Source organism: Vibrio sp. 10N.222.47.A9 (assembly GCF_963872585.1).
In the GTDB taxonomy this organism is placed as follows: Bacteria; Pseudomonadota; Gammaproteobacteria; order Enterobacterales; family Vibrionaceae; genus Vibrio; species Vibrio splendidus.
Map to the genome: position 1 here is coordinate 1 of NZ_CAWNBB010000027.1, position 57,671 is coordinate 57,671.

The 57,671-nt window shown below is 42.8% G+C and carries 57 protein-coding genes, 1 tRNA gene and 1 pseudogene (1 of these 59 running past the window's edge); 40 read left to right on the forward strand and 19 right to left on the reverse strand.

The features are described 5' to 3' along the window. Positions 1 to 498: 498 nt before the first annotated feature. On the reverse strand, positions 499 to 1,383 hold the full coding sequence (locus tag AACT19_RS06770; RefSeq protein WP_076645815.1) for a LysR family transcriptional regulator: 885 nt from the start codon (positions 1,381 to 1,383) through the stop codon (positions 499 to 501). A gap of 132 nt (positions 1,384 to 1,515) precedes the next feature. Here AACT19_RS06770 and AACT19_RS06775 point away from each other — a divergent pair, with 132 nt between their 5' ends. Continuing rightward, positions 1,516 to 2,526, forward strand: coding sequence for an aldo/keto reductase (locus AACT19_RS06775; protein WP_076645817.1), 1,011 nt, complete (start codon positions 1,516 to 1,518; stop codon positions 2,524 to 2,526). A 9-nt stretch (positions 2,527 to 2,535) separates the two neighbouring features. Next, entirely contained in the window at positions 2,536 to 2,928 is a 393-nt protein-coding gene (locus tag AACT19_RS06780) for a GlcG/HbpS family heme-binding protein (RefSeq protein ID WP_076645819.1), read from the forward strand. Positions 2,929 to 3,041: 113 nt separating this feature from the next. On the opposite strand, the gene AACT19_RS06785 is transcribed toward AACT19_RS06780, so the two are convergent. From AACT19_RS06785 to AACT19_RS06795, 3 genes are all read right to left on the reverse strand, one after another. Next, positions 3,042 to 4,415 (reverse strand): L-cystine transporter, encoded by a 1,374-nt coding sequence (locus AACT19_RS06785; RefSeq protein ID WP_017077997.1) that lies wholly within the window; start codon positions 4,413 to 4,415, stop codon positions 3,042 to 3,044. A gap of 184 nt (positions 4,416 to 4,599) precedes the next feature. Next, positions 4,600 to 5,295, reverse strand: a complete 696-nt coding sequence (locus AACT19_RS06790) for an NAD-dependent epimerase/dehydratase family protein (protein WP_076645822.1) — start codon at positions 5,293 to 5,295, stop codon at positions 4,600 to 4,602. 218 nt (positions 5,296 to 5,513) lie between these two features. Continuing rightward, positions 5,514 to 5,999 (reverse strand): pilus assembly FimT family protein, encoded by a 486-nt coding sequence (locus AACT19_RS06795; RefSeq protein WP_076645824.1) that lies wholly within the window; start codon positions 5,997 to 5,999, stop codon positions 5,514 to 5,516. A 718-nt stretch (positions 6,000 to 6,717) separates the two neighbouring features. Here AACT19_RS06795 and AACT19_RS06800 point away from each other — a divergent pair. The 9 genes from AACT19_RS06800 to btuD all read left to right on the forward strand — a co-directional run bounded on the left by AACT19_RS06800 (position 6,718) and on the right by btuD (position 15,666). After that, positions 6,718 to 7,329 carry a flavin reductase family protein gene (locus AACT19_RS06800; RefSeq protein ID WP_076645826.1) on the forward strand — a complete coding sequence of 204 codons (612 nt, stop codon included), beginning with the start codon at positions 6,718 to 6,720 and terminating at the stop codon, positions 7,327 to 7,329. A 58-nt stretch (positions 7,330 to 7,387) separates the two neighbouring features. Next, positions 7,388 to 8,470, forward strand: a complete 1,083-nt coding sequence (gene cobT / locus AACT19_RS06805) for a nicotinate-nucleotide--dimethylbenzimidazole phosphoribosyltransferase (protein WP_076645828.1) — start codon at positions 7,388 to 7,390, stop codon at positions 8,468 to 8,470. Beyond that, positions 8,470 to 9,276: an adenosylcobinamide-GDP ribazoletransferase gene (locus tag AACT19_RS06810; protein ID WP_076645830.1), complete on the forward strand. Its 807-nt coding sequence runs from the start codon at positions 8,470 to 8,472 to the stop codon at positions 9,274 to 9,276. Before cobT ends, AACT19_RS06810 begins: the two co-directional genes overlap by 1 nt. Before the next feature lie 9 nt (positions 9,277 to 9,285). After that, a complete protein-coding gene (gene cobU / locus AACT19_RS06815) occupies positions 9,286 to 9,897 on the forward strand; it encodes a bifunctional adenosylcobinamide kinase/adenosylcobinamide-phosphate guanylyltransferase (protein ID WP_076645832.1) in 612 nt (203 codons plus the stop codon). A gap of 9 nt (positions 9,898 to 9,906) precedes the next feature. Next, complete coding sequence (gene cobC, locus AACT19_RS06820; protein ID WP_076645834.1) at positions 9,907 to 10,524, forward strand: alpha-ribazole phosphatase family protein; 618 nt, start codon at positions 9,907 to 9,909, stop codon at positions 10,522 to 10,524. A 164-nt stretch (positions 10,525 to 10,688) separates the two neighbouring features. Next, positions 10,689 to 12,485: a M3 family oligoendopeptidase gene (locus AACT19_RS06825; RefSeq protein WP_076645836.1), complete on the forward strand. Its 1,797-nt coding sequence runs from the start codon at positions 10,689 to 10,691 to the stop codon at positions 12,483 to 12,485. A gap of 278 nt (positions 12,486 to 12,763) precedes the next feature. Continuing rightward, positions 12,764 to 13,792, forward strand: a complete 1,029-nt coding sequence (locus tag AACT19_RS06830; RefSeq protein ID WP_076645838.1) for a succinylglutamate desuccinylase — start codon at positions 12,764 to 12,766, stop codon at positions 13,790 to 13,792. 133 nt (positions 13,793 to 13,925) lie between these two features. Next, complete coding sequence (gene btuC / locus AACT19_RS06835) at positions 13,926 to 14,921, forward strand: vitamin B12 ABC transporter permease BtuC (RefSeq protein ID WP_004734896.1); 996 nt, start codon at positions 13,926 to 13,928, stop codon at positions 14,919 to 14,921. Next, complete coding sequence (btuD, locus tag AACT19_RS06840; protein ID WP_076645840.1) at positions 14,908 to 15,666, forward strand: vitamin B12 ABC transporter ATP-binding protein BtuD; 759 nt, start codon at positions 14,908 to 14,910, stop codon at positions 15,664 to 15,666. Before btuC ends, btuD begins: the two co-directional genes overlap by 14 nt. A gap of 53 nt (positions 15,667 to 15,719) precedes the next feature. Here btuD and AACT19_RS06845 read toward each other — a convergent pair whose 3' ends face one another. Then, complete coding sequence (locus tag AACT19_RS06845) at positions 15,720 to 16,133, reverse strand: RidA family protein (RefSeq protein ID WP_017057425.1); 414 nt, start codon at positions 16,131 to 16,133, stop codon at positions 15,720 to 15,722. Positions 16,134 to 16,159: 26 nt separating this feature from the next. After that, on the reverse strand, positions 16,160 to 17,095 hold the full coding sequence (locus AACT19_RS06850; RefSeq protein WP_076645842.1) for an NADP-dependent oxidoreductase: 936 nt from the start codon (positions 17,093 to 17,095) through the stop codon (positions 16,160 to 16,162). A gap of 184 nt (positions 17,096 to 17,279) precedes the next feature. Here AACT19_RS06850 and AACT19_RS06855 point away from each other — a divergent pair, with 184 nt between their 5' ends. The 7 genes from AACT19_RS06855 to cydX all read left to right on the forward strand — a co-directional run bounded on the left by AACT19_RS06855 (position 17,280) and on the right by cydX (position 25,214). Next, positions 17,280 to 18,206, forward strand: a complete 927-nt coding sequence (locus AACT19_RS06855) for a LysR family transcriptional regulator (protein ID WP_076645843.1) — start codon at positions 17,280 to 17,282, stop codon at positions 18,204 to 18,206. Between the two features lie 165 nt (positions 18,207 to 18,371). Continuing rightward, positions 18,372 to 18,731: a DUF6559 family protein gene (locus tag AACT19_RS06860; RefSeq protein ID WP_017092613.1), complete on the forward strand. Its 360-nt coding sequence runs from the start codon at positions 18,372 to 18,374 to the stop codon at positions 18,729 to 18,731. Between the two features lie 375 nt (positions 18,732 to 19,106). After that, a complete protein-coding gene (locus tag AACT19_RS06865; protein ID WP_076645877.1) occupies positions 19,107 to 20,561 on the forward strand; it encodes a lytic polysaccharide monooxygenase in 1,455 nt (484 codons plus the stop codon). Positions 20,562 to 20,793: 232 nt separating this feature from the next. After that, the gene (locus tag AACT19_RS06870; RefSeq protein ID WP_076645844.1) at positions 20,794 to 22,224 is read left to right on the forward strand and encodes an aminotransferase-like domain-containing protein; all 1,431 of its coding nucleotides are present in this window, start codon (positions 20,794 to 20,796) and stop codon (positions 22,222 to 22,224) included. A gap of 142 nt (positions 22,225 to 22,366) precedes the next feature. Beyond that, positions 22,367 to 23,953 carry a cytochrome ubiquinol oxidase subunit I gene (locus AACT19_RS06875; protein ID WP_076645845.1) on the forward strand — a complete coding sequence of 529 codons (1,587 nt, stop codon included), beginning with the start codon at positions 22,367 to 22,369 and terminating at the stop codon, positions 23,951 to 23,953. Positions 23,954 to 23,965: 12 nt separating this feature from the next. Further along, entirely contained in the window at positions 23,966 to 25,102 is a 1,137-nt protein-coding gene (cydB, locus tag AACT19_RS06880) for a cytochrome d ubiquinol oxidase subunit II (protein WP_076645846.1), read from the forward strand. Between the two features lie 10 nt (positions 25,103 to 25,112). Beyond that, entirely contained in the window at positions 25,113 to 25,214 is a 102-nt protein-coding gene (gene cydX / locus AACT19_RS06885; protein WP_017083482.1) for a cytochrome bd-I oxidase subunit CydX, read from the forward strand. 106 nt (positions 25,215 to 25,320) lie between these two features. On the opposite strand, the gene AACT19_RS06890 is transcribed toward cydX, so the two are convergent. The 3 genes from AACT19_RS06890 to AACT19_RS06900 form a co-directional block, all read right to left on the reverse strand. Further along, positions 25,321 to 25,554, reverse strand: coding sequence for a hypothetical protein (locus AACT19_RS06890; RefSeq protein WP_076645847.1), 234 nt, complete (start codon positions 25,552 to 25,554; stop codon positions 25,321 to 25,323). A 59-nt stretch (positions 25,555 to 25,613) separates the two neighbouring features. Beyond that, positions 25,614 to 26,312 carry a hypothetical protein gene (locus tag AACT19_RS06895; protein WP_076645848.1) on the reverse strand — a complete coding sequence of 233 codons (699 nt, stop codon included), beginning with the start codon at positions 26,310 to 26,312 and terminating at the stop codon, positions 25,614 to 25,616. A gap of 98 nt (positions 26,313 to 26,410) precedes the next feature. Then, the gene (locus AACT19_RS06900) at positions 26,411 to 27,250 is read right to left on the reverse strand and encodes a LysR family transcriptional regulator (protein WP_017070907.1); all 840 of its coding nucleotides are present in this window, start codon (positions 27,248 to 27,250) and stop codon (positions 26,411 to 26,413) included. A 193-nt stretch (positions 27,251 to 27,443) separates the two neighbouring features. Here AACT19_RS06900 and gntH point away from each other — a divergent pair, with 193 nt between their 5' ends. The 5 genes from gntH (at position 27,444) to AACT19_RS06925 (ending at position 31,557) form a co-directional block, all read left to right on the forward strand. Next, complete coding sequence (gene gntH / locus AACT19_RS06905; RefSeq protein WP_076645849.1) at positions 27,444 to 29,069, forward strand: guanitoxin biosynthesis MBL fold metallo-hydrolase GntH; 1,626 nt, start codon at positions 27,444 to 27,446, stop codon at positions 29,067 to 29,069. Between the two features lie 125 nt (positions 29,070 to 29,194). Then, positions 29,195 to 29,710, forward strand: coding sequence for a hypothetical protein (locus AACT19_RS06910; protein WP_017068282.1), 516 nt, complete (start codon positions 29,195 to 29,197; stop codon positions 29,708 to 29,710). A 185-nt stretch (positions 29,711 to 29,895) separates the two neighbouring features. Next, entirely contained in the window at positions 29,896 to 30,411 is a 516-nt protein-coding gene (locus AACT19_RS06915) for a hypothetical protein (protein ID WP_076645850.1), read from the forward strand. A gap of 170 nt (positions 30,412 to 30,581) precedes the next feature. Beyond that, entirely contained in the window at positions 30,582 to 30,761 is a 180-nt protein-coding gene (locus AACT19_RS06920) for a hypothetical protein (RefSeq protein WP_076645851.1), read from the forward strand. Between the two features lie 307 nt (positions 30,762 to 31,068). Next, entirely contained in the window at positions 31,069 to 31,557 is a 489-nt protein-coding gene (locus AACT19_RS06925; RefSeq protein WP_076645852.1) for a GNAT family N-acetyltransferase, read from the forward strand. A 103-nt stretch (positions 31,558 to 31,660) separates the two neighbouring features. Here AACT19_RS06925 and AACT19_RS06930 read toward each other — a convergent pair whose 3' ends face one another. Continuing rightward, on the reverse strand, positions 31,661 to 32,236 hold the full coding sequence (locus AACT19_RS06930) for a nucleoside triphosphate pyrophosphohydrolase family protein (RefSeq protein ID WP_017059167.1): 576 nt from the start codon (positions 32,234 to 32,236) through the stop codon (positions 31,661 to 31,663). 213 nt (positions 32,237 to 32,449) lie between these two features. Between AACT19_RS06930 and AACT19_RS06935 the strand changes: the two genes are divergently transcribed. Beyond that, the gene (locus tag AACT19_RS06935; RefSeq protein ID WP_076645853.1) at positions 32,450 to 33,520 is read left to right on the forward strand and encodes a sensor domain-containing diguanylate cyclase; all 1,071 of its coding nucleotides are present in this window, start codon (positions 32,450 to 32,452) and stop codon (positions 33,518 to 33,520) included. Between the two features lie 28 nt (positions 33,521 to 33,548). On the opposite strand, the gene AACT19_RS06940 is transcribed toward AACT19_RS06935, so the two are convergent. Then, the gene (locus AACT19_RS06940; protein WP_076645854.1) at positions 33,549 to 34,115 is read right to left on the reverse strand and encodes a DUF1415 domain-containing protein; all 567 of its coding nucleotides are present in this window, start codon (positions 34,113 to 34,115) and stop codon (positions 33,549 to 33,551) included. Positions 34,116 to 34,200: 85 nt separating this feature from the next. After that, positions 34,201 to 35,400 (reverse strand): MFS transporter, encoded by a 1,200-nt coding sequence (locus tag AACT19_RS06945; protein ID WP_054546430.1) that lies wholly within the window; start codon positions 35,398 to 35,400, stop codon positions 34,201 to 34,203. A 110-nt stretch (positions 35,401 to 35,510) separates the two neighbouring features. Here AACT19_RS06945 and AACT19_RS06950 point away from each other — a divergent pair, with 110 nt between their 5' ends. Continuing rightward, complete coding sequence (locus AACT19_RS06950; protein ID WP_076645855.1) at positions 35,511 to 36,383, forward strand: LysR family transcriptional regulator; 873 nt, start codon at positions 35,511 to 35,513, stop codon at positions 36,381 to 36,383. A gap of 89 nt (positions 36,384 to 36,472) precedes the next feature. On the opposite strand, the gene AACT19_RS06955 is transcribed toward AACT19_RS06950, so the two are convergent. Then, entirely contained in the window at positions 36,473 to 36,709 is a 237-nt protein-coding gene (locus AACT19_RS06955; protein WP_004734934.1) for a glutaredoxin family protein, read from the reverse strand. Positions 36,710 to 36,862: 153 nt separating this feature from the next. Here AACT19_RS06955 and AACT19_RS06960 point away from each other — a divergent pair, with 153 nt between their 5' ends. Further along, the gene (locus tag AACT19_RS06960; RefSeq protein WP_004734935.1) at positions 36,863 to 37,360 is read left to right on the forward strand and encodes a YgjP-like metallopeptidase domain-containing protein; all 498 of its coding nucleotides are present in this window, start codon (positions 36,863 to 36,865) and stop codon (positions 37,358 to 37,360) included. A 4-nt stretch (positions 37,361 to 37,364) separates the two neighbouring features. Continuing rightward, positions 37,365 to 38,723 (forward strand): 23S rRNA (adenine(1618)-N(6))-methyltransferase RlmF, encoded by a 1,359-nt coding sequence (rlmF, locus tag AACT19_RS06965; protein WP_076645856.1) that lies wholly within the window; start codon positions 37,365 to 37,367, stop codon positions 38,721 to 38,723. Positions 38,724 to 38,830: 107 nt separating this feature from the next. On the opposite strand, the gene pilW is transcribed toward rlmF, so the two are convergent. Further along, positions 38,831 to 39,598: a type IV pilus biogenesis/stability protein PilW gene (gene pilW, locus AACT19_RS06970; protein ID WP_076645857.1), complete on the reverse strand. Its 768-nt coding sequence runs from the start codon at positions 39,596 to 39,598 to the stop codon at positions 38,831 to 38,833. Positions 39,599 to 39,767: 169 nt separating this feature from the next. Beyond that, entirely contained in the window at positions 39,768 to 40,709 is a 942-nt protein-coding gene (metA, locus tag AACT19_RS06975) for a homoserine O-acetyltransferase MetA (RefSeq protein ID WP_004734938.1), read from the reverse strand. A gap of 273 nt (positions 40,710 to 40,982) precedes the next feature. On the opposite strand from metA, the gene AACT19_RS06980 reads away from it, so the two are divergent. Together AACT19_RS06980 and AACT19_RS06985 are read left to right on the forward strand one after the other, a co-directional pair. Next, positions 40,983 to 41,351 carry an ATP-binding protein gene (locus AACT19_RS06980; RefSeq protein WP_004734939.1) on the forward strand — a complete coding sequence of 123 codons (369 nt, stop codon included), beginning with the start codon at positions 40,983 to 40,985 and terminating at the stop codon, positions 41,349 to 41,351. Between the two features lie 74 nt (positions 41,352 to 41,425). Then, complete coding sequence (locus tag AACT19_RS06985; protein ID WP_009846913.1) at positions 41,426 to 41,848, forward strand: DUF3859 domain-containing protein; 423 nt, start codon at positions 41,426 to 41,428, stop codon at positions 41,846 to 41,848. Positions 41,849 to 42,003: 155 nt separating this feature from the next. Here the strand turns inward: AACT19_RS06985 and AACT19_RS06990 are convergent, their stop codons facing one another. Next, positions 42,004 to 43,110, reverse strand: a complete 1,107-nt coding sequence (locus AACT19_RS06990) for a M20/M25/M40 family metallo-hydrolase (RefSeq protein WP_054546424.1) — start codon at positions 43,108 to 43,110, stop codon at positions 42,004 to 42,006. Between the two features lie 259 nt (positions 43,111 to 43,369). Between AACT19_RS06990 and AACT19_RS06995 the strand changes: the two genes are divergently transcribed. Then, a complete protein-coding gene (locus tag AACT19_RS06995; protein ID WP_076645858.1) occupies positions 43,370 to 45,334 on the forward strand; it encodes a tetratricopeptide repeat-containing diguanylate cyclase in 1,965 nt (654 codons plus the stop codon). Positions 45,335 to 45,487: 153 nt separating this feature from the next. Here the strand turns inward: AACT19_RS06995 and AACT19_RS07000 are convergent, their stop codons facing one another. Continuing rightward, positions 45,488 to 45,673 (reverse strand): hypothetical protein, encoded by a 186-nt coding sequence (locus tag AACT19_RS07000; protein ID WP_004734943.1) that lies wholly within the window; start codon positions 45,671 to 45,673, stop codon positions 45,488 to 45,490. A 272-nt stretch (positions 45,674 to 45,945) separates the two neighbouring features. Here AACT19_RS07000 and AACT19_RS07005 point away from each other — a divergent pair, with 272 nt between their 5' ends. Both AACT19_RS07005 and AACT19_RS07010 read left to right on the forward strand, forming a co-directional pair. Then, positions 45,946 to 46,614 (forward strand): DUF2726 domain-containing protein, encoded by a 669-nt coding sequence (locus AACT19_RS07005; RefSeq protein ID WP_004734944.1) that lies wholly within the window; start codon positions 45,946 to 45,948, stop codon positions 46,612 to 46,614. A gap of 263 nt (positions 46,615 to 46,877) precedes the next feature. After that, positions 46,878 to 46,954, forward strand: a tRNA-Val gene (locus AACT19_RS07010). A gap of 576 nt (positions 46,955 to 47,530) precedes the next feature. Here AACT19_RS07010 and AACT19_RS07015 read toward each other — a convergent pair. Next, positions 47,531 to 49,690: a M9 family metallopeptidase gene (locus tag AACT19_RS07015; RefSeq protein ID WP_076645859.1), complete on the reverse strand. Its 2,160-nt coding sequence runs from the start codon at positions 49,688 to 49,690 to the stop codon at positions 47,531 to 47,533. Positions 49,691 to 50,080: 390 nt separating this feature from the next. Between AACT19_RS07015 and AACT19_RS07020 the strand changes: the two are divergent. The 3 genes and pseudogenes from AACT19_RS07020 to AACT19_RS07030 all read left to right on the forward strand — a co-directional run. After that, positions 50,081 to 50,366 (forward strand): annotated as a pseudogene (locus tag AACT19_RS07020) (transposase); the annotation flags it as partial. Between the two features lie 241 nt (positions 50,367 to 50,607). Next, positions 50,608 to 51,636 carry a GlxA family transcriptional regulator gene (locus AACT19_RS07025; RefSeq protein ID WP_076645860.1) on the forward strand — a complete coding sequence of 343 codons (1,029 nt, stop codon included), beginning with the start codon at positions 50,608 to 50,610 and terminating at the stop codon, positions 51,634 to 51,636. A 514-nt stretch (positions 51,637 to 52,150) separates the two neighbouring features. Next, positions 52,151 to 53,020, forward strand: coding sequence for a LysR family transcriptional regulator (locus AACT19_RS07030; RefSeq protein WP_017092965.1), 870 nt, complete (start codon positions 52,151 to 52,153; stop codon positions 53,018 to 53,020). A 16-nt stretch (positions 53,021 to 53,036) separates the two neighbouring features. Here the strand turns inward: AACT19_RS07030 and AACT19_RS07035 are convergent, their stop codons facing one another. Further along, positions 53,037 to 53,480: an A24 family peptidase gene (locus AACT19_RS07035; protein ID WP_065605298.1), complete on the reverse strand. Its 444-nt coding sequence runs from the start codon at positions 53,478 to 53,480 to the stop codon at positions 53,037 to 53,039. Positions 53,481 to 53,674: 194 nt separating this feature from the next. Between AACT19_RS07035 and AACT19_RS07040 the strand changes: the two genes are divergently transcribed. From AACT19_RS07040 to AACT19_RS07060, 5 genes are all read left to right on the forward strand, one after another. Beyond that, positions 53,675 to 53,920: a Flp family type IVb pilin gene (locus tag AACT19_RS07040; protein ID WP_076645861.1), complete on the forward strand. Its 246-nt coding sequence runs from the start codon at positions 53,675 to 53,677 to the stop codon at positions 53,918 to 53,920. An 82-nt stretch (positions 53,921 to 54,002) separates the two neighbouring features. Continuing rightward, positions 54,003 to 54,764 (forward strand): pilus assembly protein CpaB, encoded by a 762-nt coding sequence (locus AACT19_RS07045; protein WP_076645862.1) that lies wholly within the window; start codon positions 54,003 to 54,005, stop codon positions 54,762 to 54,764. A gap of 17 nt (positions 54,765 to 54,781) precedes the next feature. Further along, a complete protein-coding gene (locus tag AACT19_RS07050; RefSeq protein ID WP_371690572.1) occupies positions 54,782 to 56,110 on the forward strand; it encodes a type II and III secretion system protein family protein in 1,329 nt (442 codons plus the stop codon). Beyond that, positions 56,110 to 56,580 (forward strand): hypothetical protein, encoded by a 471-nt coding sequence (locus AACT19_RS07055; RefSeq protein ID WP_004733972.1) that lies wholly within the window; start codon positions 56,110 to 56,112, stop codon positions 56,578 to 56,580. Before AACT19_RS07050 ends, AACT19_RS07055 begins: the two co-directional genes overlap by 1 nt. Position 56,581: 1 nt before the next feature. Further along, positions 56,582 to 57,671 carry the 5' portion of an AAA family ATPase gene (locus AACT19_RS07060; RefSeq protein WP_065605296.1) on the forward strand. Its footprint extends 113 nt past the window's final position, so 1,090 of the gene's 1,203 nt are visible here — the first part of the coding sequence; the start codon lies at positions 56,582 to 56,584; its stop codon lies beyond the right edge, outside the window.

Below are 57,671 nucleotides of genomic sequence, written 5' to 3' on the forward strand. Positions count from 1 at the left end.
TTAATGAGTGATTGATTGTATTGCTTCCAGTTGGTTGTTTTATAACGAGGTTTAGGCATAGGGCTACGAGAGGGAGTGAATGTAGCTGATCAGATCGTAGGTTCTGGATTTAGTTCCACTGAATTACGCAACAAAGCCGAACTGGTGCCAAGATGATGTGACATACTGAAGCGGTGCATCATATATCAGTTATGTTAATCATTCATAGATAACTCATTGTATTATTGAACAAATGCACGATTTCTTTCTATCAAGAACAATCATCGATGAGAGCATTCGAAAAATTCGCTTTATTATTGTTCGATAATACCATTCTAAATATAGGTATATAAATCAAGAGGGTTATTTAAACCTTATTTCGTGTTATTTGATTTATCTGTTCATCGGTTTCCGTTTCTTCAACTCGTTAACTCAGCTTTCATATTCTTAAACTACCAAATATTCAAGCTCTTAAATGATCGAGCTCTTAAGTTATCAAGCTCTCAAGCTCTCAAGCTTTCAAGTTATCAAGCTCTCAAAGTAATGCTGAACAAATTTAACGAACACTTGGTGTTTCTTTGCCGGATAAATAACTTGCGGATAGAAAAGGTAAATACTGTTGCCTTGTTGTAGACATTCATCAGGCAGTACTCGCTCTAATTCTCCAAGCTCGACCTCTTTCGCGACGTAATAACTTGCGATACGGATGATGCCACCGCCTGCCATAGCTTGTTGCTTAAGTAAGTGGTTGTCATTGCTTGAAAGCCAGCCGGACACATCAATATTTGCCGATTTTAAAGGCCACTCGGTTTGGTGCAGCGTTGCTAAGCATTGATGATCTCTTAAATCACTCACATTGGTTGGGCGACCAAATTGATCAAGATAACTGGGAGTTGCGACTAAATCATGCTGATAGCTAATCAAGTGTTTCGCCACCATGTTGTCAGGTGGCGTATTGGTGGCGCGAAACGCGATGTCGATATCATCTTGGTTGAGATTAAAGTTGGTGTAGCTGCTGTTTATCTCAAAGCGGATTTCTGGATATTGCTGCCTAAACTGTTGGCAGATATCGAATAGATATACCTCAGTAAACATCTTTGGCGCGGTGAGGCGCAATAGACCTTTTACGATGTCGTGTTGCTCTGAAACGCTGCGTTCAAGCTGTAAGACTTGTGAACGAATCGTTAAGCCTTGTTGTAACGCGCGTTCGCCTTCTTGAGTTAAACGAACACTGCGCGTGGTTCTGACCAAAAGCGGGCACTGTAAATCATTCTCTAAACGTTTGATCTGCTCAGAAAGGTAGCTCTTAGAGATACCGAGCTTTTCGGCTGCCTTGGTAAAGTTGAGTTGCTGAGCAAGTTCTACAAACAGGATCAGTCGTTCTATTCTTTTGTGTTCGTTCATTCGCGCGTTCCTACCAATCTATTGTTCGTCATATCAAACAATCATTTCGTAACTAGCATATTCTGTTTTTTAAAAAGAACAATATGATAGAGGCATATTTCTGGTCAGCAAATCTTCTAAGCGAGAATCAATATGACGAACAGCATTGAATCTACAAGCAAATCGAATGACAAAAAGAGTATCCCATTATCAAACCATCTGCCGAATGTTGGGCAAGTTGCCTATGGTTGCATGGGGCTAGGTGGTGGCTGGAATGATAATCCAGTGACAAGTGCGGATGTTGCTCAAACACGAAGTGTAATCGACACGACATTAGAATCGGGCATTAACTTATTCGATCATGCGGATATCTATACCTTCAGCAAAGCTGAGCAAGCCTTTGGTCAAGCATTACAACAAGCGCCTGAGCTGCGTGAACAGATGTTCATTCAATCTAAGTGTGGGATTCGTTTTGAAGGCGAGGGCAATGTTGGTCGTTATGATTTCTCGGTAGATTGGGTAAGCCAATCGGTAGACGGTATTCTCAACCGATTGAATACTGAAAAGCTCGATGTGCTGTTATTACATCGTCCTGATCCTTTGATGGAACTCGATGACCTGGCAAGAGTGTTAGAGCACTTAAAAGCGCAGGGTAAGGTCGACTTCTTTGGTGTGTCGAACATGAACAGCCATCAAATTCAGTACCTGCAATCTGCACTTGGGCAGCCCATTGTCGCGAATCAAGTTGAGATGAGCTTAGCCAAACTGGATTGGTTGAACGATGGGGTGATGATTAACTCGCAAGGGCACCATCAATCAGATTTCGCAGCTGGCACACTAGAACATTGCCAAATGAATAACATCCAACTGCAAGCTTGGGGCTGTTTGGCACAAGGCCGATTTGCTGAGCAAGGTTTGTATTCAGAACATGAACACGTGAAAAAGACGGCGCACTACGTGGCTCAGTTAGCAAATCAATATGGCGTAGAAAGTGAAGCGATTGTGTTGGCATTTTTGCTTCGTCACCCTGCTCGTATCCAACCTGTTATTGGCACCACAAATCTAGACCGAATCAAAGCTTCAGCGGTGGCGACTCAGATAAACCTGTCGCGTGAAGAGTGGTACAACTTATACGTGTACTCACGTGGTCAAGCGCTGCCATAAGGAATAAACATGTTGAATCAAAAGATCGCACAACAATTGGTGTCTAACGCTCTAGATATTGCCGAGCATAATCAACAAGCAATTGCGGTGAGCGTATGTGATACGCACGGAGAGTTATTGGCGTTTATTCGCATGGATAATGTGAGCGTACAAGCCGGGTTGTTAGCACAGAACAAAGCTTATACGTCTGCAAGAGACAGACAGCCAAGCGGTAACTTAGGCGCTTGGGCGAGAGAAACCGGTAAAGACTTAAGTTACTGGACCGACTCAAAGATCACTGGCTTTAAAGGCGGTGTTCCCATTGAGATAAAGGGGCTGGTGATTGGCGCTATTGGTATCAGCGGATTAAGTGAAGATGACGATGAAGCACTTGCTGAGAAAGTGATTCAACTTGTGCTCTAAGTGCTGTTGCTTGTGAAGCAATGGAAGTTAGAAGTAACAGATAATAAAAAACCGATGCATGTGCATCGGCTTTTTGTTTAACGAGACTCAAGTTATTGAATCAATCGAACTCATTAAGCGTTCGCTTGTTCCAGATCTTGTTGCTTGTCTTTCTTACCCAATAGGCGGCTTGTGATCGTACCGGCTGTCATTGCACCAGATACGTTAAGCGCTGTACGTGCCATATCGATAAGGGGTTCGATAGAGATAAGCAGTGCTGCAATCGTTACTGGAAGCCCCATAGCAGGTAGCACGATAAGTGCCGCGAACGTTGCACCGCCACCTACGCCGGCAATACCGAATGAGCTCACTGTAATGATAGCAATTAGAGACAGAATGAAGTTGATGTCCATTGGGTCGATGCCAACCGTAGGTGCAACCATGACTGCTAGCATTGCAGGGTAGATACCCGCACAACCGTTTTGGCCAATCGTCGCACCGAAAGTTGCAGACAGGTTAGCAATCGCTGGTGGCACATTTAGCTTAGTGATTTGAGCTTCAACGTTTAGTGGAATCGTTGCAGCAGAACTACGCGAAGTGAAAGCGAACGTTAGAACAGGCCAGATTTTTTGGAAGTACTCTTTCGGGTTTACACCAACAAAAGAGACCAACACACCGTGAACAACAAACATCAGGATGATTGCTACGTAAGAAGCAACGATGAAACCGAGTAGGCTTAGGATGTCTGAAGCACTCGATGTTGCGACTACTTTCGCCATTAACGCAGCGATGCCGTATGGCGTGAGTGCCATGATCATCTTAACTAAGCGCATAACGATAGATTGCGCAGCGTCAACGAAAGTACGGATCGGTGATTCTAGCTCTTCTTTCTCAGCCATTACTTTACGAGCAGCAATACCTGTTAGCACGCCGAAGATAACCACAGCGATGATAGACGTAGAGCGAGCACCGGTTAGATCAGCAAACGGGTTAGTCGGAATGAAACTAACCAGCATTTGTGGAATGGTTAGGTCTGAAACACTTCCCATGCGGCTTTCTAGTGTTGCAATACGAGCTGTTTCACGCGCGCCCTCTGTTAAGCCTTCAGCCGAAAGACCGAATGCTTGAGCCACTGCAATACCTACGATTGCAGAGATCGCTGTTGTTGCGAGTAATACTGAAATAGTGATACCAGAAATCTTGCCCAGTGAACCGCCTTTTTCAAGCTTCACTACAGCCGCAATCATTGAAACCAAGACTAATGGCATGATTACCATTTTAAGCAATCCAACGTAACCACGACCAACGATGTTTACCCAGTCTAGTGTCTCTTTGATGATGGGATTGCCTTCACCAAATAGCAGCTGTAGACCAAGGCCAAATGCACTACCAAAAACTAAACCGAGTAAAACGAGGCGAGAAAGTGTGTTTTCTTTTTTCTGCTGTCCGTAGAGAAAAAAGAGGATACCAGTGAATACCGCTAAGGCAGCGATAGCTGAAAATGACATTTGTTTTCCTTATGAATAACTCTAAATCAATTAGGCACCTAGATGTGTAGGTGTCAGTACTGCTGCTAAAATAACGTTCTGTTACAAAACGTAAAATAAGGAAAAGTAATTTATTAGAACGATTAGTAATATCCACTCAATGGTATGGGTGGATATTCAACATTGTGATGAATAGGTGAGCTTTTTAGCGATATTTTGCCAATAAATTGATCATGTCACTTGACGAGTAAATTTCGGTATTTTTGAAATTATTTTCGAATAATCGGAACAACATTGCCTTCGCGACGTCTTCCGCTTGAATAGGGCGTAGGTTTTTGAACTGACCAAACATAAAGGGAGAGACCAAAGGAAAGATGCTTTGCAGGAGTTTTTCATCGGCTCTGGGTTCATCACGTTCACCAACCAGCGGCCCCGGACGTGCGATGAAAAGCTGCTTGAAGCCAATACGTTTTAAGTTTTGCTCCATTTGCCCTTTGCAACGAAGGTAGTGTGAATAAGAATCTGGCGAAGCGCCATAGCTCGAAACGACGGCAACGCGTTGTACCCCAAGAAACTTCATCGACTGTGCAACCTGGCTAACCAATTCAACATCGACTTTGCGAAGTGCTTCTTTTGATCCTGCCTTTTTCTTAGTCGTACCTAAGCAGATAACGCCAAGTTTAGGCGTCGCATTCGTATCATCCCAACTCGTGACTTGCAGGTCATTATGAATGAGTGTGTGGAGTTTATTGGAGTCAAACTGTGCATTGAGTGATCTTCGGGATAACGCATAGATATTGTCGACAGCGGGCTCATCAATGAGCTGCCTCATCACATGATGACCAATTAGCCCTGTTGCACCAGCCACAACAACCGATGTTTTGTCTCCAGCAATGCTCATGGTTCTCCCTAACACTCAAGTAAGTCACTGTTGTAATTTAAACCTTCTTATTCAATGACGAAAACTTGTTCGCTTTTAATGTGAAGGCACATGCAAATTAATTGTCAGTTATCAATATTAGCTATGGAAAAATAATGTTATGGAAACAAAAAGCCCGTATTTGCGGGCTTAAAGAGTTCAGACACATAATGATCATGCGAAATTTTTAAACGAGGAGGTTAACACCCGTCATAGAATTTATTGATTGTCAGATCGCCAATGTTGATGACTTGGCTTTGATTCGATGTGTAAGATCGTGTGAATTGAACAAAACAGTTATAGCTTCCCAACTCTCCAAACTTCCTTTCTCTGCCTGTGTAGACAATAAGGGTAGGGTTAAATTGAGGTCCGTAGCTCAATAGATGGTAGTTTTCCGTTTCCATAGCGTTTTCAACATTGTCAGAGTCGAGAGCGATCGTTCCCCATCGTATCCAAATATTTTGATCTGAAAGCTTTGCTAGTTTTTCCTTCTCTAAACCTTCAATAGTGGCTTTACCCATCACGATTTCGTTTGTTGCGTTGAAAGCACCAATGAATCCATCGAGTGTGGCTATCCTGGCATCAGAGTTCAGGTTCAAAAATCGTGGTGCTGCAGTCACTGAGAGAATGCCTAAAATGATGATAGTCAACACCATTTCAATTAACGTGAAGCCTTTGTTTTCCATAAGTACCCTTAATAACTGACAGGGAAATATTAGCAACAAGATTTAATATGTAAACGGATCTGAGATTTATGTAAGTGCATAAAATGTAGGGGATAATTTACATTGAGTGATAAGTGTACCAAAGCAATTTGATTTACTTATTTAGTGGTTTTGTTATGTACTAAATGTCTAATTAGTTGGACTTGGTAGCTGTTCGATTGATTTTTGAACAAAGAGATAGGAAGTGATGTCAGTAGAGATAACAAAGCCCGCTGGGCGACGGGCTTTGTTACTTACTTTGCTGCTTTCTAGGTGAAGGATAGTGGGATTTTCCTTACCTTTTTGCTGGTTTTCTTACTTGATTTATTTGGTTTTCTTTTACTTGAGTTTGGAATCATTACACCTCCTAAATCGTTGTTCTGTTTTGTCTTTCAATCGATTGTCTTTCTTTGTGTAGCGTCAGTGTTGTAGGCATTCACTGTATGGGTACTTATCAATGGAGAGATTAACAAGTACTTTAGATAAAGCATAAACGATGCCAAAATGTAAGTTATTGATAAATCTATTATCAGTATTGTAGGTGTTTTAGGGTTCGTCAATTTGATTGTCAATTTGAGAAAAAACCAGTGTGATCTGTTTAAATTAAGAACACTCTCTACGGTTTCTGGTGATTAGGCATAGATACAGCATTGCTTAACACGTAAACTGAGTCGTAATTCACATAGACCAAGGACGTGCTATGAACCTCAAGCTTGATACTCTTGCTCCCACTCAGATTTATCACCTGATGACACAAACTGTTGTGCCTAGGCCTATTGCATGGGCATTGACGGAATCTTCTGACCAAGAGTTCAACCTAGCGCCTTTCTCTTATTTCACGCCTGTTTCCAGCAATCCGCCGCTACTGATGTTGTCGGTCGGAAAGAAGCCGTCCGGCGAAATCAAAGATACCACTCGTAATGCCCTAGAAACGGGTAAGCTAGTGATTCACATTGCTTCTTCAAGTTCTGCAGAAACAATGACAGCGACAGCAGCTACCCTTGAACACGGTGACTCTGAAGTCACCGCGAATAATATTGAGCTGATTGAATTTGAAGGCTTTTCTTTACCGAGAGTAAAAGAGTGCGCGGTCGCTTTTGGCTGCACTTTGTACGAAGTAAAAGAAGTTGGAGAGGTGCCACAAAGCCTTATCTTTGCTCAAGTTGAAACCGTGTACATTTCCGAAGACGTGATCGATAAAGAGAGTGAACGTCTTAAGGTTGATGCGTTGGCATTGGACCCACTGTCTCGACTTGGTGGCGGTGAATACGCGACGCTTTCTAATGTGTTTTCTGTCGCACGCCCTAAGTAACAATCCCTAAGTAGCAGTCCCTAAATTAACGTACCCAGAATAAGCGTTTTTAAAAACTATGTTAGATACCCAATACTCGCAGTACATCCAACACCGAATTGACCAAAAAACCAAGCCACTCGGTGCGCTTGGCTTACTAGAAAAAGTCGCTCATCAATTGGCATTGATTCAGAGCCAAGGCAAAGAAGCTGCGGTTGAACACATCGAATTAAATAAGCCAAGTATCATCATTTTTGCTGGCGACCATGGCATAGCAGATGAAGGTGTGAGTATTGCTCCAAGTGCCGTAACACAGCAGATGGTGTTGAACTTCTTAAGCGGTGGCGCGGCGATCAATTGCTTCTGTACGGTGAATAATATCGATATCACGGTAGTCGACACGGGGATATTGTTGCCTGTGGAATCTGACAGTGACATGTTGATCTCTCAGCGCTTGGGTACGCGAACCAATAACTTTGCCAATGAAGCGGCAATGAGTTTAGAAACGGTTGAACGTGGAATTGAATTGGGTACCGAGCTTGTATCTAGAACCATTTCGAATGGCACCAATATCATCATGTTTGGTGAAATGGGCATCGGTAATACCAGCAGCGCATCAGCGATCTTAAGTGCATTATCGAATCGTGCTGCAGCGGAGTGTGTCGGCCTAGGCACTGGCATCAACAATGAACAGCTTGCACGTAAAGTGGCTGTGGTTGAGCAAGGTGTCGCGCGTTGCAAAGGTTTAGAGCTTAAAGACGTTAAAGAGCTTACAAATCTTACAGATATTAAAGGGCTTAAAGATATTAAAGAGGTACTAGCACAAGTCGGCGGCTATGAAATCGTTCAAATGGTGGGTAGTTTCCTTGGCGCTTACCAGAACAGAACACCAATATTAGTCGATGGTTTTATCGTATCGGTTGCAGCGTATGTCGCGACCTTAATTGAACCGAACTGCCGTGATTATATGATCTTCGCTCATCGGTCTGAAGAATCAGGGCACAAAATTCTGTTAGAACTGCTAGACGCTGAGCCACTGCTCGATCTTGGATTGAGATTAGGCGAGGGCACGGGTGCTGCGCTAGCTATGCCCATTATTCGTGCGGCAGCCGAGTTCTATAACAACATGGCGAGCTTCGAAAGTGCTGGAGTCACGGTTTAATGAGTGATGCACCAGAAAGATCGTTGAAAGATCGAGTTACTTATCAGTGGGAGCTGTTTGCGCTGGCGATGGGCTTCTTTTCTCGCTTGCCAATGCCGAAGAATACGCCCTATTCATCAGAGCGAATGAACCGTTCGGGTCGCTACTTTTCAACGGTTGGTTTGTTACTTGGTGTTCTATGTGGCGGTGTGTTTTTGCTACTTGATACGGTACTGCCGAGTGCAGTGGCGATTTTCTTGATGATGAGTTTTAGCCTGATGCTCACAGGTGCATTCCATGAAGATGGTTTGACTGATATGGCGGATGGCATTGGTGGCGGCATGACTCTAGAACGTCGTTTGACCATCATGAAAGACAGCCGAATTGGCACTTATGGCGCGTCTGCACTGGTTATGGCTCTGCTTGGCAAGTGGGTACTGTTGAACGAGCTGGTCAACATGACAGCTCTGTTTATGGTTATCGTGACCAGTTATACCTTTAGCCGCGCGATTGCTGCATCGCTGATTTACGACATGCCTTATGTTAGCGATTTAGATACCAGTAAAAGTAAGCCATTGGCCAGCAAGCAAACCAAAGGCGAGCTTGTCTTTTTGCTGACTGTAGGCGTGCTGCCTAGCCTGTGGTTTGGTCTTGAATTCGCTTTGGTTTTATCTGTCGTCGCCTATCTGTTCAGAACAGGTTTCAAAAGGTGGTTAACGGCTCGAATTGGTGGCTTTACTGGCGACTGCTTGGGGGCAGCTCAACAGTTAATGGAGTTGCTGACTTACCTTGTATTTATCACTGCATTTTACAATGGCTTTCTATAACGGTTCCCTATGACGAACACCAATCAAACTAATCAAACTAATCAAGCAAGACAGCGAAACAGCCATCTGGTATTGGGCGGGGCTCGTTCTGGCAAGTCGAGTTTTGCAGAGCAACAAGCATTATGTGCGCTTGAAGCATGTTCAAATGGACGCCTCAATTATATTGCGACAGCGACATATCTTGATGATGAAATGCGAGAACGAATCGCGCACCATCAACAACGTCGTGGCGAGCAGTGGTTTGAGCATGAAGTACCCGTCGAATTGGCTGAAAAACTGCAGTCTTTTGAGAAAGAAGATGTGGTGCTGATTGACTGCCTAACCTTGTGGTTGAATAACATCATCTTTGAATTGGGTGATGATGCGACTAATGAACAAGTGGAAGCTGTCGTTGAAACCTTGGCGCAAAGCGTTGAGCAAAGCCCTGCACATATTATCATGGTGTCTAACGAAGTCGGTTTGGGCGTGGTTCCGCTGGGGAAAGTGTCGCGCTTGTTTGTGGACAATGCAGGACGAATGAACCAAGCGCTAGCTCGCGTCGTTGAACGCGTCACGCTGGTTGCTGCCGGATTGCCGCTGCACTTAAAACCATCTAATCACTTGCTTGATACTCAAGGCTAGGTCGCACACATGGTTAATGGAACAACTAAAAACATCTATTTATTAAGACATGGCAAGGTCGAAGGCGAAGCAGCACTTAACGGATTGTCAGACGTGTTGGTCAACCCTGATCTTCAATATCAGATCTGTGGAGCTCTCGCTAAACAAGACATTACCTTTGATAGCGTGGTTTCCTCGCCACTCAGACGATGTGGTGATCTCGCGAGCTTGTTTGCAGAGCGTATGTCAGTGCCTTTATCTGTTGCACCAGACTTTCAGGAAATGAACTTCGGTGAAGTTGATGGTGTCCCATTTGATGAACTTGAAGACAAGTGGGGAATGTTAGAAACCTTTTGGAAAGACCCTGCTAATCATCAATTAACTGGTGCAGAAGGTTTACAGAGCTTCCACGACAGAGTAACTCAAGCTTGGTCGCAACTTTTGAATGATCCAAGTGACAATATATTGTTGGTTACTCATGGTGGTGTGATTCGCATATTGTTAGCGCATTGCCTTGATATTGATTGGAAAAACCCGAGTTTGTACTCGAAGCTATCGATAGAAAACGCATCGATAACTCATATTCAAATCACTCAGTTTGCGCAGAGTTTTATCAGTGTTAAATCGATAGGGCTACCTGTTCTCTGAGTGTTAAAAATACACGGTTTTAAGAATTAACAATCTATTAGAACTGTAAATAGAAATAGAAATAGAAATAGAAATAGAAACAGAAATATAAATAGAAGTATAAAGCGGCGTTTACAGCCGCTATACCAGATTGGTATTACTACCTACGTGAAAGGAATTTAGTCATGACAACACCGAGTTGGGATCTAAGCATTGCTTATCGCGATCTTAATGATGCAAAAATCGAACAGGACATTGAACTCATTCAACAATGTATTGAGCTGTTGTACCTACACGTTGAAAAGCGTCATATTATCCTAGCGATGCAAAACGCCATTCAAACTTCTGAAGCGGCAGGCACGTTACTGAGCACGATCAACACCTTCGCTAATTGCCACGCATCGGTAGACGCGACGCACACAGAAGCCAAAGCACTGCTTGGTCGAGTTGCGAAGCTGAACTCTGAAATGTCTCAAGCGTTTAGCCCTTACGAAGACACGCTAATTCACGCAGAACCAGAATTTATTGATGCAGTATTAGAGCATGAGAGTGCGGATGTTGCAGGGCAACGCTTTGCTATCGAAAGCTCACGTAAGTTATCAAGCAGTCGACTCAGTGTTGCTGAAGAGCAGTTATTGGCAGCGATGAAGGTTGATGGCCGTGATGGGTGGGGGCGTTTATACGACAACCTAACCGGTTCTTTAAAACTGTCGCTAAAGCTGGACGGTGAAGACGAAGCTCTAGGTTTTTCACAAGCCGCGAGCCTGTTGTACGGCAGCGAATTCGACAAACAAGAACCTGCATGGCGCGCCGTTCAAGGTGCGATGAAAACGCATCAAGAGTCTTTTGCTTCGATCCTAAATGCATTGGCGGGTTGGCGACTGACGGAAAACAAAAAGCGCTCGAAGATTAGCGATGTACATTTCCTAGATCCAAGCCTACACGGCAGCCGCATTGTGCCAGAAACGCTAGACACCATGATGTCGGTAGCCAAAGCTAATCGAGCAGTAGGCCAGAAAGCAGGTCTGTTAATGGCAAGAGTTCACGGGCTCGATGAAATGAAGCCTTGGAATCATTTAGCAGCAATGCCACCGCTGGGTGACAGCGAATCTAAGGTTTATCCATTTGATGAAGCGATCGAAGTGATTAAAACCGCCTTCGCTGAAGTAAATCCAGAGATGGCTGATTTCGTCGCATTAATGGTTGAGAACGGTTGGATTGATGCCGCTCCAGCAGCCAATAAACGTCTAGGTGCGTACTGCACTAAATTTGCTGCGACACGCACCCCGCTTGTGTTCATGACATGGAGTGGTAGCCGCTCAGACTTAATGACATTGGCGCACGAGCTAGGCCACGCGTTCCACAACTGGGTGATGAAAGACATGCCGTTGTGTCAAACACGCTACCCAATGACGCTAGCAGAAACCGCTTCGATCTTTGCTGAAAATATCGTTCGTGACCACCTATTGAAGCAAGCACAAACACGTAATGAGAAACTTGAAATGCTGTGGGAAGAGCTTTCTTCTTCTTTGGCATTAATGGTGAACATTCCTGTGCGTTTTGAGTTTGAGAAAGCCTTCTACGAGCAGCGTGAAAAAGGCGAGCTCACGGCTCAGCAGCTGTGTGACTTGATGGAAACTACTTGGAAAGAGTGGTACGGCGATGCAATGACAGAAGCCGACCCTTACTTCTGGGCGAGCAAGCTGCACTTCAGCATCTCTCAAGTAAGCTTCTACAACTATCCATACTTGTTCGGTTACCTGTTCAGTAAAGGTGTTTACGCTCAGCGCGATGCGAAAGGCGAGCAATTCTACGGCGATTACGTTTCGTTGCTTCGTGATACGGGCAGCATGATGGCGGAAGAAGTCGTTCAAAAGCACTTAGGAATGGACCTGACCCAAGCGGATTTTTGGCAACAAAGCATCGACATGGTCAAAGTTCAAATCGATGAATTTGAAAGATTGCTCGATCAGGAAGATTAATTGATCTCAATCTGTTCATGGCAGGTAAGAGCTGTGTTAGCTTACGTGGCTCTTATCTTGCTGACATGACTTGAGAAAAGCTGAGACAGCCAAAAGTTGCTTTAAATAGAGAAAGTTATTTGGAACAGATGTCGGTTAGTAAAGTCAGCAGGTAATATAAAAATATATGGGTAGTATTTGTGAGTGATAACGGAGTTTCTATTGATAAGTGCGATCCTAGCAACACAATTTCTATGTACAATTTATTAACATACGGCCGTGCAATTAAGGAGTAACGCATGACGAAGACCCTCTTTCGCCAATCATTTCTTTTTGACAGCCTAGATCTTGAGCAAGAAGTGGTTGCAGGACAGACCGTACTGAGTAACGGTGTTCAAATTAAGCTTCATCAACGCGGTGTATTGGAAGTGATTCCCGCGGAGTATAATTCTGAAACCAAGAACATCATCTTTTCAACAGGTGTTCATGGCGACGAAACTTCACCAATGGAGCTGATTGATAAGCTCATTGAGGATATTGAAACAGGCTTCCAAGTAGTGACAGCAAGATGTATGTTCATCATTGCTCACCCAGAAGCAACCAATGCGCATACTCGTTTTCTTGATGTGAATATGAACCGTCTGTTTGATGAAAAACAGCACGAGAGTAATCGAGAAGTGGATATCGCGAAGAACCTTAAGTACTTGGTTACTGAGTTTTACAAGGAAACGGTACCTGCCACTCGTTGGCACTTAGATCTGCACTGTGCGATCCGTTTGTCTAAGTATTACTCTTTCGCCGTAAGCCCTAAGGTTCGCCACGAAGTTCGCAGTAAAGCTTTGTTCGATTTCATTAACAGTGCTCACGTTGAAGCTGTGTTGTTGTCGAATGCGCCAACGAGCACTTTCAGTTGGTACAGCGCTGAAAACTTCGAAGCCCAAGCACTGACAATGGAGCTAGGGCAGGTAGCAAGAATTGGTGAGAACCAACTTGATAAGTTAACGGCTTTCGATTTGGCAATGCGCAATCTGATTGCTGAAATAGAACCAGAGCATTTACCAAAGAAAACCATTACTTATCGCGTAAGCCGAACCATTGTTCGTTTGCACGATGACTTTGATTTCATGTTCTCTGATGACGTAGAAAACTTTACGGCATTCAAGCACGGAGAAGTGTTTGGTCATGATGGTGATAAGCCATTGATGGCGAAGAATGAAAACGAAGCAGTGGTATTCCCAAATCGTAACGTGGCTATCGGTCAACGAGCGGCCTTAATGGTGTGTGAAGTTGAAACGCGATTCGACCACGGTCAGCTTGTGTACGATTAATACCGAGTCGAGTTAAAGAGACGAAAACAACCGCTCAACTGGTTGAAATATCAAGGTTCACATTACGGTGTGAGCCTTGAGTTTATTTAGGGATACAGGTAAGGTTACGCGAACAATTTCAAAGTAGCTTGATATGGATTTCCAACAACTTCTTCACCAAAAACAGCGCAAATGGACCCGAGCCATTTATCTGATGGCAGCACTGCTTGTCGCGCTGAGTGCGATTTACCTAATGGTTGGCGATCTTTTCATTTCCCCTCTGGGCACCTTGTCCACGTTAGAACAAAAACTACTGATTGATTTACGCTTACCTCGATTATTGGCGGCTATTGCCATCGGGGCAGGGTTAGCTGTATCTGGCGCAAGCCTACAAGTCTTATTGGGTAATGTATTAGCAGAGCCAGGTGTGCTCGGCATTTCTGGTGGCGCAAGCTTGGCGATGGTTATCGTACTGTTCTTCTTGCCGTTTGCTCCTACACCAGAACTGTTCATGATTGCCGCCGTTTTAGGTTCACTTTGTTTTACCGTGATTCTAGTGAGCATGGTAAAAACCATGCGGCTTACCACGGCTAAATTACTGCTAGTCGGTGTCGCGTTGGGCATTCTTTCTGGTGCGATGGTGACATGGGCGTTCTATTTTAGTGATGACCTCAGTCTACGCTTATTGATGTATTGGCTAATGGGCAGCTTGGGTGGTGTAACTTGGTATCAACACTCGCTCACTTTAGTGATGATCCCCGTGATTATTTGGTTGTGCCTGCAAGGTAGTAAGCTAGATAAGTTAATGATTGGCGAGACTCATGCTGCACAGTTAGGCGTGAACGTTCCGAGATTACGTTGGCGTCTAATCTTTGCTGTGTCTATTTTAGTAGGTTGCGCAGTAGCGTTAGGTGGCGTGATCAGCTTTGTGGGTTTGGTGGTGCCACACTTACTGCGTTTAGCGATTGGTACTGACAACCGATACCTTCTTCCTTTGTCTGCCGTGGCTGGTGCAGCATTGCTGGTATTTGCTGATATCTGTGCAAGAACTTTATTGGATTCAGCAGAACTACCCTTGGGTGTGATGACCACCAGTATCGGTGCGCCTATCTTCATTTGGATGTTAATTAAAAATCATGATTCAAATTAAGAGCCTGAGCGTCGGCGCTCGTTTACTACCATTATCATTTGAGCTCAAGCAAGGGCAGGTGACTCATGTCATCGGTCCTAATGGCAGTGGTAAAAGTACCTTACTCGAAGCGATATCTGGCGTTGGTGATGGCTACAAAGGGGATATAAAGCTCGACGGGCAGGATTTGTCTGAACTGTCTCTACAAGATTTATCATTGCATCGTGCTTATCTTTGTCAAAGTGCAAGACCTGCCTTCAACTTGGAAGTGTTTCAATACCTTGCGTTGTCACTGCCAAGCTCCTCACACGGCCTTGATGCTGAAATCAACGCAGCTTTGGAAGAAATTAGTCAGATGCTAGACATCACAGACAAACTTCATCGTTCAATTCAGACACTGTCTGGTGGTGAATGGCAACGCGTTCGTTTGGCCGGAATGTGCCTGCAAATTTGGCCGACGCTTAATCCTTACGCAAAGCTGCTGATCCTCGATGAACCCGCAGCTCCACTGGATATTGCGCAAGAAGCCTTACTCTACAAACTCATTGAACGAGTGGCAGAGAAGGGCATCGCCGTGATCATGGCTAACCACGACCTAAACCGGACCTTAAGACATGCAGACCAAGTGTTGTTGCTCGACAAAGGTGTACTTCAAGCATCAGGTCGTGCAGAACAAGTTCTTACGCCTGAACAGCTAGAGTCCGTGTTCAACACTGAAGTCAAAAGTATCTCAGTCGATAATCAAACTTACCTGTTGTTTGGTTAAGCCTGTATCGTTTGGGTAAGACGGTTGAATCTTAGGGTTGGAAAGCTCGGCAGTTATCGGGCTAACATCATCTCATATTCAACCATCATATCTGGCATCCCTAAACGCTGAACATAGCGCAACGTGCCTGTCGCTGGTTTTACTTCAACATCCCCTAAAAACTCTTCCCAGACATGAGCAATACCTTCGAATTGTGCAGAGTTTACTTCGTTGGTAAATGTCCAATCCGTCCTGACAATGTCGTTAACACTAAAGCCAGCTTCTTCTAAGAATGCCTTCATTTGGTCTAAAATCAATCGTGTTTGAGCAACAGGATCATTAGGGTGTTGAGTGATAAAGTCCGGGTTACAGTCAGCATGTCCTGTCACAAAGAATACTTCGCTGAATTCACTTAGTTTCAGTCCCCAACTAAACGCATTGCTCATATCGGGTAGGTTCTTATTACGAAAAGCTTGTTTAATGGCCATTTTATATCCTCTCTACTTGATAGTGTTTACAGCGAAACTTCCAATACGATTTTGCCACGAGCACGTTTCGATTGACTTAACTCCTGTGCTTGAGCGGCTTTAGATAGTGGGAACACCTTATCGATGTTCACTTTAATTACGCCATCATCAATTAAAGCGGCAATACGTTGTAGATCTCTGGCATTGGGTGAAACCCACCAACGTTGAAAATTTACGCCTAGTTGCAGTGGTAATGCGCTTTCAATGTCATCTAATAGTGAAACTACGTTGCCACCTTTTCGTACGACTTCGAGTGAACGCTCCGCGATGCCATCACCCCCAACAGCGACGAGCACAGCATCTAACTCATCAACAAGGTCTTCAAAGCGTTGAGTTTGGTAATCGATGAATTGATCGACCCCTAAAGCCGTTAAGTAGGCTTTGTTGCTGGATGATGCTGTTCCGATAACATAAGCACCGAGCGCTTTCGCTATTTGAACCGCAAAGCTACCAACACCTCCGGATGCATTGTGAATAAGGACACGTTGACCGGCTTTGAGTTGGCAGCCTTCAACAAGTGCTTGCCATGCTGTTGTTGCGGCCAATGGCACTGCTGCAGCGGTCACGATGTCGAGAGACTTGGGCGCACTTGCTACTAATCTACTATCGACAGCAAGATATTCGGCGTAGGCGCCTTGTTCAGAAATGGGCGCATATACATAGACCTGCTCCCCAAGTTTGAGGTTGCTTACATTGTTGCCTTTTTCGACAACTTGTCCTGCTGCATCCCAGCCAACAATGAGTGGCATTTCATGTTGACCAGTAGACTCTAAGAATCCCTCTCTTACCATCCAGTCGACAGGGTTTACCCCCGCGCCTTGTACTTTGATCAGCACTTGATTTGGGGTGATGGTCGGTTTGGCTATATCGCCGAACGTTAAGTTCTGCGCATTTCCATACTCTTCTAAATACACGGCTTTCATCGTATTTCCTTATAAGTGAGTCATCTGATTTGTTTTTCTAACAGCGGGTTAATCTGCTTGTGGAACTCACTTTGCCCAACTTGTTACTTATCGTCTAATTGATGATTGGTATAATATGTATTGATTAATATGATGAGTTTGTCGATACTCATCCACTAACTCCCTGTGTAATTAGGCAAGTAAGATGGCGAATGTCGATCTGAATTTAATGGTTATTTTTGATGCAATCATGCAGGAAAGCTCGATTAGCGTGGCCGCAGATCGATTGTCGATGACGCAACCGTCGGTATCGAACGCCGTCTCTCGAATGCGCCATGCTTGGAAAGATCCTTTATTCGTGAAACAAGGAAGAGGGATTCGCCCAACCCCTTACGCCGTCGAGTTGTGGAAAACGATTGGTGAGCCGTTAGAGGCAATACGGATAGCAACAGAGCGTGATGAGTTTAATCCTGCGACGTTAAAGCGCACGTTTAGAATCGCAACCACAGATTGGATGGCAGATCTGTTTTGGTTGCCGTTAAAGCAACGAATAGAGCTTGAAGCGCCTGACGTTAATATTCACGCCGTACCTTACAACGTCAATGGAGAAAAGTTATTGCTCAGTGCCGATGTCGATATGGTCTTGGATTATTTCGAAGGCAATTCAGCTCAAGTACAAACTCAACATTTGTTTGATAATCACTTTGTGTGCGCAATGCGTGCCGATCACCCGTTGGCTAGTGAAGAGCTATCGTTAAGTGCTTTTGCTAGTGCTGATCATTTGTTGCTCTCGTTATCAGGTGAGGCGACAGGCGGGGTAGACATACTACTAGGACAGAAGGGAATGAAACGGCGCATCGCCATGACGGTAAACCACTGTTACTCCATACCTAGGTTGTTAATCAATACTGACATGATCACGACGATTCCATTACCGATAATATTGGAGAGCGTGAGCAAGGGAGATCTGGTGATTAAGAAAACGCCATTCACCATGCCACCGGGGCCCATTTCGATGTCTTGGCATGTGCGCCATCAACGTGACCAAGGTACGTTATGGTTGCGTGAGAAAGTGCTTAGTGTTCTGAACCATGGTTTGCCTAAGAATTTACTTTTTGATCCGTTTCAATGAGAAGCGGTGCAAAGTGTATTCGTCTCGAAATTTCTTTTTCGCATTGTTAATCAGTATATTACTGACGTTATATATTGAGCATCATCATAAAGAGTGACATTCTAAGTGTTGCTCAAATCTGAACAACATTTGATGTGATATTTGTAAATTGGAAGGGGAATTAGAGTGTTTAGATATATTCAGCGACGAAGAATCAAAAAGGTGATTAAGCTACTGTCTGCAAGGTTGGTAAAGAGTTATGGAAGCCGTGACTTTTTCTCGATTGGTCAGGTAGAAACGAGTTCTCGTGAATTGAGTAAGCGCCAACAACAAATCGCATTGGCTTTGTTTGCTGATCCACAAGATTTAGATGTTGAATTGGTTCCCACTATCCAGCTGTTACGTAATGATGTGTCTAATGATTTCTTCGGCGGCGAGAATTACACTGCGCGTGATGTGCTCAATCTTTTGGGTGGCGGCGGTTGGAAAGGCGGTCGCATGGACGATGACATGTCACATCGCATGGGCATGCATAGCCGTTATTAAATATCTTCTTACTACCGAACGCCTTTATATCCCCAAAGCGGCTTAATCATAAAGCCGCTTTTTTATTCATTCTGAATAATGTTCCCTCAATCAACACAGAATACTGAAATGTCATAATTCGAAGCAACATCATCTATCTACAACGCATTTGTTTGAGTTGTGTGATGCTGATTCCTATCAATATAAAACCCGCTGTTATTGATAAAATTGACGTATATATTTTTCGTTGTTCTTTAAGTCAGAAACTATAAACCTTCGAATGACAGTACTGGTTGGTTAGTAACCAATTGGTTTTGTGTTTAGGGTAAAATAATAGAGAGTGGGAAAGTGACAACAATAAATAATAATATTCTAAAAATAGCAGTGGGTATGGCTATGCTATCGAGTGTGCCGTCAGTGGCAAATGCTCATGGCTGGTCTGAATTTCCAAGTGCACGTCAGAACACGTGTTACGAGCAAGGCGGGGTTTGGTCGGGTACACCACCAAATGCTGCATGTGCTCAAGCGAAAGATATTTCTGGATCATACCCGTTCGTTCAACGTAACGAGTATGCGAAAAATATCCAAGATTTCAACAACATCAATGCTGTAAAAGCGGCGATTCCTGACGGCACTTTATGTTACGCCAATGATTCGCAAAAACGCGGCATGGGTGCACCTCATACTGGTTGGACTCGAACCGAGCTAAATACTGGTACATTTGAATATGTATTCAACGCGACTGCACCACACAACCCGTCATTCTGGGAATTCTACCTAACGAAACCAAACGCAGACCTGAGCAAAGGCCTAGCGTGGGGGGACTTAGATCTTATCCAAGAAGTGGGGAATGTTCCTGTAAGCGGTGGCAAATACCGTATCAACGTAACGATTCCTTCAGACCGATCTGGCGACGCAATCTTATACGTTCGTTGGCAACGTGACGATGCCGCGGGTGAAGGTTTCTACAACTGTTCAGACATCACTATCGCAGGTGGTACAACCCCTCCACTAGAGCCGGGCCCTGAACCTGATCTAGTTCGTGGTGACCTGTTTGTTTCTGACCAGTTTGGTACGCCAGAAATTGGTGATACGGTTAAATACGACATCATCAACAAGTACGGTGAAGTAGCGCGTAGCTTCGACATCGTCATCGACGCTTCAAACGTTAACGATTGGGCTCGTTTGTTGGCTTCAGAAATTAACGGCTGGCATGAAGAGTTTAAAGACGGCGCGATCTTCATTGGTGATTGGCACGCTGAAATGCAGCACTACATGTACTTCCAAAACGATCCTTCACGTAACTTCTTTAACTCAAAAGATAGCCGTGCTTCTGGTCAGTTAACGCTGATTGATGGTGGCGACGGTGGTGTTGAACCATTGAAAGGCGACATCTACGAATTAGTTAAGAGTGACAATGTAGTGAATGCTGGCGACAAAGTTGTGATTGCAACAAGCGAAGCGGCAAATCTAACTCAGACACAAGGCTCTTCAGTAAGCATTCAAAATAATGGAACGGCTTCTATCGTAGTTGATACCACTGGCATCACTGCAAACGAAACTCTATCGTTTATGGCTAGCTCGATTGAAAGCGACAGTGTTGAAACCTTCACTTTTGAAGTAATTGCTGATGACGGTGGCGTAACACCGGACCCAGATCCAACGCCGGATCCAGATCCGACTCCTGACCCAGACAATGGCACTTGGGACTCTTCAGCGACTTACCTAGGCGGTGAAGTAGTAACGTACTCGAACCAGTCTTGGAAAGCACAGTGGTGGATTCAAGGTGGTACAAACCCTAAAGCGACCTACGAAAATGATCAGTGGGGCGTGTGGCGTCCAGCCAACTAATCTTAATTAGCGTTAGTTAGTTAGTTAGTTAGCTTTAAAGTAATAACCAAGGCACCACACTTTTTGACGAGTGTGGTGTCTTTTCTTATGGGAGAGATAAACAAGTCGACCGTGAAGAGAATTGCGTTTAGGGTAGGGCTTTGGTTTACCTCGAATGCTCAGTTCACCTCGAATGCTTTGAATATCGGGAGTTCGGGAAGCTTAAGCGCACTGGATAAGAAAGAACTTTTTGATGAAAAAATCACAGATACTCGCCAATACAATTAAGAATCAGATAGAGCAAAACATCTGGTTGAGTGGTGAGAAGATCCCATCAATTAGAGATGCGTGTAAGCGCTATAAACTCAGTATCGAGACGGTACTGCAAGCCTATCAGCAGCTTGAAGATCAAGGCTATGTGTGCTCAAAGCCCAAGTCTGGTTATTTCGTGTTACCGCGTAGAAATGTGTTCACCTCAGAACTCGCACAACAAAAAGCCATCAAGCCGTATCCCGTTAAAATCAGTGATTTGCTTTACGATGTACTTCAGCGTGCCAAAGACCCTAGCATCATTCCACTTAGCTCGGCATTCCCAGATCCTGCTTTGTTTCCGCATCAAGCATTGTCGCGCAGTTTAGCCAATGCCAGCCGCCAAATGCCCGATAACAGCATGCTCACCAATTTGCCTCCAGGTAGTGAAACACTTCGTAGACAAATTGCCCAACGCTATCAAGTTCAAGGCTTGAACGTCCTACCTGACGATATTGTGATCACTTCTGGGGCGATGGAGGCACTTAACTTATGCCTGCAATCCTGTACCGAACCGGGTGACTTAGTTGCGATAGAGTACCCAGCGTTTTACGGTGTGTTACAGACCATAGAAAGGCTAAACCTCACTGCTGTTGAGATTCCAACAGACCCGACAACAGGGATTGATTTGGATGTGTTGGAGTCGGTGTTCGCTTCAATGGACATCAAAGCATGTTGGTTCATGACGGAGTCGCAAAACCCAGTAGGCTATTCGATGAGTGATGGAAACAAGCAGCGATTGGCCGAGTTGGTGAACCAACATAAGATCCCGATGATCGAAGACGATGTGTATCGAGAGCTTCACGTCGGTAATCAAAGCTCTTTGCCTGCTAAAGCCTATGACACTGGCGAGCAAATCATGTTGTGTGGTTCGTTTTCCAAATCATTGTCGCCCGGCTTTCGAATCGGTTGGGTAGTTGCAAGGAAACAAGCGCTAAAGATTCAGAGATTGCAGCACCTTTCGACACTCTCCAGCAGTATTCCGATTCAGCTTGGCTTGTCTCACTATCTGACATTTTATAGCTATGACAACCATCTTAAAAAACTTCGCAAGCTTTTGAATGAAAGGAAGAAGGCGCATATAGCATTGTTAGAATCCAGTTTGCCTAAGAGTGCTCTGATTCATAAAAGCCAAGGTTGCTACTTCATTTGGATAGAACTGCCGCACTCTGTTTGTGTTGAGAAGCTGTATGAGCTAGCCCTTGAACAAAACATCTCTGTCGCACCGGGAATCATATTCAGCAGTGACAAAAAGTTCTCTCATCACATTCGACTCAACTGTTCGTATGCTTGTGACGACAAAATAGCAGAAGCCATTCGAACGCTAGGCGGCTTGATTCAGGCAATGGAATTGCAAGCCAATAGTTGCAGCTAAACTCTGACTAGTCGTTCGTCTAATAAGTAAATCTGTTCTGTTTTTTAATAATCAATCTGTTCTAGTTTGGTTCGTGAGAACTGTGCTGAAATACGCTCCAATTCTTAATATGAAAGCCATCATTATGATGTTTGGAGCTTAAATGTTTGATGTAGTTGAATTGTCGCGTTTACAGTTTGCGCTAACCGCTATGTTCCACTTTCTTTTCGTCCCTCTGACTATCGGTATGTCGTGCTTACTGGCGATCATGGAGTCGATCTATGTACTCACCGGTAAACAAATCTATCAAGACATGACCCGCTTCTGGGGCAAACTGTTCGGCATTAACTTTGCCTTGGGTGTCACGACCGGTTTAACCATGGAATTCCAGTTTGGCACCAACTGGTCTTATTATTCTCACTATGTCGGCGATATTTTCGGTGCACCTTTAGCCATCGAAGCGCTTGTCGCGTTCTTCCTAGAATCCACCTTTGTTGGATTGTTCTTCTTCGGTTGGGAAAGGCTATCGAAACGCCAACACCTTGTGGTGACTTGGCTGGTGGCTCTGGGTTCGAGTTTTTCTGCACTGTGGATTTTGGTTGCCAATGGTTGGATGCAAAACCCGATTGGATCAGAGTTCAATTACCAAACTATGCGTATGGAAATGACCAGTTTTGCAGAAGTGGTGCTTAACCCTGTCGCGCAAGTTAAATTCCTGCATACCGTGGCCTCAGCGTATACCTGTGGCTCGATGTTTATCCTTGGTGTGAGCTCTTACTACTTGTTGAAAGGGCGAGACGTTGCTTTTGCAAAACGTTCGTTTGCTGTCGCAGCTTCGTTCGGCATTGCTTCTATTATCTCGGTGATCGTATTAGGTGATGAGTCGGGCTATGAACTGGGCGATGTTCAAAAAGTAAAGCTGGCCGCTATTGAAGCTGAATGGCACACAGAACCTGCACCTGCGGCGTTTACCTTGTTTGGATTACCAAACCAAGAAGAGGGCAAAACCGACTTCGCGGTCAAAATCCCTTATGTGATGGGAATTATTGCAACGCGATCTTTGGATGAGCAAGTCACTGGCCTTCATGACCTACGCGACCAGCACCTCGTCCGTATTCGCAACGGAATCATCGCTTATGAATTGTTGGAGCGTTTACGAGCAGGCGATACCTCTTATGAGACGGAGCAAGCATTCGATCAAACCAAGCACGATCTCGGCTATGGCTTATTACTTAAGCGTTACACCGATACCGTAACCGATGCGACTGAACAGCAAATCCAACAAGCGGCAGATGATTCAATTCCAACTGTCTGGCCTCTGTTCTGGTCATTCAGAATCATGGTGGGTTGTGGCTTCATTATGTTGTTTGTCTTTGGCGCGGCTTTCTTACAAACCTACCGGAAAAACATCACTCAAAAACCTTGGTTATTGAAAGCGGCACTTTGGTCAATTCCATTACCTTGGGTGGCAATCGAAGCAGGTTGGTTTGTTGCGGAATACGGCCGTCAGCCTTGGGCAGTAGGTGAAATTCTTCCTGTGACGGTCGCGGCTTCTTCTCAAACCGTTGAAAACCTGCTTACGTCTCTTGCTCTCATTATCAGCCTATATTCCGTATTTATCATTGTTGAAAGTTACTTGATGATTACCGTTGCTAAAAAAGGCCCAAGCAGTTTAAAAACGGGTCGCTATCACTATGAACAAAATACAACTTCACTTGAAGCCAAATTGGCACAACAAGTTCAACAATAAGGTGACTGACTCATGTTCGAATATGACACATTGCGTTTAATTTGGTGGGTTCTGATTGGTGTACTGCTGATTGGTTTTATGATCACCGATGGTTTTGATATAGGGGTGGGGGCGTTGTTACCGTTTATTGGTAAAACGAACGCTGAAAGACGAGTAATGATTAACTCCATCGCGCCCCATTGGGACGGCAACCAAGTTTGGTTAATTACCGCAGGTGGTGCGTTGTTTGCGGCTTGGCCTCTGGTTTATGCGACATCGTTTTCAAGCCTTTATGTGGCGATGTATTTGGTGCTTATTTCATTGTGGTTGCGTCCTTTGGCGCTTGAGTATCGAGCAAAGATCGACAGCGATCAGTGGCGACAAGTATGTGACTTGGCAATCTCGTTCTCAGGCTTCTTCCCTCCTATCTTGTTTGGGGTGGCGTTTGGCAATTTGATGCAAGGCTTACCTTTTACGCTGAATAGCTTCTTGATGGTTGAGTACCATGGTTCGTTTATCGATTTGATCAACCCATTCGCGCTTTTGTGTGGTCTAGTCGGGTTATTGATGGCGCTGTTACAAGGTGGTGCGTGGTTGATGATGAAAACCACAGACGTAGTGTACAAAAAGGCAAGAACGGTGACGCAGGCGAGTGCGGTACTTATCGCTTTCCTTATGGTGATTGGCTGTATGGCGATAAACCATATTGATGGGTATCTGATAGTCAGTGCGATGGATCATAGCTCGGCTTCAAATCCTTTGAACAAAGAAGTCGTTACACAAGCTGGCGCTTGGTTAACCAACTTCGATACGTACCCTTGGATGTGGTTTGCACCGATCGGCAGCGTGACCATTCCATTGCTGACTTTGATTGGCGCAAGGTTGAAATGGGATGCGATTGCTTTTATTAGTTCAAGCCTGACTAATGCTTGCATCATCTTAACGGCGGGTTTCTCGATGTTCCCGTTCATTATCCCGTCTAGCGTTAACCCGAGTAATAGCCTAACGCTGTGGGATTCAACATCGAGCGAACTGACCTTGAACATCATGACAGGCGTGGCGTTTGTGATGGTACCTATCATTCTGTGTTATACCGCGTTCAGTTATCGAACCATGTTTGGACGACTCGATAGTGAGTATGTCGAACGTAATGGCCACTCACTGTATTAAGGAGTTTCTCATGTGGTATTTTGTTTGGATATTGGGCTTATTCCTAGCCTCTGCATTTGCAGTTTTGAATGTTATCAGCCTAGAGAAAAGTGATTCAGAAACGGAGTCTTAATCGCTGAGCAAAGCTCTGTAATCGAATAAGAGTTATATAGAAAACAAGAGCTATATAAGAAGACCAGAAGCGTGAGTTTCTGGTCTTTTACGTTTTGTAATGTGTTTTATTCCAGAATAAGGTTTTCTTTAATCTCATCGTTAAGATACCCCTGACCAAAATCTGGTGTCATGAATTCGACGGAGTAGGAGTCTAGATAGCCGGTTTCTAGATAACTCGGCTCTAGATAATGGAAATCTAAGTGATCAGCACTTGCGTAGGTGGGAATCGCAGAAAACAAAACGATACTGATCGCTGCAGCGATATTAATGGCTTTGTTACGTTGAGGAGTCATTTTCATAGTAGTGCCCTCGAAAGGTGGGCAAATCCATCTGCCTATGAGAATTGAATCTGAGATATTTAGAAGTCGTAAGACAAACCAAGTGTGATGATGCTGTCGTTGTCGATCGGGCCCATTATTCCGCTTAACTTATGGGCCTCTTCGTGGGTGTTAAAGTAGGTGTATTTCACGTAGGGTGTCCAGTCGTCGATGCTCTTAGACAGAACGACTTCGTGTTCGTTAGTGCGGTAATCGTCTTGGTCAACGAGATGGTCACCAACATTGGACCCATCACGGTTCTCGTGAGTGTATTGGTAAGCTAAATCCCAACCGGAGAGAGAGTACTCCGCACCGGCGATGAACTTATTGGTGTTGATCGTGGTGTCGCTTAGTTTTTCGGGTACTTGCCTTGACTGGTTGTACCCCAATCCACTGAATACATTGAAGTTGTCGTTCACTTGATAATCAATAATACCTTCGATTAATAACTCTTCACCGTTGTCCCATTTACCGAGTTCACCGTATAGGTTGAACGTGAAAGACTCGCTGATGTGAAAGTCGTGTCCGTAACCCGCGGCTAACCAACCTTGGTCATCAAAACCTATATAGACTTGTCCATTTTCTGAGGTATCGATTAATGCGCCAGCTTCTGTGGTGTAGACACCGTTATCAGCAGCATTAGAGGCAACGTTTTGTTCGATGTAAACTTGAGTCGAAGTCGCAAACGCTGCGCTGCTGAGTAACGTAAGTGGTAGTGCAATAAGGTTAAGCTTTTTCATGGATTCTCCAGTGTCGTTCTATTGAATTAACTTGCTGGAGAGTATGTGATTAAATTTAATTTATATTAATAGGGTTAACTTTAGTTAAAACCTCAGTTTCATTTATGTTTTCTTAATGCCGACTTGATTGCTTCGCGGGTTTTGATGTGTTGTTCGTCGTTAGCGTAACGGCGGTGATAGAGCATCCGAAACGTGATCGGTCTTAATTTGATGGGGATAGGGTGAACGCGTAAGCCAAGCGCTGGTGCGAGCATTTCTGCAAAAGAACGAGTAGAAGCGGCGATATAATCTGTCGTGCTTGCCAAAATCAGCATGCTTGAAATTGAGCTGGTTTCAATTCTGACTTTTCGCGGTTCGATATCGCTCTCTGATAAAAACTCGACCGTGTTCATGTTGGCGCGTTTGATCTTGAGTGCAATATGTTCCTCTTGGAAATACTCCTCTTTACTCAGTGTCTCACCAATTCGAGGGTGGTTGATTCGAGTCAGACACACGGGCTCCTCATCGACGATGGTTTCTTCAATCAATGAGTGTTTCTTACTCGAAAGTACATCAATGACGATATCCACTTTTTGTGCAGTAAGCGCATCAAACAGTTCTTCCTCTTCGAGCGGCGCTTCCGTAAAGCTTACGCCTTCAACCTGGCTAACGAAATGAAGCAAGCTCTCTGTGCAATAGACTTTAAGGTCATTCTTTTGCTGCTCAACCGTTCCAATGATGTTCAATGGGTCTTCTATTTTATTAGCGAGTGATACCGCTGCTCCAGTGGGCGCGATACCTCGTCCTTCTCTCACAAATAAAGCCTTGCCCACGACACCTTCGAGTCTCTTAATAGCCGCGCTTACCGCGGGTTGAGAAATATCGAGCTGCTCTGATGCCACGGTGATAGAGCTGTGTTTGTAAACGGCCAAAAATGTCGTCAGTAGATTAAGGTCCAAATTCAGTTCCCTCTATTCTTATTGCCACTCATCCAAATCATGGTGGAGTCGTTATTAACTCATAAATGAAATGGAGGTTTTAAGTAAAGTTTACATTATATATCAAGGTTCTGTTTATTAATAAACTTGTTTGCATCGGAGTGAGGAAGGAACTTCATTCATTTACTAAATACTCAGACCGATAGGTGAAACTATGAGAACTTTCGCAAAATTATCAATCATCTCTACAGCAATGATCATCACGATAACCGCTTTTGCTGCTGACCCAATGATGCAATACAACACCAAGCAGACTAACTCTGATATTCAAAAACTCGAGAAATTTGAATATCACGAAGGTGAAACACTTGAAGAGTATCTGAGCAACCAACCTAAGGGGAACTTGTACTCTTCAGAAGAAGAAGTGCTTTCTGTGTTAATGGGCGGTGTAAACAATGGTGACTATCGCAAAGAAACCAATTCAGGTTGGAAAGAAGGCCTGATGTTTGAGGGCATTGCACCTTATGGAGATCACATGGTGTCGGGCGCCAACTGGTTCCCACGAACTGAAGAAGTTCAACCGGATGAAATGCGTGTCACGTTCATGGGGACATCACCAATGATTCGCCCGGGGCAGGCAAACACCTCGATATACGTCGAATTGGGTAACGGCTCGAACTTTGTCTTTGATTTAGGTGAAGGATCAATTGCGAACTACGTAGCGGCGGGTGTCGCGATGAATGAACTCGACCATATCTTCATTACTCACTTACACGTAGACCATTACGGCTCGTTACCTTACCTGTATCAATTTGGTGGTTGGAATGGTCGCTGGGAAAAGCCGCTTAACATTTATGGTCCGAGTGGTGCGACTCCAGAATATGGCACTCGTCATATGATTGAAGGCATGCAGCAAATGTTGAACTGGCACACCGATGCATTTGATGTGTTCCCATCAGGCAACGACATTGTGGTACACGAGTTTGATTTCCGCGATGACGGAGGCGTTATCTATGACCAAGACAATGTCGAAGTCATTCACTGGCGACGCAGCCATGCAAAAGATGGCGCGTCTGGCTATCGCTTAAATTGGACTCAAGATGACGGTCGAGTGCTTTCGTTTGTTTGGACAGGAGATGGTCGCCCAACCGAGTTGGATTTGAAATACGCAAAAGGTGCAGACTTGTTCATTACTGAACTGCAAACCGAAACGTTTGGCGTGTCTTCGATTATTCAAGGTGTGCCGCCATTCTTAGCACGTTACACCGTTGATACTCACCATACACCAGCGTACGCGGCGGGTTATGTGGCGAATGAAGTACAACCGCGCTTGTTCATGACAACGCACATGACATTCGACCCATATCTCAATGAGGAAACTGTTGCAGAGGTTCGCCACCATTGGCAAGGGCCTTACCACTTCGGTGCGCCAGATGGCATTGTCGTTAACATGACTAAAGATAACGCGTGGGTTCGTGAAGGTATTTTACCTGATTTCCCGAATGCGCGAGCGCCGCAATTTGATATGGCAGATGGGTCTGATTTTAGAATTCCGTTGCCGAAAAACAGCCGTGAAGACATACAAGAACAAGAGATTCGTGATTTAGAGTTGGATCCAAAACTGTACTACCCAGGAGGCTACCACCCAGAGCTGTTAACTGAGTGGCCAGTCGACCGTGACATCGTGATCCCAGCTGAACAAGTACCAGAAGCAATGAAGCAAGGTATGAACACCAAGCAAGAATACATGGATAGAGTGCGTGCTCACCACAACCTCGAGCGCAAATCGGTAAGTCGTCCAACTGAGCCTGGTGAAGGAGCAGGAACCGACAACAAATAGGGTATTTGTAGTGAGGGCTGATATTGCCCTCACATCCTAGAAAGTTAGGTAAATAAACCCATTCTCTACTCAATCATAAAAACTATTGCTTACAACATCTTTGCTTAGAATATCTGGAGTTCATTATGAAAAAATCAATTTTAGCGGTCGTCATTCTATCTTTAGTGTCAGCGTCTGTTTTCGCTAACGGACAATCCAATGCTCACAACTATCAACCTGGTGCGACGAATAACTCAGAACGTTTAGCGGATATTGATCCTAACTACGAACTGACCTTACCTTCAGAAAAAGAAGGCTACACCATGTATGACAACCAATCCATGTCAGATGGCGGGACCTACACAACGTATGTCAAACCGAACCCTTCCGATGCAATGCATGTTGCCGATGAAGGCTCGCTAAAAATAACGCATGGAGAAGGTGGTGTCATTATGACGGAATACACCACAAAGAATGGGCAACACACGTTTTCAGTGATGTGCGGCTACACCTCGGGCCCATCATACTGGGCTGACGGAAAACCAGCGAAGGTATGTGAAGAGGCGCAAGCACTAGCGGTTGCATTGGAAGCAAAAGGTGAATGGGAGGTGAAGCCAATGACTTACACCATCGCACCAGCAAGAATCGTAGTTGATAAGTGATTTTTGTCTACAGAACGCTCGTTATATCGAGCCTCGTTATCCAATCATATTGATTATTTGTAGTGAGACAGAGGGGTACTCAGGCTGAAATGGTCTTGAAGTTCCCCTCAGCTTAGCTCATCTCACAAGAAGCTAAGTCAGCCAACTAATCAAATTTGTATTCGAAAATACAGAAGGTCTATCCCATGAAAAATACCATTAAGCTACTGGCTATCGCATGTGTTTTACTTACTCCAATGCTTGTCGCCGCTGCCGAACATAATCACAGTCACAATCATTTTAACCCTGAATTAGAGCAACTTGGCGACGACATTATTGGTCTAACCGTGTGTTACAAAAATGGGCATCTATCAGATGAGAATCAAAAACCTGCTTTCATGAATCTTATCAACCACGCCAATGTAGAAGGTGAGGAGTTGGGGATGTACTACATGGATAAGTTGGGCCCTAAAGCTGAGCAAATCATGAGTGATGACGACGCTCGTCGCTTATGGACTCAAGATTATTGTGCTGATTTGACGGACACTTATTTGGATTCAGATAAGTTAGCTCAAAGATCAAATGAACATCAAAGTCATTCACACGGCCACGATCATGGGCGTCAACATAACCATAATCACGATCACCATGGACATGGCGACTTGACTCCAGAGGTACTTGAGCAAGATATCGAACGAGGTCGTTTACTCAGTATCAACTAAGCCCAATAAGATAAGCGTACTTACTTTGTTACCTCTTGGCACAAAATGGTAAGACTCGAATCGAACGAATGACTAGAATTATCTCAAACGAAACAAGTGAATTAGGGCGGATTCTAGTCACTTTATCTTATTCGAATGGATGCTTTGAAAGCTCGAAAGAGGATTATTTTATGTACGAACTAACACTGATTCTAAGCCTAATGATGGGTGGCGCTGACAGCACAGCAGAAATGGAAGTTAACACCCAATTTACGACTCTTGAGCAATGTAATGAAGAAGGCGCAGCGCTAGCTGAGAAGCTAAATGCAACAGACCTTAAAGTCATCCAAGTTCAATGTGAGCGTGATTAACTAGATCAAGATTAACTAGTTCATGATTAACCAGAACAGAATTAGTTAGATCATGATTAACCAAAGCTAACTCCATAGATTTGGCGGCGTGGGCACACCCGAGGTGCCCATATCGAATTACCTCCAGTTTAATTAACCTAGATTCCTCAAATGTACTTCTTCAGATCATCTACATACATTCCCCACATCAGCCCCAATAAAAACAATTTCATCTAACCTATTGTTAAATATTTACTATTTGATAGTGTGTCTAGGTGCACATTGAGGATGTGTTTCATATTTAGCGATGAAAATAGTAGGAGTTGCGATGAGTATTATAGTGAGACGGTCTGAACCGTCAGATGCAAAGGGAATCAAAGAAGTTTACGAATGCACTAATGCTTATACTGGTACGCTGCAACTCCCAAATCCATCTCTGGAAAGCTGGCAAAAACGAATCTCTAATATGCCTGACAACGTGTACTCGTATGCCGCGATGATCGACGATGAGATTGTTGGCAACTTGGGAATGGAAGTGTGCGTGAATCCAAGAAGACGACATGTGGCTTCATTTGGTATGGGTGTTAAAGACGATGTGCTAGGCAAAGGTGTGGGTAGTCAGCTGCTCGCGACCGCGATCGACTTGTGTGATAACTGGATTAACATCAAGCGAATGGAGTTAACGGTATACACCGATAATGAAAGAGCGATCAGCCTGTATAAGAAGTTCGGTTTCGTGATTGAAGGAGAGTCCGCAGGGTTCGCTTTCAGAAATGGCGAATATGTGGCGGCTTATCATATGGCGCGACTGGTATAGAGCTAAGGTTCGATTGAAAGATAATAAAACGCCACGTTATTTAAACGTGGCGTTTGCTATTTTAGCGAGCTGCTCGTTTTAACAGCTTCATACTCAGTGCAACTTAAGCCGTTAGTGGCTCAAGGTTCGCAGGGCGGTAGTGTACAGATTTTAGTACTTTACCTTGGCGAACTGTCTTGCCTTCCGATACGAAATCTTCCGCACACTTAGCGATGATGTATTCGCCTTTTTGAACCGCCATCAGCTTGATGTTCTGCTCAGCATAGAAAGCTTCTGTTTCAGCATATTCAGTTTCGTTGCGACATACTTTGCTCATGTTGCTTGAGTGTACTTCGTCCCAGCAAGGTAAGAAGTCAATTGAGCGGTTTTTAGAAACATTCAACAGTAGGTCGATCAGGTAGCTGATTGCTAGGTTGTCTTCAACCTTAGCTTGGCCAAGGTGAACCAGACGTCCCATCAAAACATAAACGCTGTCTACAATAGCGTCCGCTTGTTCGATTTTTGAGTCAGCTTCTGCAAGTTCTGTTAGTTCTTCGATCGCTAGAGAGGTATGTAGCGTATCGCCTTTTTCGTCCATTGTTTCAGGAGCGGCAACAGGCAGATCAAAAGTACTGCGGAACTCTTCAATGTCGCGGTAAAGGTGATCGTAGATTTCTTGGCTTAGTTGAGAAAGGTTCATTTTCCTATCCATTCTGTTTCGTTAATGGATTATTTTACCAAAGCTAGGAATAGGGTGCTAACGCAAAGTCGAAGAAGTCGACTTTTATTCATTGGACCAATGAGGTATTTTGCATACAAACCAATTGATTATTATGTTTTTTTACACTTTACTCTTCTTAATATACCAAATATTAATGTTGCCATTAACTTCGGCTGCAGTGGGACCCCATTTATGAACCAAGCCAGTGAAAGCGAAATTGTTATACGTCGCTTGTATCAAATCACCAATGATTACCGGAAGGGCTTCGATATTCAGATCGCTCAGCTGCTTATCATGGGGCTTGAACGCTTCAACCTTGATATCGGTATTTTATCTAAAGTCGAGGGTAATACTTACTTAGTTGAACACTCTGTCACACCTGAAGGCGTTGAACTTAATAGTGGTGACACCTTCGATTATCGCTCGACCTACTGTGAGATCACGTGTAAATCTATCAGTCCTATCTGTATTGAACATTGTGGCAAACACGATAAGTATGCGACGCATCCCGCTTACCAGTCTTTTGGTTTAGAGTCTTATATTGGCATCCCGATTTTCGTTAATGATGAGCTTTATGGCACCTTAAACTTTTCAAGCCCGGCTCCTTATCATCGTGAATTCAAAGAGTTCGATATCGACGTTATGAGGTTAATGGCCTCATGGATCGAAGTGGAACTGGTTAGAAGACAGCAAGAACGAAAACTCAAAGAGCTGAATGAGAAGTTAGAGTACCAAGCTCTGTATGATCCTCTGACCCACTTGCCAAATAGACGTTGCTTGTTCAAAACGTTGAATGCAGAAGTGGAGCAGTTAAAAGGATCTTTAGGAAAGGGAACCTTGGCCGTTGTCGACATCGATTTCTTTAAACAGGTCAATGACACTTATGGCCACCAAATGGGTGATGTTGTCTTAAAGAAAGTGGCGAACGTGCTGAGCAATAACACTCAAGAAGGTGAGTTTGTGGCGCGTTTTGGTGGTGAAGAGTTCATTCTTTGGTATCCCAATAAAACACCAAGTTGTGTTGAAGATAAGTTCATGACTCTTTTGCAAGAGATGAAGAAAATCACACTGGATAGAAAGCCAGTCACTATATCAATCGGTGCGTGTCATTTTGAGTTGAGTACAGGGGATACCAAAGGGGAAAGGATGTCGGCGTTAGATAAGCTCATCAAAGTTGCCGATGAATGCCTGTACATTGCGAAACAAAATGGACGAGATCAGTTCATTTCTCGTCCATACCATCAAGAACGCTCAGGAATATAAGCCATCTTGTTAGCGATTAACTGAACGATTAACTGAACAGGTAAGGGAACAGTTGACGACGTTCTTCCGGCGTTAAGGATTCAACTCTCGCGATGTTGGTATCAGGAATCGCTTCAGGGTTAGGGTAGTGCTTCAACACTTTTTCCATACTCGCTTCACGAATCAAATGGTAAACCGGGTACGGAGAGCGGTTTGTTAGATTTTCATCGTCTTCTGGATCCGCACCACCAAAACAATAGTCTGGGTGGAAGGTTGCCACTTGGTAAACGCCTTCCCAATCTTCTTGCTTGATCAATGCTTCAATCCAATCAATGAACATGTTGTAGTCGAAGAAATCTTGCAGCATGTTAGGTACAACCACCAAGGTCGTCTCTAATTCCGCGACTGGCGTGTTATCTAACTCTACGAAATGCGTCATGATGTCTTGCAACAACACTTCTTCCGTATTTGCTTCACTCACAAAGATCTTAATCTGTTTATTACGTTGTGGCTTGGCTGCGAATGGACACAGGTTTAGGCCAATAACGACATCGTCTAACCACTGCTTTACTTGGTCGTGGATGGCTTGAAGATCTGTGCTTTGAGTGTTCGACATAACAGGTTCCGAAATGAAATTTTGCGTAGGATATCAGAACGGACGTCAATCAAAAGCAATAATTGAGTTACAACCTCAGTCGTATTTATGCTTGTGCGAGTTTAGAGGCCGATACTTGAAGTTGTTTTAATTGGTAGACCCAAGCAAATATCGCAACATAGAAGATTGAACCGCCCGCAATCACGCCATTCCAACCGAACAGTTGCCAGCAATACAAGAGTAAGAAACCACCTAAGCTCCCGCCAATATAATAGTGAACCAAGTAAAGTGCGGTTGCTGTCGCCTTAGCGCTCGGCGCTTTTTGACTTACCCAAGAGTAGGCAAGGGTATGGGCGAAGAACGCGCCGCCACTAATCAATAACAAGCCTGCTAGCATGAACGGGACTTTGTCGACGGCAGAAATTAGCATTCCGATTAAGCTAATACACACGCCCATCAATATACCGTTTAACGGGTCAAAGCGAAGTGTCCATTTGTTGGAGAGCTTAGAGCTTACCGTACCGGCCAAGTAACATAGGAATATCAGTGAAGCTAAGCCCACAGGCACTGAGTGAGGTTCGGATACCAACCTAAAGCCCATTACTGAATACAGGTTAACGAATAGCGCGAAGTTAGCGCCACCAATCAACATCGCGAGCCACAAGGTACGGTTTCTTAAGTGCATCACAACCGAGCGGTTATGATGAAAGAACAACCCTTTCTGAGGTTTAAAGTTTTGTTGGTCAGGCAGGCTATACGCAATATAGAGAGCGCCAAGCAAAGAGCCGACAACGAAAAACAACACAGTGGCATGCCAGTCAAAGTAATCCGTGATTAAACCTCCAAGGACACGTCCGAAAATGCCACCCAATGAGTTGGCTGCAATATAGCCACCAATCGCGACAGCAAATGCTTTGGGAGAGAGCTCCTCAACCATGTAAGCAACAGCCACGCCCGCAAAAGCAGCAACGGCGATTCCCATAAATGCTCTGGCAATAACAAGTTGCAGTAGAGTGGTTGTGAACACCATGCTCAATCCAATCAAAGGAATAGCGAACAGACTGAACAGAATGATGGGTTTTCGGCCAAAGGTTTCAGAAGCGATTGCCCAAGGCACCAAACTGATGGAAAGCCCTAGCGTTGTCGCGGCAAACAGCCAGTTGATTTGAGTTTCAGATACTTGGAAGTGCTCCGCCATGTGCGGCAAGATAGGCTGAAAGAGGTAAAGGTTACAGAAAATGATAAACGAGCCAATCGCCAATGATTGGGTGATGCGTTTGTATTGAGGACTGCCTTTATCAAACATTTACGGTGTGCCTGCACGAGTTAGTAAGCTATTTGTGAACAAGTTATCAGCACAAGTGTGATTAAAGAAATATATTAAAAATATCACCTCTATATATTTAATATATCGCCATGCTTGAATCAAAACCTCTTCGACATTTTCTGGCTGTTGCTCAGTTTGGTAACTTCACCCAAGCTGCCAAAGCGCTGCATATTGCACAGCCTGCATTGAGTATCTCCATTAAAAAACTAGAACAGACACTTGAGTTGATTTTATTCCGTCGTGGAGATAAATCCGTCACCTTAACGGAAGAGGGAAAAGTGTTGTTCGAACATGCAAAGAGAATTGCTCAGCAGTTCGATGATGCTCAACTCGCAATGAACGAGCTAAAGGGACTAGAAAAAGGCGAGGTTCGATTAGGCGCTCCAAGTATGATGGGCAGCTACTTTTTCCCTCAAGTCGTGATGGCATTTAAAAGCCAATACCCAAATCTAAAGTTGACCTTGATTGATGCTGGCACCGCTTCTATTCGGGAAATGCTGTTAAACGGCGAACTCGATATTGGAGTAATTAATCATGAGAATGTTCCTGATGATTTGGAAACGGATCATCTGTTAAGTTCTGAGATGGTCGCCGTTGTCGGTAAGGAGCATCCGTTAGCACAAAAGACTTCGATGACCTTTGAAGAATTCTTTGCTCAAGAGCTGATTATGTTCAAGTCGGGTTATTTTCACCGTGACTTTATCGATGCGACCTGTCAAAAATACAACCTAGACATGACAATCGCATTCGAAACCAACTTGCTCCCGATGATTCTTTCTATCGTTAAACAAGAGTTTGCGATCACTGCGCTGTTGAGCTTAGTGACGGAATATGAGAAAGACGTGATAGGCGTGCCATTTAAAGACCCTGTAAAACTGAATCTATCTTTGGCCTGGAGAAAGGAAGGGTATTTGTCGAAAGCCGACAGAACCTTTATTGATTTCGTTAAGCGGTATGTGTGATTTAGTAAGATTTAAATAAACAAAGCCCGAGTATCCTAGATTGGATATTCGGGCTTTGTTGTATAGAAGTATGACTGGCTCAGAGCACGTTAGGTGTTCTTTGAGTTATACATCTTATCGAAGTTTTTCTGATTCCAGCCGACCATCACTTGGTCACCGATCTTAAGCACAGGGATAGAGCGAGCACCCATCGCCTGTAATTCTTTACGGCCACGCTGCATTTTTGCATTCGTTAGGCGATATTCAATTTTCTTCGAATCCAAATAGCGTTGTGCATCTTTACAGTGCGGGCATTTGTCTGCGACGTACAATACAACACGTTTCATTTTTACAATCTCTTTTTGAGTGTAGCTCTTGATGAATCTCGCTAAAGTGTAACGAATCCTAGGTGATTAGAAAAGTGTGATCAGTTACACTATGCGGCTCAATTTTCAAGACCACAACATATTGTCGTGGTGTAACTTGTACGGTCTTTCAGCATGCATCCTTCTTTACGCTATATTCAAGGCTACCCGAAGCACATTCTCGACCCGGTAACTCAACTTGTTGAATCAGGTAAATTGGTGCCGTGGTTTGAAGCTCGCTACCCAAAGAATCATGAAATCAAAAGCGAGAAAGCCCTGTTTGACTATGCGATTGAGATTAAAAATCGCTACATGAAAAAAACGCCACCGATCAGTAAAGTGATTTATGACGGCAAGATACACCTAATTAATAATGCATTAGGTCTGCACTCTTACGTCGCGAAGAATCACGGTGGAAAGATCAAATCGAAGAACGAGATTCGTATCGCCAGTGTTTTTAAAAATGCACCAGAACCTTTGCTGAGAATGCTGGTGGTGCATGAACTGGCGCACATCAAAGAGAAAGAACACGACAAAGCCTTTTACCAACTATGCTGTCACATGGAGCCGGAATATCATCAACTTGAGTTAGATGCCCGTTTATTCATGATGTATTTAGACTTAAAGAAGTAGCCCAATGAGCCAATCACAAAATAGAACTACGCTAAGCCTGTCGAAAAACAGTACCTCATCAACAAAAACAAAAGACAACCAAGCTGATCAAGGTAACCGTAAGCACGGTGATATTAAGCCAAATGCAGGCAAGCCAAGCAGCGACAAGCGTATTTCTACAAAGAACACATCAGACCGCAAAAACAGTGCACCCAAAGGTGCTGACAACAACAAAGCAAAGCGACCTTTTGCAAAAGATAGCAAAGGTAAACCGGGTGCGAATAAAGGGTCATCGAATAAGGGTTCTTTCAATAAAACTGCTTTTAACAAAAACGCAGCCCAGAAAAGACGCTCGACTGAAAAGCCTCAAGGTGGATTACACCCAAGAAATCAACATACAGGTCGCTATGACTTCGAGTTATTGGTTGCAGCCTTGCCTGAGCTAAAAGAACATCTGATCAAGAACCCGGTGGGCGAAGACACCATTAATTTCTCTGATCCATTAGCCGTTAAGCTACTTAATAAGGCTTTACTGGCGCACCACTATGGCGTTAAGCATTGGGATATTCCTGCTGGTTACTTGTGCCCGCCAATTCCTGGCCGTGCAGATTATATTCACAGAGTGGCCGACATCCTTAATAGCGATGGCCAAGGTGAACCTTATAATCATGCTTCTGTGAAAGCATTAGATATCGGTGTTGGTGCAAACTGTATTTATCCAATCATTGGTGCGACAGAGTATAAGTGGCGCTGGACAGGTACTGATGTCGATTCAGTCTCCATCAAAACAGCGAACTTCATTGCGGAAAGTAACCCTAATCTAAAAGGTAAGATTCGAGCTCGCCTGCAAGCCGACTCAAAATCTATCTTTAAGGGCGTGATTAAGGATAATGAACGTTACGATGTCACAATTTGTAACCCTCCATTCCATAGCTCTCTAGAAGAGGCGGAAAAGGGATCACAACGTAAACTGGATAACCTAGCGGCAAACCGAGCTAAGAAAGCCGGTCAGTCATTCAAGCCAGAAACGAATAAGAAGCCAGCTAAGTTAGACAAATTAACCACGCAAAATAAATCAACTAAGCAAGATAAACCAACCTTAAACTTTGGTGGCCAAAAATCTGAACTTTGGTGTCCGGGTGGTGAAGCGGCTTTCATTATGAAGATGGCGAGAGAGAGCCAGCTTTTTGCTACTCAAGTATTATGGTTTACGACATTGATCTCTAAGAAAGACAACGTTGATATGGTTCGTTCAGAGCTTGGCAAGCTGAGAGCTAAACAAGTAAAAGTGGTTGAGATGTCACAAGGCCAGAAGGTGAGTCGCTTTATCGCATGGACCTTTATGGACGACGAACAAAGACAAGAGTGGATTGCGCTTAAATAACAGACTGTACTTAGATAAGATATTAAGCTGAAATTACAAACGGGCTTGTTGTTAACGCAACAAGCCCGTTTTTATATCTATCGCAACGACTCTAAGCGCAGTTAGCCTTAAACGGAGAGCAGTTCGTCTAATTTGCTTTGGTATTTCTGTTGAAGTGCACGGTTACCCGCCTTCTTTTCGAGTTCGACCAAGATTTGAAGCGATGGAATTTGATAGCCATAACGTTGGTGAAATTTGAATAAGCGGAGCCTAGCGTCATTGTATTCGGCCTCACTGACTTCAATTTTAGAAAGCTGTAGTACGGATCTAGCTCGATTTGGGTCGTGGTCAATCGCACGAGAGAAGTAGTATTTTGCTTGCTCGACCTCTCCGGCTTTAAACGCGCAGAATGCCGCATTTTCATAACTGGCAGAGACGAGATAATAATAGGGCTGGTCGATGGCACGGTTAAAGTATTTATCGGCTTGCTCGTATTCGCCCTGTTTACACAAGAATGTACCGTAGTTGTTCAATACGTTGCCGTTTCTTGCGTCTAACCTCAGCGCTTTCTTATAGGCGTCTCTTGCTTCGTCAACTTCCCCAACTTGTTCGTAATAGTGCGCAATGGAAAGGCGAGCTCGATAGTAGCTAGGTGCGTGTTTGATGGCGAGTTCTAGGTTCTCACGTGCTCTCACCATATTCCCTTGCCCCATATAACCCAAACCTAATTCAATACGAGATTCAGACATCGCAATAGGGTCACTTTCAATCTTTGGCGGTCCTTCAGTGACAGAAACGCAACCGACCAACGAAAGAGAGGTGAGTAGTATCAGACTCGATAACGAAAGGGGGCGGGATAATGAAATAGGTTTAGATAATAACGGCTTGGCGGGCATGTGAAGCTCCTTATGAACACCAATCCATCATATGAAATCAAACCCATTGAAGTGGTAAATCTATTATGGAATGCGACTCAAACACCATAAAAAAACCGCGTCCAATTTGGCGTTTTATCAACAACCTACTGAACACGGCTTTATGTGTTTGTGAATCGGAAGAAACAACTTAATCGTCTTTGGTAAAGTTGTCTTCGCTGAAGTGATCCAAATCGTAAGGCGTTTGTTGGTAAACGCAGTAGTTCAACCAGTTTGAGAATAACAAGTGCCCATGACTACGCCAGCTTGCGACAGGCTTATTATCTGGATTGTTGTTCGGGTAGTAGTTGATTGGAATCACGGGTTCCATGCCTTCGCCTAAATCACGAACGTACTCACCGTGTAATGTATGCGCATCGTATTCAGGGTGACCCGTTACAAACACGTTTCGCTTATCTTTGGTCGCCGCCAGATATACGCCAGCCACATCAGAAGTCGCAAGAACATCAAGGTCGGTATGCTCGGCTAAGTATTCCTGAGAGAAATCTGCGTAGCGAGAGTGCGGTGCTAAAAAGGTATCGTCAAAACCACGCAGAAGCGGGTGGTAAGGGTGATGAATCTCGTGATTATAAACACCAGAAAGCTTCTCTTTGCGAGTGCGCTTTGGCAAATCATACAGTAATTTCAAACCAGCCTGAGCGGCCCAACACACATACAAGGTTGAGGTCACGTGCTTGTTTGCCCATTCCATGATGGTTTTTAGGTGGTCCCAGTAGATCACATCTTCAAATTGAACCAAGCCAAGCGGTGCACCAGTAATGATCAATCCATCAAAGTTTCTCCCTTTGACCATTTCAAATTGGCGGTAGAAGTTATCAAGGTGTTCAGTCGGTGTGTTTTTGCTTGGTCGGTCATCAATGCGCAGCAGCTCTACATCCACTTGCAATGGACTGTTCGATAGTAGGCGTAAGAATTGAGTTTCAGTTTCAATCTTCTTCGGCATCAGGTTGAGGATCAAGACTCGAAGTGGACGAATTTCCTGTGTCGATGCTCTTGATAACGGCATCACGAAGATGTTTTCTTCACGAAGAACATCAGATGCTGGCAATTGGTCTGGAATGCGAATAGGCAAAGCTTTCTCCCTAAGCTAGATATGTAGACGTCTATACATCTAAATCTATAGTAGTTTGATACGCTTGTCGATATCCAAAATGGATAGATGTAAATTATTTGTGTTTTCTATCAGAAGCCACCTTCCGACGTCGAGGGCGTCTTATAATGTTTAACGACTACCCGAGTAAGGCATAAGTGCTTGGTTCTGTTATGTAGAACTAGGCAGTTATCAGAGCAAGCGGTTAGCATTTACGATAAACTCATGTTTTCGAATTAGCCTGTAAAGTGACAGATGAAGTTAATACTCATTCGAGGGTTGCCCGGTTCTGGCAAGTCAACAAAAGCAAAAACCTACGATGCATTGCATGTCGAAGCGGATATGTATTACGTGAATGAGCAAGGTGACTACTATTTTGATCCAAGGCAGCTACAGCAAGCTCATGAGTGGTGTCAGAACACTGCAGAGAATGGCTTGAAGCAAGGGTTAGATGTTGTTGTTTCGAATACCTTTATTAAGCATTGGGAAATGAAGGCTTACCGTCAACTTGCAAGAAAATACAAAGCTGACTTGATCATCGAAGTATGTCGAGAGCAATTTGGTAGCATTCACGACATTGAACCGTCTGTGATTAAGCGCATGGCAAAAGATTGGCAAGAATAGCCTCGTGCTTATCCAGCTTGGCTGAATGGCAAATAGAATTAAATGAATAGAACAACTTCAAGGTAACGATTGAAATGGCAAAGCGCTCAGTTGTGGTCGACATGACCTCCTATGGTATCTACTCCACATGGGATTCAAAATCTAAAGACCTTCCAAAAATCCAAGAGTTCACCACTACCGTTGATGCCGAAATCGATGTGGAATTTGGCTATATCTTGAATATCAAGAAAGCCAAAGGTGAAAAGATCCGCTACTGCATTTATCACCCGGACATCACCACAGACAAGGGCGAAGTGCTCGAACCGTTCGATGGTGAAGAGCATGTCGGTAACAACGACTGGGATTTCTACTTAGGTGACACTATTTGGGCGCCAGTCTCGAACAAGTTAGGTAAGTGGCGCATGACCGTGGAGTTAAAAGGCAACATCATTGCCGATAAGACATTCGACCTTGTTGCAAAAGATGAAGGCCAATTCTGGAAGCGTAGGGGGTTTTAAGCTTAATCTTCTAGCTAAACTCAGACTACAAAAAAGCCGAGTCACGGATCATTGGTGAACTCGGCTTTTTGACATTAACTAGATGGCATTTTCTATCTCATTATCGAGTAAGGTTGTCTAGTTAACAAATAAGACTGGCTAGTTAACCAGTAAGATTATTGAGTCACGTAAGCCACAACAAACTCAGTGATAGCGACCATATCTTTCACTGCAATGTACTCTTCTGTGGTGTGAACTTTTGCCATACCTGTAGAAAGGTTAACCGTTGTTAGGCCTTTCGCGTTGAAGTTGTTCGCATCGCTACCGCCGCCAGTGCGTTTAGTGTTTGCGGTTACGCCAAGCTTCTCAAACGCTGATTTGATAGAAAGAATGTGCGGGTGATCGTCTGCAATAACGAATGCATCGTAAGCACGAGTAGATTCGATTTCTACTTCAGCACCGAACTGTTTTGCACTCTCTTGGAATGTCGAGATCATGTGCTCAACTTGAGCCGTTAGCTTTTCGCCGTTTAGTGAACGTGCTTCAGCCACGACTTTAAGCTCTGGCATTACGATGTTGGTCGCTTGACCGCCTTCAACAATACCGACGTTTGCCGTTGTTTCTTCATCGATACGAAGTAGGTTCATCTTAGTGATAGCGTCTGCAGCAACTTGAATTGCGCTGATGCCTTCTTCTGGCGCTAAACCAGCGTGAGCAGGGCGGCCTTTGATCTTAGCAACAATTTTCTGCTGACCCGGAGCTGCGTTTACGATGGTGCCAATTGGGCCGCCTGTATCCAGTACGATAGCGTGCTCAGATTGAATGTAAGACATATCGAAGTTCAAAGAGCCGAACAGACCGCCTTCTTCGAATACAGTGAACGCAATCTCGATAGTTTTGTGCTCTTTGCCTTCAGCTTTGATGCAACGAACCGCTTCCATGATAGCTGCGATACCAGACTTGTCGTCGCCACCTAGAATTGTGTTGCCTTTTGAACGGATGATACCGTCTTCAATGATTGGTTCAATGCCGATACCTGGCGTTACTGTGTCCATGTGGCAACTGAATACTGTGCTTCCTGGAAGAGTGCCATCTAGACGAGCGTAGATGTTGAAACCGTTAGACACTTCTGTAGGGACAGCCAGTTTGTGAACTTCAAAGCCTAGTTCACCAAGTTGTTCAGCCAAAGCTTCAGCAATCGCTTTTTCATTACGAGATTCACTATCAATTTTCACTAGATTGCAGAAATGTTCTACAAGACGTTGTTCATTAATTTGGGTCATTGTTAATTCTCATTATGCTTCCGCTTGTTCTAAAGAAGCCGCGGAGGTAGGAACAGGAAAATTACTATAACGCCAATGAGGTAGATGATTATCTGAGTTAAATCAAGAAAGTTGCCTGATTATTCTAATTAGTGAGAATAACCTTGTTCAGTTCGCCGAGATGACAACATTTTAATCTGTGTAGGGCTCGGGTATAATAAGTTTCTAATATAGATAAACAGCAGTGATATGGTCATTCAATTTGTAACGGTCTTAATACATGAATAAAAACAACGTTTTAGGTTCGTTTCTACTCGTTGTAACAATGAGTGCCGTACTCGGACTTTATTTACTGTATCCGCTCAATGATGTGGACTTGAGCCCTCCTCAAGCCGACAACACTTCTGTCTACACCCCAGAAAAAGAACTCTCTCAAACTGAATATGGAAAAAAGTTAATTCATATTCTCGGTTTATCACGCAGTGACCCCTCTGTTGCAAAACATCAGCTTGATCTGCTACGGCCGCCCACTGGCGTTAATGACAAAGCAATATACCAAGCTTATCGACTTATGATTTTGTCGAATGTCGCTCAACATCAACGAGATGCCGACGCCGTGATGGCCTACGTAGAACAAATAAAAGCGTTGTCTGAGCATGAAGGTATGTTGTGGTTGAAGTCAGAATCATTGGTCGAATCTGCGATTGAATATCTCAAGAAAGGCGAACTTGCAATTGCGGAAATTGAAATTCGGTCCGCGATAGGCATTGCTGAATCTATTCGTTACGATAAGTTATTGGTTAAAGCGTATAACACCGCGGGGGCGATCAATAACGTGCGAAACGACTTGCAAGACGCTCAGTACTTTTTCTATAAAGGGCTGCAACTTGGCAAGCAGTACCCAACGCACATTTATAACAGCAAGCTGATGTCGAACATGGCGTTGCTCTATATCTATTTAGAGGATTGGCCTAAAGCCCTGCGTATTATCGAGAAAGCAAAAAAGCTCTACTTTAAAAGTGGCTTACTTGAAGATGACGCGATTGGCATTCTTTACATCAACGAATCATTTCTGCATTTGAGCAGTGGTGACGTGACTAATGGCCGAATTGCTTATGAGAAGGCAAAAGCACTCGATAGCAAAAGAGTCAGTGCTCGATACAAAATCTTATTACTGAGAACCTACAGTGATGTACTGCTATCAGAGGGCAATTTCAACAAAGCATTACAAGTGGCTAATCAATGCCTTCAAGCGCCGAATATTAAGAAATACACGCTTCAAAACGGGCAGTGTTACCTAAACCGAGCATTAGCTAACATTGGACTGGATCAAGATGACGCCATATTGAATGATCTTGAACGAGCACTTGCAATCTTTGAAGTGGTTGGGAGCAGAAGTTGGAAGGTACTAGGCTTAAAAACACTGGCTGAATATTACGAATCTCAGGGTGACCTTGATACTGCACTGAGTTACTACAAACAATATTATCATGGCAACAAAGCGCTATTGTTTGATAAAAGGCAGAGTGACATTTTCTTGCTAGAACAAGACTATGCAAAACAGACACTTGCTAACGAAAATGAATTACTCAATACAGAAAAAGACCTCAACGAGTTACTGCTTCAAAAGGAGCAACTGAGAAACAGAATCGTGGTGGCATTGATCATAATGGTGAGTATTAGTGCTGTATTACTGGCGATTCGGCTTCGTAGCATTCAAAGTAAAAATAAAGCGCTGGTCACTCAATCTACAACGTGTGCGCTAACGGGTTTGTACAACCGACGCTATCTAGAGCAGTTGTTAACTCAGCCAATGCCATTTAATACTTCACGGTTTGGAATCAGTCTCGTCATTCTAGATCTTGACCACTTTAAGCGCGTTAATGACACCTTTGGGCATGATGTTGGTGACGAGGTTTTAGTGGAAGTCGCAAGGCGAGTAAAACAACACTTATTCCCAAATGATGTAGTGGCTCGTTGGGGTGGTGAAGAGTTTGTTATGCTGCTGTCCGGTTCCATTGATCCTGAGCAACAGTTGAACGTTATCCGTTTAGCTATTTCCGAAACACCCATTGATACGCACTCCGGCTCTTTAAACCTCACCACATCGATAGGGGCGTCGATTGGTATTGCTCATGAGCAACTCAATCAAGATACTTACAAGAAGTACCTCAAAGCCGCGGATGATGCATTATATCAAGCGAAAGAGTCGGGTAGGAATCAAGTCATCATCGCTGAAAGTTAATCTCTAATCAGCAAACAAAAAGCCATTCTGATCTTCGTGAGATAAGAATGGCTTCTGGAACACTCTGAAATCGCTAAAATCAAAATTTGAGTGAGAAGTGGTGTTTACTTAGCGATATGTCGAGTTTATCTATATCAACATTTTCTAAATGAGTTATTTAGCGGCACCTTGCAGCATTTCAACCAGTTCGCCCTCTGTAGCAGGTTCTCTTGCTAGTTCAATCACCGCTGAAGCACCGCCTTTTAACATATAAGCTCGAGTTCCGCAGTGGTCATAGTGGAACCATTTACCGTCTACACATACGTCCGTATAACATCTTGGGTCTTGTTTGAGTTCCATATCAATTTCCTTATTAACATTTGCCTAACGTTTTTCAGACTAGTTGATCACAAATTTAGGTAAATTGATCTGAATCAATCTAGAGTGTAATTGATGATTTGATTGGCAAATAGGAGAGGTGTGTCTAGCGTATGAGCGACCTCTTGGTGATTACAGCATCCAAAGGTCGTGATTCTGGTTGGCAACTCTCGCTCTTTTGCTTGCCACATGATGCTTTTCTACATACGCTAGCCACTCTCTTAATCCCTATACAGACGTGATTGTGTTGGAAAATGACTAATATCTTTATCGTTGTAATTGTTCTGGTTGTGTTCTTCTACTTTATCCAAAAGTATCTAGTGAAGCATGACGACACCAAAGATCATGCTTACCAGAAAAAAGGGTCGTTGATGTCGGCGCAACAGGCGACATTTTATAACGCACTTAAATCCGCGGTGGGCAACCATGGCGAAGTGTTTGCCAAGGTCAGCATGTCGAACGTTCTTGTTCCTGCTAAGGCGAACAACAAGAAGAATTGGTTTATCGCCAACAACAAAATCTCACGTAGCTACTTTGATTTTGTCGTGTGCGACCCGCGAACGTTAGAGCCCCGCGTGATCATCGAACTTGATAACGGCAAAGAGCTCAACAAGGGAAAGGCCGATCGAGAAAAGCTACTGATCCACGTGTGTAAATCGGCAGGCTTGCCACTGATTGGTGCATCTATTAAACACAGCTACCAAGTGAGCCGTTTGAAGAGGTTACTAGCAGCACACATCGATTTAATCGAGCCATCAAAAGAAGTTCGATTCTGTAAGAAGTGCGGCAGCCCGATGATCATCAAACTGGCAAGCCAAGGCGATTACAAAGGCCGACGATTCTTCACTTGTAGCCGTCAGCCAAACTGTACGTATACAGAGAACTACAACGTTGTATTCGATGTGGATGAAGATTCTAACTAATATCTTGAGTTAAAATGCTTTATCAGAGGGATAAGACACGAAACAGGCAGATGTATATAGCTATTAACTAGAGGCGAAATGTGATCTACTTCAAGCCATTGATCTGCTTTGTGTTTAAAATTTATTCTGATTGTTGTTTTTAAAAGCAAACGAACCGTTTTGTGCAAATTTATCCTTGCACGCTACCCATTCACTCGTTATTATCCATCTCGTTCTGAAGCGTTAGCCACTTAGTAAAGCGGTTAGTTAAGTTTCAAAGCATTGCCCGCTTAGCTCAGTTGGTTAGAGTACTTGCATGACATGCAAGGTGTCACTGGTTCGAGTCCAGTAGCGGGCACCACATTATACGAAAGAGCCCACCTAGTGTGGGCTTTTTTGTGCCTGTAATTCCTTGCTTTATCAGACTCTTAGCCATTTCTTGGTCCCAAGAGATTCCATGATGTGTTGTAAAATCCACCGTTTAAAGTAATCTCTGAAGTAGTCTTTTAAGATCTAAGCAATTTCGAGGTTACTGCAGGGGGTTACGATGGCGAAAAAATTAACTGCTACTCAAATCAAACAAGCAAAGCCTAAAGATAAAGAATACAATTTAGGTGACGTTGATGGGTATCAAAGTCGGGCTATTTAGGGTTCGCAAGCTAACGCGTGAAGTTGGTTTTATGAGTAAACAATCAGGTTTGTATCGATATAAACATGTAAAAGTAGATATGTTAAGCATTCCAAATCTACTGAGCGTGAATTCTCTGTGAGTACTACAAGTAGTGTTTGGTGCGGTGATATTATTTGTATTTGGTCTGGTTCAACGTGGGTCTAGCCTCGTTTAAATACCTAATGTATGAGGATCTGTTTATATAACAAAGCAGAGGCGGTACCTCTGCTTTGTTATTGGAGTTAGCGGTAAGCATGTTTACTCAGGTTAGTGTGAAGACGCTTGCAGTTCGACATCGAATGCATCACGGCCACTAATGCTGATGTAATAGCTACCAGCAGGAACGAAACCATCACCACCTTTTGGTATCGAAATACGTTCATTGCTACCTTGTGTAAAGTTAGTCCATTCGTAATCATGATAATGGCAAATTTTGTCGTAACAAGCATACAAATCAGCATCTCCATTACCTGATATCGAAATATCGACATTCGTTAATCCATTAGGTACTTCAATGTAGAATAATTTTTCAGAAAATTTCTCGCCTTCTACAGCAACGCTACTATTTAAAGCCAGTAGCTTGGGGTTTTCTTGAAGTTTAGGTTTGGAAATATCGCTATCATTAATATCTTTCGTTACTTCGTCTAGCCATAATTGAAACTCTTGATTGTATATTGGTCCAAAGTCGTTTAGACGTGCTACCCATTGTTTGTATTCACCACTACGAGCGTAACCAAGCAACTCTGTTGTTTCCTGTGGGTGTTTTTCTAACATAAAGCGTACGCCTAGGTAGCCCCAGCGATAAACTCGGTTTAAGCCGTCACTGTAATTTGTGGTAAATACCTCATGCAGCGAGTACGTTTTGTCTTTACCGAGAGACAGCGCGGCAAAGTAATTTTCCTTATAGTGCATATATTCGGCAAAGCCCTCAAGCCACCATACAATGCTACCTTCTCGCATTGTGGTATGGAAATCACCGTATTGGTTAAAGCGCCCATCGAGGTAGTGAACATACTCGTGCTCTAGGTTTAAAATCGAAAAATTATCATCCCATCCATTTTGATAAGCGACGAATCGAGGAGTGTTGCCTTGTTGTGAAGGGGTGCGCTCAAGGAATTGACCGCCGTTGTTGGTGGTATTGCCAAACAAAAAGCTCGAGTAAGTGGAGTAGTCGTCTTTAGTGTTGAAGACGATAACATCAACGGTTTCGCTGTAGTCATCAGAAACAGGCTGATGGCCTGTGTTTGCAACGTTATGGAAATCGTCTTCTTTATCATTAAGTGTCTGACAGCTGGTTTGCGCTTGTTCATTGGTCATCTTTTGCGCCAGAATTTGAGCCGGGCCTGCACAGTTATAGCTGAAAGGTACAACCCGCTGTTTCAGCCTTTCTTTTGAATTATCTAAAGCGAGGCGATTTAGCTGTTCGGGAGCATAAGCGCTGACCATTTGAGCAATCCCGACCCACACGCGATCTGATTTACCACCGAGCGTATAGTTTTGTAGCAATTCTTCTAAGGTTTGAGTCATAAGCTGTTTAGTTTGCTCATCATCAGTTTTGATCAAGCGAGCCAGCTCTCGCGCTGCGTTACCGAGTAAAGCTTCAGAGTCTGTACCAATTGCCCATTCATTGTTAAGAATAAATGATTTGAGCTTATTGATATAGATCGGATCAGATTCGATAAGGTCGTAGAAGGCTTCTTTTTGTGAGTGCCCGGCCATGGCTATGAAAATATTATTGATAGCTTGACGGTAGTAGTAGCTTTCGCCTCTTTCTGCAGTGAAAGTATCTAGTAGCGCAAAAACATCGGGAGCAGCAACTGAAAGTTGACGAACGCTATCGACGATGATCAACATAGAACCAAGAGCTTGTTGCTGTGTTTGACCTTCACTTAATGAGTAATGAGAGCGCAAGAATAGTTGGGCTACATGAGCGATTGACAATCCCATTTCATTAGGAAAAGGAGCTAGGTCACGAGCATAGGTATCGTGACGGTTTTTATAAGCCGCTTTGATGAATTCGGCAAGGTAATAGATATTCTGTGCCTGTTGCTCTTTCCCCTGATATTGGTTGATTACTTTTTCAAGCGACTGAGTGATTTTTCGCATGACCGTTTCGGAGAATAGCTGGTCTGCTTGTTGCTTAGACGGTGAAAACCACGAGCTCATACACTCATAAGTTCCATTGGCGACTTGTGAATCTACCTTTGCCAAATTAGTAAGAAGCTGCGGCGTTTCGCACTCTCCTGAGTATGGAAATAGTGCAGTATCAGTATCAGTATCAGTATCAGTTGTGTCTGTGTCATCAATTTGAATGTCTGCATCCGGAGTAGACGGGGCATGAGAGGAGTTCTCGTCACTGCCACAGCCCGATAATAATGTCGCAATGGAAATTATTACGAAAGTGTTTTTGATATTATTTAGTAGCATAAAGTAAATATAATGGTGGATTTATGCATCAATATATACCCTTATAAATAATTAGTTAAATTAGCTTATGTAATGAAAGTATAAGATGGATTTATTTATCGACTGAGCCTAAATAACAAACCAAAAAATAGGATGGTATAAATTTATTTGATGATATCATTTCAATTTGTTATTGGGTTTGGGTTTACTCGGTTTGGTATATTGTAAAGGAGAAAAACATGGTTATTAGGATTTCTATTGAAATAATTACATCTAGTTGGGGCTTTATTGAGTAATTCAGTGGAACTAAATTAATAACCTATGAGCTGATCAGCTACGTCATCTACCTCTCGTAGCCCTATGCCTAAACCTTTTTACAAAAACAACTGGAAGTAATACAACCAATCACTCATTACCGTGGTTCTTTGACCTTTTGGATTGACGAAGAGGCGATAAGTGGGTCGGCATAAAGTAAACAGTATAAGCGCGGGAGACCAAGTAAGTTCAGTGATTTAGTTATCACGACAGCGCTCTGGTGAAACGAGTTTTTATGCCACTTAGAGCACGGCAGGGATTTGTCTACTCGATATTTAGACTTGCCCATGTTCTATTCAGTTGTCCACATTACACATACATAAGTCGTAGGGCAAAGCAATTTGAGGTCTCATTTAAGACAAAATCGAGAGGAACAATACAGTAACTAGCCATTGATGCTAATGCCTTCATGATTCCGACTAAGTAGGTAGTAATTCTAATTGTATATGTGTTGGTAGGTGGTATTGCTGTATTAGATTTTATAAGGTGACTTGATAGAAGATAGAAGATAGAAGATAGAAAATGGAAGCTAATTCTGCGTATATCGCTATTTAATAATATGTAAAAATATCAATAAATAAACTATAATGCAATCAGTTTAGGTAAATGGAGATAATATAATTTTGGGGCATCTCGGTAACAATAAAGTTTGTGTGGTAGCTCTTGCTGTTTCTGGGCGCTTTTTTACCACTACCACAGGGCCGTTAGAAATATTAGAAACTGCGGCTGATCTTGCAGAGTGTCGTGGCTTCGCTTCGACCGTTGTTTCTGCGGATAATAAACCTATATCAGGCCGTGGTGGTATTTCAATCCAAGTCGATGAACGATGGCAAAATATCAACGCAGCAGACGTATTATTAGTAGGTTCTATTGGTGATCCAGAAGAAACTTTGGACTGTATTCCTAAAGAAGTTATTGAATGGGTAAAAAAACTGTATCAAAACGGTGCGCGAGTAGTCGGTATCGATACAGGGATTTTTGTTCTAGCACAAGGGGGACTGCTTGATGACTGTGATGCAATTATGCATCCATATTTTTCACATTTGTTTCGCAAAAAATTTCCAGGCATCAGTCTTTTGGAGCATAGAAAGACGCTAATTAACGATAGGATTTATCTATCTTCAGGAGTTTATACCTATCAAGGCCTGATTTTTCAAATCGTTGAAGAAATTTTCGGCAGTCAGGTAAAGTGTATAAGTCACCAGTTGTGTATTGCTAACGAGTCCGATGATACGTCATTGGGGTACAGTGACGTAAGAAATTTTATGCAACATAAAGATGCTTTAATTCATAAAATTCAGAAGGGGATAGTTAGCGTTGATTCTAGAACAATGAGCGTTGGCGAACTGGCTGCGGAGGCGCATCTATCAGAGCGACAGCTTAAGCGGAGGTTTAAAGATGCAACAGGAATCACGCCATTAAAGTTTATTCAATTAGTTAGGCTGTCATTTGCAAAAGAACTTCTTAGAAATACTAAACTCAGTGTAGAGGAGGTGGGACGTAGAGTCAGTTATGAAGATGTTCGTTTCTTTAGACAAATATTTAAAAGAGAAAATGGATTATCTCCTCAAGAATATCGGAAGAATATTTTGGCATCTTTAGATAAAGAATTAGATATCCTAATGGAAGTTCCAGTACTTCTTGAAGGTTAGAACAGGGTTTATATCAATAATTTCAAATTATGAGATATTTCGGACTTACGTTAAAATTCAGCGTTTCCATAAGGCGGGTTTATATTTCCATAACGAATTGTTATCAATTCATTTTTATATGATTAATACAGCCTGTGAATAAAGAGTTGTTAAATTTGCCATTTTTATAAGGAGCTCCATCCTGTTAGTGCAATTACCCTAATTTTGGTTGTTGAAACGGACTCTAATTGTTGGTGATAGTGACATATTCAACAGTAAAAAAAATTATCGTACGTATTATTTCACACCGAAAAATAAATTATATAACAGTCACTTATAAGTCATAACTCAAGCTCAGGCGCGATGAAACATCACTCGTTAAGAGTATTGTTGCATATGTAACTATCTGGGATGAACACGTAATATATGCGCTGAGTTGCTACGGTAATTAATTCGCCTCTGCACCGTATTTAGCTCTTTATGGATACATAAAAATAATAATTATTGGAACTGCTGAATCTAAGGTGTTTATTTAATGAAAGCCACGAATCGAACCATTGATGTAAAGTACTTGCGCACATTTTCCCATGTAGCAAGACATCGTAGTTTTACAGCTGCTGCAGAAAGTCTCTATTTAACACAACCTGCTGTATCACAGCATATAAAAAAACTAGAGAGTAAAATCGGTGCGACTATCTTTGATAGAAAAGGAGGTTTTGGGTTAACACGTCATGGGAAAGTTTTACTTGAATATGTAGATCAAACTATGTGCATGTACGAAAAACTGTTCGAAGATTTGGAGGAAATAGATATCTGCAAAAAATACTCAATTGCTATATCTGATTCTTTCAATCCTGAGTTGGTAGCTAAAGTTATTAACACGTTTAGAACATATAATGATATAGAGCTTGCTATTACTAGCTTTAGCGATATCGATGAAGTTAATAAAGACAACTATGATTTGATCTTTGGAGCAGGGAAAGTATTGGCTTCAAATGGAAAAGTATTTCCACTAAATCGTGTTCAATATATCTTAGCTTGTGATCGGTCCATTGTGCCAGAAGAGTGTTATCCTGAAAGAATCGTATTTTGTAGCTTTTTGACTCGGCGTGAAGCAGAAGTGCTATTAAGTTCGGCTAGAATCGATACGTCAAATGTGAAGAGTTGGCTTAGAACTTCATCATCACGTTTAATGATTAATGAGTTGCATGCCGCGAACACTTTTGTTATTTGCCCTAGTTGGACGATAGGTGAGCAGTCTTGTAACAAAAGATTATTGGTCGAAAATGTGGAGATGTATATTTGGTGTAATGAAGATGCTGCAAAAAAAATAGATCAGGCGGGTTTGAGAACGCTGATTACCGATATTTTTAACGATAACAATAGTGGTATTGTTATCCAGTGAGTGAATAACCCTGTCGCTATATTAGCGACAGGGTAAAGAAAAACCAACCTGATAGTCCTAGGGGAATTGTATAGGGAATACCATTAGAAAAAGGATCCTTATGAGTAATTAGAGAGGATACCCACATCAACAATATCTGAACGCCACCTAAAATCCCCGCGGTCGCTAAGGCAATAATTGAGTACTCAGGAGCAATTCCTATAAATAAAGCTCCTATCAGTTTTACATCCCCACCTCCAATAATATTCATCATCCAAAGCATAAAAAACACACAAAAAATAATTAATGAGGCGCCTATTTGCCATATGACATTATTGGAAAAAACTAAACTGATAACTCCCAATATGATGATGATGATGATAAATCTGTGTTTAACGGTCCTGAAACAAATGTCATTGTAAAAAACAACAAGGTTGCATATGGCTATAGCGATAGATAAAAATATTTTTAATTCTGTCATAATACAAATAATATGACGGTCAGCACTATTTATCAATTAAAAATCATGTTAATAAGTAATGTAATCGATTTCACCTCATCGTATAAGTTAGAGTTATATTCCTATAAAAAATCTTAATTGGTTTGAATTGATTTTATAATGTAAATTTCGTGTATTCATTCGAAGGATGAACATTTTAACCAATAGAGGTAAACATGCTTTTAAATATCAATTCCAAGATTCGCCAAATCCGTACTAAGTTTAAGTTAGATAAACGTGGTGTTACTGCAGTTGAATACGCAATTATTGCAGTTGCTATGTCTGCAATCTTATTAGGCATATTTCAAAACGGCACCTTAAAGACGGCGATGGAGGGTGCGATGAATACTGTCTCATCAAGCTTAAGTGGTGGATCGCCTGATACTAGTACTAAAGATCCTGCTACTAAGCCTAAAGGCTAAAACCCCTGACACTCCGTAAATTAATAATAATTTTAATCAATAGGAGGGAGGCGGCTCCCTCCTTTCTAAGGTTACACCCAATATGAATCGAGCGGTATTGTTTCTATTTATTGCAATTTCTCTATTTTTGGCCTTCTTTTATGTCAGTGAGAATTTCCTTTCCCAGAAAGAAGAAGAAGTTGTTGTCGAAGAAGAAAAGATCAGAATGGTTGATGTTGCTTTTTTTAATAACGATGTCGTAAAAGCTTCTGTCGTTAAACAACAACTACTAGATATTCAAAGTCTCCCTGAAACAACCGTTAAGGCCAGAGGCTATATCCCATATACTGATGTCAATATTCAAGCTGGCGCGCTGTGGTCTGCTGATATTGAAGCTGGTCAGGTTTTGAATGCTGGCTACTTTTCAAACCCTGGTGATAAAGACTATATGTATTTGTCATTAAGTAAAAATGAAGTGCCTTATTATTACACATCAAGCGGTAGTAGTATCGTTGAAGCCCTACCAATTCAACCACAAGATCGAGTTAGTTTTGTTGCAACGACTTCATCGGAGTCTAATTTGCTCGAAGATGGCTACTCAGATATCAATAATTTAACCAGCAATGTCATTATCGACGGTGCGAGAGTATTGCAAGTTGTTGAATCTAATAATGAAGATGATGAAGATAAAGAACACAGCCTCATCATTGCCTTAACAGTAAAACAAGTACTCAAGTTAGAGATGGCGCAGAAGATTGGCGCGATAACTTTAGTGCCAGCTAAACTTGCACATAAGTATCTATCAGTAAAAAGCAGCGATCTTATTGAGCATCGGTTTGGTGTTCGTCAGCTAAGGGGAAACTAGTTGTGACCACAAATAAAATTTTACCCGTTTCCGTCTTGTTATCCATATTCCTCGCTTTACCGAGTTATGCCAGTGAGTTGTTAAGTCTGGACCAGGGTGGTGCTAAAACAATCAATATTAAACGAAATATTGATACTGTATTTGTTGCTAACTCGCAAATTGCTGATTACAAAATCATTGCGAACGGTAAACTCGTTATTTATGGCATAGGTCGAGGTGCCACTTCTATTATTGCCTACGATAGAGCAGGCAATGAGATTTATAATGCAGAAGTTGTTGTTAATAAGAGCCTTAGGCTTCTAAAGCAAACTTTAGTTGCTCGCTACCCTGATGAAAATGTAAAGTTAACTAATATTGGCGAACAAGTTGTACTTGATGGTGTGGTCAGTAGTGAAGAAGTAAAAGCTAATGTTTATCGTCTTGTTGGTGAGATGATGAAAAAGAGTAAAGAACGACATACATTTGAGCTATCTGGTGCAAATGGCGAATCTGTCGATGCATTGGATTTTACTGCAACTTATGTGTTTCAAGATATCATTAATAATTTAAAAGTTCTGACGACAGAACAAATTAACGTGAAACTAACAGTCGCCGAGGTTTCGAGTTCTTTTCTGACGGAACTTGGTGTTTCCTACGCTGAATCAAATGGAAAAAGTATTGGTGGTGCAGGGACATTTGTCAATAAAATTTTAGATTTTACAGCGCAGGATATTGTAGCGGTTATCTCAGCAAGCGGTAACGATAATATAGGTCGTGTATTAGCTGAGCCAAACCTTTCAGTCATTTCAGGCGAATCTGCTAGCTTCTTGGTTGGTGGCGAAATACCAATTGCAGTGCGTGATAATGACGGGGTTTCGATCACCTATAAAGAATACGGTGTAAAACTTTCAATGGTGGCAAAAGTGACGGATTCAGAGAACATCCGCCTATCGTTGCTACCAGAAGTTAGCTCTATTGATAAAGCTAATGGCGTAAATTCCGGTTTAATAAGTGTCCCTTCCTTAAGAACAAGGAAAGCGCAGACAACCGTCCAATTAAAAGATGGTCAAAGCTTCGTGCTAGCAGGCTTACTGACTACAGAAGAACAAGAATCCTTGAGTAGGATTCCCTTGTTGGGCGATATCCCCATTCTTGGTGCCTTGTTTAGCAAAACCAATACAGAACGCCGTAAAACTGAGTTGATTATTGTTGCAACCGTAAATCTAGTCGATCCTGTAAAAGAAGATGAAATCAAACTACCTAAGTTTAAACGTACTAGTGACTTAGAGCGTTTACTTCGATTAGACCTGTCTGATGTCGATGACGAGCAATTGGAATCAACAATTAATGCTGGAGGGTTTAACTAATGTGTGTGAACTTAAAAAATATCATTTATCTTACTTTGTTTAGCTTGGCTCTTTCCGGTTGTAGCGTTGCTTATCCTGAAAACGAAACCGTAGTAAACACATTTGAAGAAAATTTTGAATTCACGGCTGTAAATAAACAAAAAGCTATGGAAAAATCGTTAGAATTTGTGGGTAAGATTAATCGTAAGCATCCTAAGTCAACTTACGTGATTGAATATAATACAGATGAAAGCTTATTTATAGACGAATTTGTTATAAAGATTAAACACTTGGGAATTCATAAGCTACGGTTCAAGTTAAATGCGATAAGCGAAGGTAAGGATATTAGTATTGTTGCAAGATATCATATTGTTGAGGGGAAGAATTGCGGTTCGATTTCTTTAAATAATATCAATAATTATTCGTTTGGTTGTTCATTAGAATATAACCGTCGTTTAAGTTTAACAAATCCGATATTAGGTAAAGAATAGTATGGACTTAGATAACCTATTCAAAACGTCATCATCAAAGCTCGAGTCAAAAGTTAAAAATATCGATTTAGTCGTCTCTGATGATAGAGAAATATTGAATGCAATTGATCAGCTCTATGCGATTGAAGGCTTTATCACTCCTTTGAAAGTCGATGATATTGACGACGAAAGTTGGCACAAAACGGATTCTGAAATTAAAAATGTTATTTTAGATCTACGTGAAAGCCAAGATGTGATTTCTGAGGTTTCGGAAATATCTTCTCGTTTGGATGTGAGTATTTCTCTAATAGTGTTAAGTTGCTTAGATTCCATAATGATGCGAGACAGGGTCTTGGCACTTGGTGCAAATTATGTACTTTGGGATGAAGAGCTAGATGCTCTGCTAGGCGCAATTAAGACACCAGCGTTGGAGAATAGCACGACAGTCTATAAGAAAAAATCACGAGTGGCTAAGCGTGTACTTTTGCTTGGCAGTAAAGGGGGGATCGGTCTTTCAAGTATCAGCTCATATTTATGTTATAGCTTAAGCCAGCAAGCTAGTTTGAAAACCTTATTGGTTGAGCATGATACAACAGCATTGAACTCCGATATTTTCTTAGGAGTTAAAGGCCTTAAATCTAAGCAGAGTAGTATTGACCTTAACCAATCTGAGTTAGATGCTGCGATAGCGGCTACTTACGTCTATTCGGTTAAAGACAAGTTAGATTATTTGATGTTAGATAAAAGTCCTGCATGTCTTAATGACCATGCAGATTCATTGCACCGTATTTCCAATGAATTAATTGACCAGTACAACTTTATTATTGATTCAATTCCACTTAATGCACTGGAAGAGTTGCCTTCTGAGGAACTTATAGACCGATATCATAGAATTTATGTTGTATGTGAACCTTCAGTTGCTTCTCTTCGAGCTTATAACACAATTAAGAAAAAGCTTGGGAAGTCAGAACATCAGATCATTTTTTCAATGACTCGATTACAAAAAGATTACATGGTCCCTTTACAAAGTGCTAAAGATAAGATCAAAGCCAAAAATACGATCGATATAGCATACGAAGCCAATTTAGAAAAACTGGTAATTCAACAAGGAA

Coding starts and splice junctions, on each gene's coding strand:
- AACT19_RS06895 (WP_076645848.1), bottom strand. CDS start 26,312: ATGAAAAAGCTTAACCTTATTGCACTACCACTTACGTTACTCAGCAGC.
- AACT19_RS06850 (WP_076645842.1), bottom strand. CDS start 17,095: ATGAAAGCCGTGTATTTAGAAGAGTATGGAAATGCGCAGAACTTAACG.
- AACT19_RS06875 (WP_076645845.1), top strand. CDS start 22,367: ATGTTTGATGTAGTTGAATTGTCGCGTTTACAGTTTGCGCTAACCGCT.
- AACT19_RS06845 (WP_017057425.1), bottom strand. CDS start 16,133: ATGGCCATTAAACAAGCTTTTCGTAATAAGAACCTACCCGATATGAGC.
- AACT19_RS06795 (WP_076645824.1), bottom strand. CDS start 5,999: ATGGAAAACAAAGGCTTCACGTTAATTGAAATGGTGTTGACTATCATC.
- AACT19_RS06915 (WP_076645850.1), top strand. CDS start 29,896: ATGAAAAATACCATTAAGCTACTGGCTATCGCATGTGTTTTACTTACT.
- AACT19_RS06960 (WP_004734935.1), top strand. CDS start 36,863: ATGCATCCTTCTTTACGCTATATTCAAGGCTACCCGAAGCACATTCTC.
- AACT19_RS07000 (WP_004734943.1), bottom strand. CDS start 45,673: ATGGAACTCAAACAAGACCCAAGATGTTATACGGACGTATGTGTAGAC.
- AACT19_RS06830 (WP_076645838.1), top strand. CDS start 12,764: ATGACGAAGACCCTCTTTCGCCAATCATTTCTTTTTGACAGCCTAGAT.
- AACT19_RS06985 (WP_009846913.1), top strand. CDS start 41,426: ATGGCAAAGCGCTCAGTTGTGGTCGACATGACCTCCTATGGTATCTAC.
- AACT19_RS07005 (WP_004734944.1), top strand. CDS start 45,946: ATGACTAATATCTTTATCGTTGTAATTGTTCTGGTTGTGTTCTTCTAC.
- AACT19_RS06855 (WP_076645843.1), top strand. CDS start 17,280: ATGGCGAATGTCGATCTGAATTTAATGGTTATTTTTGATGCAATCATG.
- AACT19_RS06785 (WP_017077997.1), bottom strand. CDS start 4,415: ATGTCATTTTCAGCTATCGCTGCCTTAGCGGTATTCACTGGTATCCTC.
- AACT19_RS06870 (WP_076645844.1), top strand. CDS start 20,794: ATGAAAAAATCACAGATACTCGCCAATACAATTAAGAATCAGATAGAG.
- btuC (WP_004734896.1), top strand. CDS start 13,926: ATGGATTTCCAACAACTTCTTCACCAAAAACAGCGCAAATGGACCCGA.
- cobC (WP_076645834.1), top strand. CDS start 9,907: ATGGTTAATGGAACAACTAAAAACATCTATTTATTAAGACATGGCAAG.
- cydX (WP_017083482.1), top strand. CDS start 25,113: ATGTGGTATTTTGTTTGGATATTGGGCTTATTCCTAGCCTCTGCATTT.
- AACT19_RS06940 (WP_076645854.1), bottom strand. CDS start 34,115: ATGTCGAACACTCAAAGCACAGATCTTCAAGCCATCCACGACCAAGTA.
- cobT (WP_076645828.1), top strand. CDS start 7,388: ATGTTAGATACCCAATACTCGCAGTACATCCAACACCGAATTGACCAA.
- rlmF (WP_076645856.1), top strand. CDS start 37,365: ATGAGCCAATCACAAAATAGAACTACGCTAAGCCTGTCGAAAAACAGT.
- AACT19_RS06780 (WP_076645819.1), top strand. CDS start 2,536: ATGTTGAATCAAAAGATCGCACAACAATTGGTGTCTAACGCTCTAGAT.
- AACT19_RS06980 (WP_004734939.1), top strand. CDS start 40,983: ATGAAGTTAATACTCATTCGAGGGTTGCCCGGTTCTGGCAAGTCAACA.
- btuD (WP_076645840.1), top strand. CDS start 14,908: ATGATTCAAATTAAGAGCCTGAGCGTCGGCGCTCGTTTACTACCATTA.
- AACT19_RS06800 (WP_076645826.1), top strand. CDS start 6,718: ATGAACCTCAAGCTTGATACTCTTGCTCCCACTCAGATTTATCACCTG.
- AACT19_RS07035 (WP_065605298.1), bottom strand. CDS start 53,480: ATGACAGAATTAAAAATATTTTTATCTATCGCTATAGCCATATGCAAC.
- AACT19_RS06790 (WP_076645822.1), bottom strand. CDS start 5,295: ATGAGCATTGCTGGAGACAAAACATCGGTTGTTGTGGCTGGTGCAACA.
- AACT19_RS06950 (WP_076645855.1), top strand. CDS start 35,511: ATGCTTGAATCAAAACCTCTTCGACATTTTCTGGCTGTTGCTCAGTTT.
- AACT19_RS06775 (WP_076645817.1), top strand. CDS start 1,516: ATGACGAACAGCATTGAATCTACAAGCAAATCGAATGACAAAAAGAGT.
- cobU (WP_076645832.1), top strand. CDS start 9,286: ATGACGAACACCAATCAAACTAATCAAACTAATCAAGCAAGACAGCGA.
- AACT19_RS07055 (WP_004733972.1), top strand. CDS start 56,110: ATGTGTGTGAACTTAAAAAATATCATTTATCTTACTTTGTTTAGCTTG.
- AACT19_RS07030 (WP_017092965.1), top strand. CDS start 52,151: ATGAAAGCCACGAATCGAACCATTGATGTAAAGTACTTGCGCACATTT.
- AACT19_RS07045 (WP_076645862.1), top strand. CDS start 54,003: ATGAATCGAGCGGTATTGTTTCTATTTATTGCAATTTCTCTATTTTTG.
- AACT19_RS06935 (WP_076645853.1), top strand. CDS start 32,450: ATGAACCAAGCCAGTGAAAGCGAAATTGTTATACGTCGCTTGTATCAA.
- AACT19_RS06920 (WP_076645851.1), top strand. CDS start 30,582: ATGTACGAACTAACACTGATTCTAAGCCTAATGATGGGTGGCGCTGAC.
- AACT19_RS06955 (WP_004734934.1), bottom strand. CDS start 36,709: ATGAAACGTGTTGTATTGTACGTCGCAGACAAATGCCCGCACTGTAAA.
- AACT19_RS06810 (WP_076645830.1), top strand. CDS start 8,470: ATGAGTGATGCACCAGAAAGATCGTTGAAAGATCGAGTTACTTATCAG.
- AACT19_RS06890 (WP_076645847.1), bottom strand. CDS start 25,554: ATGAAAATGACTCCTCAACGTAACAAAGCCATTAATATCGCTGCAGCG.
- AACT19_RS06925 (WP_076645852.1), top strand. CDS start 31,069: ATGAGTATTATAGTGAGACGGTCTGAACCGTCAGATGCAAAGGGAATC.
- AACT19_RS07015 (WP_076645859.1), bottom strand. CDS start 49,690: ATGCTACTAAATAATATCAAAAACACTTTCGTAATAATTTCCATTGCG.
- AACT19_RS06930 (WP_017059167.1), bottom strand. CDS start 32,236: ATGAACCTTTCTCAACTAAGCCAAGAAATCTACGATCACCTTTACCGC.
- cydB (WP_076645846.1), top strand. CDS start 23,966: ATGTTCGAATATGACACATTGCGTTTAATTTGGTGGGTTCTGATTGGT.
- gntH (WP_076645849.1), top strand. CDS start 27,444: ATGAGAACTTTCGCAAAATTATCAATCATCTCTACAGCAATGATCATC.
- AACT19_RS06995 (WP_076645858.1), top strand. CDS start 43,370: ATGAATAAAAACAACGTTTTAGGTTCGTTTCTACTCGTTGTAACAATG.
- AACT19_RS07040 (WP_076645861.1), top strand. CDS start 53,675: ATGCTTTTAAATATCAATTCCAAGATTCGCCAAATCCGTACTAAGTTT.
- pilW (WP_076645857.1), bottom strand. CDS start 39,598: ATGCCCGCCAAGCCGTTATTATCTAAACCTATTTCATTATCCCGCCCC.
- AACT19_RS06865 (WP_076645877.1), top strand. CDS start 19,107: ATGCTATCGAGTGTGCCGTCAGTGGCAAATGCTCATGGCTGGTCTGAA.
- AACT19_RS06990 (WP_054546424.1), bottom strand. CDS start 43,110: ATGACCCAAATTAATGAACAACGTCTTGTAGAACATTTCTGCAATCTA.
- AACT19_RS06770 (WP_076645815.1), bottom strand. CDS start 1,383: ATGAACGAACACAAAAGAATAGAACGACTGATCCTGTTTGTAGAACTT.
- AACT19_RS06910 (WP_017068282.1), top strand. CDS start 29,195: ATGAAAAAATCAATTTTAGCGGTCGTCATTCTATCTTTAGTGTCAGCG.
- AACT19_RS06825 (WP_076645836.1), top strand. CDS start 10,689: ATGACAACACCGAGTTGGGATCTAAGCATTGCTTATCGCGATCTTAAT.
- AACT19_RS06945 (WP_054546430.1), bottom strand. CDS start 35,400: ATGTTTGATAAAGGCAGTCCTCAATACAAACGCATCACCCAATCATTG.